The organism is Dactylosporangium sp. NPDC000555 (genome assembly GCF_040300025.1).
Taxonomy (GTDB): domain Bacteria; phylum Actinomycetota; class Actinomycetes; order Mycobacteriales; family Micromonosporaceae; genus Dactylosporangium.
In genome coordinates this window covers 1-57,440 of sequence record NZ_JBEPDB010000042.1, presented here as the reverse complement: position 1 = coordinate 57,440, position 57,440 = coordinate 1, and the positions used below count along the sequence as shown (strand labels likewise).

Below are 57,440 nucleotides of genomic sequence, written 5' to 3'. Positions count from 1 at the left end.
GCGTCGGCGGGGTCGAGCTCGACGGGCGCGCCGAGCGCGCGGGCCGCCGCGGCGGCCGCATGCGCCACGGAGCCCAGATGGGTCGCGCTCGGGCCACCGCCGGGCGGCCCGTCCTCGTCGTGCGGCTCCAGCGTCCGCAGCGCCGCTTCCAGCACGGCCAGCGCGTCGGCGTCGGCGTGCGACGCCGGCCCGGTGCCGGCCGGGACGGGCGCGGCAGCTGGGCTGCGCAGCGCGGCGGCGTCCAGCTCGACGATCTCGACCTGCTCGGCGATGTAGCGGAAGACGTACTCCAGCTCGCCGGCCGCCGCCCGGGTGGCCAGCACGAAGCCGAGCAGGCAGGCGTACTCGTCGTAGTCGTCCGGCGCGGGCCAGGCGTCGGGCCGCAGCACGGCGAGGTGCTCCAGCGCGGGGACCTGGCGCACGAAGAGTAGCGGGTCCTCGCCGCGGAAGAAGCAGCCCTCGTCGGGCAGATAGCGCACGAATCGCATCGTCGCCGAGGTCGTGTCGAGCCAGTCGGCGAGCTCGGCGACCACCCGCGCGCCGAGGTGCGCGACCCAGTCCGGCGCGTGCCGGGCAACCCCCGCGGTCCGGCCCGCCGGCATGTCGGCCGCCTGGCCGCCGATCGGCGCGCGGAGCCGCTCGATCAGCGCGGCGGCGTCGGCGTCGGCGCCCCCGGGCAGCCGCTCCTCGACGGTCACGTGCGCGAGCCAGCCGCGGATCAGGTCGAAGGTGGCGAGCAGGTCGTCGGTCATCGCGGAGTCCAGCGGCACGCGGCCGGCGCGCACCGCGTCGAGCAGATCCTCGGCGGCGTGCGTGAGGCTGGTGAGCTCCGGGAACTCGAACAGCCCCGAGGAGCCCTTGAGCGTGTGCGCGGCGCGGAAGACCTCGTTGACGCGTGCCGCGTCGCCGGGGTCGAGCTCCAGCCGCAGCAGCCCGTCGCCGACCTGGTCGAGCAGGTCGCCGGCCTCCGCGAGGAACTGTGCGAGCAGCGGGTTCACCGCTCCCTCGCCCCTGCCGGCGGGCCGGCCAGCATGGTCGCGACGCGGACGAGCCGTTCGGCGTCGACCGGCTTGACGAGGTACAGGTTGGCGCCCGCGCGGTAGGCGCGCTCGGCGTCGCCGGGCCGGTCCTCGGTGCTGATCATCACGATCGGCGCGGTGGTCGTCACCGTCTCCCCGCGCAGGGCCCGTACGCAGGCGTAGCCGTCCATTTTCGGCATGTTGACGTCGACGATGTACAGGTCGAACGGGCGCACCAGTGCCGACTCGACGGCTTCCAGGCCGTTGGCGGCCTGCTCGACGTGGAAGCCGGCGCCGGCGAGCAGCCGGCTGTGGTACATCCGGACCGTGGCGGCGTCGTCGACCACCAGCACGCATCCGGCGTCGCTAGGACCGGTCACGCCTGTCATGCGGATGCTCCCGTCGGTCGCTGGTAGGCGATGCCTTGCGGCAGTCGTTCGGGGGTGAAGATCGGCGAGATGCGGCTCATCGACTCGGCATGGCCGAGCATGAGGTACCCGCCGGGGCGCAACGCGCCGAAGAGGTTCTCCGCGGCGCGCCGGCTGGACAGCTCGTCGAAGTAGATGAGCACGTTGCGGCAGAAGATGACGTCGAACCCGGCGAAGACCCGCATGGCGTGGGTGTCGCAGACGTTCACCCGGTGGAACGTCACCGCCCCGCGGATCGCATCCTCGATCTGGTAGCGGCCGGCGGTGACGGACCGGAAGTACTTGGCCAGCCACGGCTTCGGCACGCGCTGCAGCGACCGGGCGCCGTAGCTGCCGTGCCGGGCGCGGGCCAGCACATCGCTGTCGATGTCGGCGGCGTGGATCTCGACGTCGACCCGGTCGATCTCCGGCCACTCCTCCAGCAGCCGCATGGCGATCGAGTACGGCTCCTCGCCCGTCGAGCACGGCAGCGACAGGATCCGGATCGGCCCCCGCGGCCGGCCCGCCCGGGCGTGCTCGGCGAGCAGGCGCGGCAGCACCGGGTCGAGCAGCGCGTCGAACTGGTAGTCCTCGCGCATGAAGTACGTCTCGTTGACGGTCAGCTGGTTGGTGAGCGCCTGCAGCATCTCCGGCCGGTCGCCGACGCGCAGGGCACTGAACCACGCGGCGAAGCTGGGCTGGCCGGACCCGCGCACGCACGCCTCGATGCGCTTGTCCACGAAGTACCGCTTGGCCGGAGTGAACTGGATGCCGGTGCGCTTGTAGAAGTACTCGCGGAGCCGTTCGAACTCGGCGTCGGTGAGCCGGAACTCCTCGGTCGGTGTCGCCCTGGTCATGCCGGCGCCTCCCGCAGCGCCGGCAGGGCGGCGTCGATCGTGAAGCGCAGGAACGGGTCGCCGGGGAACCGCGCCGGTACCGCCGCCAGGACCTCGACGTGCCCGGGGCCCGCCATGGGCAGCAGCGCGTCGACCGCGGCGGCCACGACGTTGGGGTGGGTGTCGGTCGCGACGATCCCGGCGAGCCAGTCCGCCGCGCCGGGGTGCGGCAGGTCCGCCAGCACCATCGCCGTCATGATGCGCACGTCGTGGTCGGGGTTGGCGAGCAGCGCCGGCAGCAGCGCCGGCACCGAGGCCGGCATCGCGGCCAGCGCGCCGGACACCGCCGTGCGCAGGGCCGCGTCGTCGCTGGCCAGGTGGGGGACCAGGCCGGCGGCGACGTCGGCGCGGTCGAGGGCGGCGAGGGTGGTGAGGACGGCTTCGCGCGCCGCCGGGTCGGTCTCGACGGGCACGCGCGCCAGCAGCGCCGGAACCGCCTCCGCCACGCCGTCGAGCCCGAGCGCCGCGCGGCGGCGAATCTCGGCGTCGGGGTCGGTGAGCCGCCGCCCCAGGACCTGCGGGTCGTCGTCGTCCGGTGCCGTGGTGCTGTCGCGTCGTACCAGTGCCATGGCGTTCCTTCCGCTGCTCAGCTGGTCCACTCGACGAGCCGGCCGACAATGGCGTGGGACGGCAGCACCTCGGTAGCGCCGCCGCGGCGGGCCAGCTCGCCGGGCATGCCCCACACGACGGCCGTCTCCTCGGACTCGGCGATGGTGCGGCCGCCGGCCTGTTTGACGGCGGCCATCTCCGCCGCGCCGTCGTCGCCCATGCCGGTCAGCAGGACGCAGACCAGCCGGCTCGGGTCGCAGTCGCGCCGGGCCGAGGCGACGAGCCGGTCGACGCTCGGGCGCCAGTGGTACTCGTCGCTGGCCGGGACGGACTTGACCACAAGCCCGTCCGGGCATCGCGCGACGACCACGTCGGCGTTTCCCCGACCGATGTAGACGTTGCCGGGCCGTACGGGGGTGGTCCGATCCACCTCCTGCACGCGCAGCTGGCACACCTCGTCGAGCCGGCGGGCCAACGGCGCGGTGAAGGTCGCCGGGATGTGCTGGGCCACCACCACCGGCGCCGGCAGCGACGCGGGTAGCTGCGGCAGCAGCTCGGACAGCAGCGCCGGCCCCCCGGTCGAAGAGCCGATGAGCACGAGCTCGACCCGCGCCGGCCGGGTGCGCGCCGGCGGCGGCTCCTCGATCCGGGCGCGCTCCCGCTGGGCCCGCAGCCGCTGCCTGAGCCCCTGGGCGCGGCTCGGGCGCGCGGCCGCGGCGGACCTGACCTTCCGGACAAGCTCCTGCGTCACGTCCGCCAGGTTCAGCGACACGGTGCCGCCCGGCTTCGGCACGTAGTCCACCGCGCCCAGTTGCAGCGCCTCCAGCGTGACCAGGGCGTTGTGCTCGGTCAGCGAGGAGACCATCACCACCGGCCGGGGCCGCTCCCGCATGATCTCGGCCAGGCACGTCAGGCCGTCCATCTCGGGCATGTTGACGTCCAGGGTCACCACGTCGGGCTCGACGCGCCCGATCTGCTCCAAAGCGTCGGCGCCGTTGCGCGCGGTGTGCACCTCGAAGTCGCCGGCGTCGAGCAGGATCTGCCGGAGCACCTTGCGCATCAGCGCCGAGTCGTCGACGACGAGCACCGTCGTTGCTGGCATCGGACGGGCCTCAGGCGGCGGTCAGTTCCCGCTGCGCCAGGACGTCCTCGAGCGCCGCGGCGCCGTCGGCGCCGAGCAGCTGGCCGACCTGGACGAGCAGGAGCATGCGGTGCTGCTGGTGCAGGTTCGCCACCCGCGAGACGATCTTGGCCTGCTCGGCGGACAGCTCCGGTGCCGGCTCGAGCGCCGCCCGGCTGACCCGGGCCACCTCGGCGACGGAGTCGACGATGAAGCCGGTGCGCACCCCGCCGAGGATCAGCACGATGATGCGCTGCCGCTCGTCCCGCTCCGCCCTGGGCACACCGAGCCGGGTCCGCAGGTCGACCACGGGCAGCACCGTGCCGCGCAGGTTCACCAGGCCCTCGACGAAGTCGTACGTCTTCGGCACGTGGATGAGCGCCTCGGGCACCCGGATGATCTCCTGGACCGCGTCGACGTCGACGGCGTACTCCTCCTCGTCGAGCCGGAAGACGACGAACAGCTCCTCGTCGCCGCGCCCGTCGTCTGCCATCCCGCGCTCCTCGGTCTGCTCCGGCGCCGGCTCGCCGTCCTGCCGCTCCTGCAGCTCCTGGCGGATCTCCGGCGAGTCGAACATGCGGTTGACGCTGAGTACGGACACCAGCCGCTTGCCGCCGTCGAGCCGGCACACCGCCTCGACCTCGGTCGCCCTGCCGCCGGTCGCGATGACGCCGGGCAGTGGCGCGACGAGCTCGTTGGGCACCCGCAGCACCTCGCGGACGGTGTCCATGACGACGCCGACGACCCCGCCGTCGAGCGACACGACGACAATGCGGTTCTGCGGCTCCAGGTCGGCGGCCGGCAGCCCGAAGACGCGTCGCATGCTCACCACCGGCAGCAGCCGGCCGCGCAGGTCCATCACGCCCAGCACCCGCGCCGCGGCATTGGGCACGTGGCTGACCGACTCCGGCGCCTGCACGATCTCCTGCACCTGGTCGATCGGCAGCGCGTACTCCTGCCCCTCGACCGCGAAGCTCACCAGCTCCAGCGTGTCGTCGCCGTCGTCCTCGACCGTGCCCTCGCCGGCGGCACCGGCGGCCGCGATCGTGTCGACGCCCCCGCGGCCGGTCGCCACACCGGCGAACTGGGCGGCGATGAGGTCGTCGACGTCGAGGATCGACGTCATCGCGCCGTCCTCGCTCTTGATCACGCCGACGAGCACGTCGGAGCTCACCGTCGCCTGTACCGACTCGGCCGGCTCGACGACGTCCGGGTCGACGCTGATCACGCTCGCGACGCGGTCGACGACGAAGCCGAGCGGCACGCCGCTGTCGACGACCACGACCCGGGTCGTCTCGTCATGTTCGGTCTGCTCCAGGTCGCAGCAGCGGCGCAGGCTCACCACCGGCAGCACCCGGCCGCGCAGGTTCGCCAGCCCCTCCAGGCTCGGCGGGCCGAGCGGCACCTTCACGACGCCGGGCATCCGGATGATCTCGTGCACGCGGCTCATCGGAAACGCGTAGCGCTCCCCGGCCATGTCGAACGTGACGTAGTCCGCGCTGTCACCGTCGGCGGGCATCCCCGCCGTGTCCTGCTCGCTCATGATGTTCGGCTCCTCCACGGCGTACCGGCTCAGCCGTTCTGCAGCTCGTCGGCGAGCGCGGCGATCTCCTCCACGGCCGCGGCGAGCTCCTCGGCGCCCTGCGCCTGCTCGCGCGCCGCGGTGGACGCCTGCGTCGCCAGATGCTCGGCCTGGTTGGCCGCCGAGGCGATCTGGTCCAGCCCGGTCTTGACCTGGCCGAGGGCGGTGGCGATGTGTTCGGCCGAGCCGCGCACCTCGAGGTTGCCGGCGCGCACCTCGTTCATGTCCCGCTCGATCTCCACGAGCCGGGCGGTGGTGACCCGGGCGGCCTCGACCTCGGCGAGCGCCTGCCGGCTCGTCTCGTCCAGGTCCGCGCGTACCTCCACGGTGCGGTCCTGTACCGCCTTCACCAGGTCCTTGATCCGGTCGGCGTTCTCGGCGGAGTCGCGGGCCAGGTTGCGGATGTCGGTCGACACGACGGCGAAACCCTTGCCGAACTCGCCCGCGCGGGCGGACTCGACCGAGCCGTTGACAGCGAGCATGTTCGTCTGGATCGACACGTTGGCGATCGCGTCGACGATCTTGTCGATCCGCCGGGAGATCTGCTCCAGCTCGGCGACCTTGCGGACGTTCTCGATGCCGTCCCTGGCCGCCTGTTCGATCGCCGCGATCATCGAGTCGACGGAGACCCTGCTGCCGGCCAGCTGCGTCAGCATGTTGTCGGCCCGTTCGACGGCGGCGCCGCCCCGGGTGGCGGAAAGCTGCGCGCCCTGTTCGATCTGCGTCACGGCCTCCGCGGTCTGCGCGCCCTTCTCGGCGGCGGTACGCGCGCCTGCGTTGATCTCGTTGACCGCCGTGCTGATCTGGCCGGCGGCGCGGTTGATCTCCTCGACGGCGGCGGAGAGCTCCTCGGCGGTCGAGGCGACCTCTTCCGCGCTCTTGCTGATGTCGGTGCTCGTGCGCAGCCCCTCGGCGATCTCGGCGAGCACCTCGGCCGCCTGCTCGCTCTGCTGCAGCGCCTGGCTCTGCTGGGCGACCGTCTGCAGCGACTCCTCGCACGCGGCCGACTGCTGCTCGGCCGCGGCGGCGATCTCCTCCGACCGGGCCTTCGCGTCGGCCGTGGCCCGCTGTGCCTGCACGGCCGCAGCGGCCATCTCGGTGGCGCCGGTCATGATCATCGCCATGTCGTCCCGGATCGCCTCGAGCTGCTCGGTGATCGCCTTGCCCTTCTCGACCTCGCCGCGGGCCGTCTCGGCGGACTGCTGTACCCCGGAGGCGATGCTGGTCACACTCGTGCGCACCTCGTCGATGAGGTCGCGGATCTGCCGGGCGCTGCGCTCGCTGGTCTCGGCGAGCGTTCGCACCTCGTCGGCGACGACGGCGAAGCCCTTGCCGTGCTGGCGGGCCCGGGCAGCCTCGATCGCCGCGTTGAGCGCCAAGAGGTTGGTCTGGTCGGCGATGTGCGCGACGGTCTTGACGATCTCGCCGATCTCGTCGGCCTGCTTCTCCAGTTCCGAGATCGTCGCGACCGACGCGGTCTGCCGCGCCGAGGCCCGCTCGACGTTGCCGAGCAGGCCGCTGATGCCGACCCGCGTCTCGACCAGCAGGGTCTGCAGTGCCTGGCTGAGATCGGCGATGCGGCGCGTGACCGTCTGCTGCTGGCCGACCCGCTCCTCGACCTGGGTCATCACCGTAAGGCTCTGCTGGGTGGCGCCGGAGGACTGCTCGGCGCCGGCGGCGATCTGCTGCATCGAGTCGCTGAGCTGCCGCGAGGCCTCCGACGCCTCGGCGTTCTGGGCGGAGATCTCGGCGGTGGCCGAGGCAATGCGCTCGGCGGCCTGCTGCTGCTTGGCGACGGAGCGGGCCTGGCGCCGGCTGGACCCGTTGTCGGCGGGTCGCTGCGCCGACCGGGCGGGGTTCTGACTGGTCTTCATGACGTTCGGTTGACGGACGTCGGTGGCGCGGCCGTTCGCCGCGCTGGTGGTCAACGGCATGATCGGTCCTCAGTCCCGGCCGGGCCTCCTACGGAGCCCGGCGAAGCGGCAAATCATGAACGCCGCTATACGAAGGCAGCCGCGCACGCGAGCCGCTCGTCATCGGCGGTCCGGATTCAGCCTGGCACAGGCCATGATTACAGCCGCGACGTTTGCCGGAACCCCCGGGTTTTGCACCCGTGGCACCGGCGAACTCGCTGGAAAGACGCTCACGGCTTCCGGCCGCGCTCGTCGGACCGCAGTCTGTCGACCTCGGCGGCGGCGCTGTGGCCGGCCGCTGCTATGAAGCGCAGCAGCGCACGTAGCTGGCCGTCGTCGAGAACCGTGAGGTCGTCGCGGGTGCGTGCGGTGAGCCCGGCGTAGTAGGCGGAAACCCGGTTCAGGCCCTCCGCGGTCGGTTCGATGAGCGTCCGGCGCCGGTCTGCCCGGTCGGGCACCCGCTTGATGCAGCCCGCGGCTTCGAGCCGGTCGATCATGCGTGAGACGGATCCGGGTGTGAGGCCGACCCGCTCGACGAGGGCGCTGGCGGTGGTGGGGCCGCCGCGGGCGAGCGCGTGCAGGCAGTGGAAGTCCGACGCCACGACCCCCATCCGTTCGGCGATCAGGCCGTTGAGATGGACGAGCGTGTTGATCCAGTCCGGAAACGCGTCGATGACCTGGTCGACCACGTCATCCCGGTCCGTGCCCGTCCGGCCGTGATGTTGCTCATCCCTCATTTGCACCGGTGACCGACTTCCTTGTAGTTTGCGTGACGCAATGATTGTGTCACGCAACGAGTGTACCGCGACCTGCAGAGGAGCCATCTTGTCGCACGACTCAACACTCGCCACCGGCGCCGCGGTCGGCAGCAAGCGGGCGCTGGCCCTGCTCGTCATCCTGCTCGCGGCGTTCATGGACCTGATCAGTGTCACGATCCTCAACGTCGCCGTGCCGTCGATCCAGACGGACCTGTCGGCCAGCCCGGCGCATCTGCAGTGGATCCAGGCCGGCTACACCCTCGCCCTCGCGCTGGGCATGGTCAGCGGCGCCCGGCTGGGTGATCTCGTCGGGCACAAGCGCGTCTTCGTCGCCGGTATCGCCGGGTTCGCGGCCGCTTCGGCCCTGTGTGGCCTGTCGTTGAACGCGGACATGCTGGTCGCCGCACGGGTGCTGCAGGGGCTGTTCGCCGCCGCGATGATCCCGCAGGTGTTGTCCCAGATCCAGGTGATGTACACGCCGGCCGAGCGGGGCGGTCCGATGGCGGCGTTCTCGGCGTTGTCCGGGCTGGCCGCGACGCTCGGGCCGATCGTGGGTCCGCTGCTGCTGGACTCGGGCTGGGGCTGGCGATCGATCTTCTGGGCGAACGTCCCGATCGCCGTGCTCGCCGTCGCCGCTTCGGTGAAGTTGCTTCCGGACAGCCGCACGTCCACGAGGGCGGCGCTCGACCTCCCGGGCGTGGTGCTCTCGGCGGTCGGGTTGTTGCTGCTGCTGTACCCGCTGATCGGCGGCGCCGACCGAGGTCACTGGCCGGCGTGGACGTACGTTTCCATGGTCGCCGGCGTGGCGGTCCTGGCGGTGTTCGTGTCCTACCAGCGGCGGGTCGCCGTGCGCGGCGGGGTTCCGCTGCTGCGGATGTCGCTGTTCCGGTTCCGGTCGGTCCAGGGTGGCCTGCTCGTCCAGTTGCTGTTCTTCGTCCCGACGATGGGCTTCTTCCTGGTTTTCATGCTGTTCCTGCAGGTTGGGCTCGGGATGAGCCCGATGGCGGCGGGCCTGGCGATTCTGCCCTGGTCGGTGGCGGTGCCGGTGTTCGCGACCGTCTCGGCGGCGCTGCTGCTGCCCCGGATCGGCCGGTTGACGGCGCAGATCGGGCTCGTCGTCATGGCGCTCGGCTTCGCTCTCGTCGCGCACGCGGCGGCGGGCGCCACCCCGGAAACCGGGTGGACGGACCTGATCTGGGGCGTGTTGGTAGCGGGCGCCGGGATGGGACTGCTCGTGGCGCCTCTGGCCCAACTGACCTTGAGCGACGTGCCCGTGGCGGACGCCGGATCCGGGTCGGCCCTGTACAACACGATCACGCAACTGGCCGCGTCGATCGGCGTGGCCGTGATCGGCACGTTCTTCTTCACCAGGGTCAGCGGCGCGGGCGGGACAGCCGAACGCGTCGCCACCGGTTACGGCAACGCCATGGCGGCCTCCCTGTGGCTCGGCATCGGCCTGCTGGCCGTCGCGTTCGCCGCCAGCTTCCTGCTGCCGCGCCGCTCGAGTGACGCGGCCGTTGTCTGAGTCCGCCGCCGTCGCGCCGCTGGAGCCGGCCACGCTGCCCGGCCGGCTCCAGGCCATCTACCTTCCCGCCGAGGCGGCGATGGCCTGGTGGGGCGTGCCGGACCTCGTCGCGGCACTGCGAGAGCACGGCCTGCCGGGCGGGCGGGCGGCCACCGCCCGGTTCGCGGTTCCGGCCGGCCGGCCGGCACGGCTCGGCCGCGACCGTGGTGGCGGCGGCTGTGCCGGTGCGGCTCGTCGACCTTGACGCCGCGGTGCCGGCGCTGCGGTCCCTCATCGGCGAGGGTCGAGCGGCGTGCGGTGCGTCGGTGCGGGCGTGGCGGGACGCCGTACTCCTGGTCGACGCCGACGGCGGTGACGAGGCCTTCGCCAACCTGGCCGCCCGCATGCCCGTGGCCGCGCACACCGTGCTCAATCCCGAGGCCACCGCGATCGCCACCGCCGCCGCCCTGCTGGAGCAGTTCCGGCACGCCGTCGCCACCCGAGTCCAGATCGGGTCCGCGGCGGTGCGGGCCGAGCTGCGGCCGTACCAGATCGCCGGGGTGGCGTGGCTGCGGGCCCTGCCCAGGGTGGGAGGCGGCGGTGTGCTCGCGGACGAGATGGGCGTCGGCAAGACCCTGCAGGCCGTCTGCCTGCTGGCCACCCGTCCATCGGCGGGCCCGCACCTGGTGGTCTGCCCGACCTCGCTGGTCGGCAATTGGCGGCGCGAGCTTGCCCGCTTCACCCCGGACGTGCCGGTGCTCGACTACCACGGATCCAGCCGTGCCCTGCCGAGCGCGGTTCCGGCCGGAACGGTCGTCGTCACCAGCTACAGCATCCTGCGCACCGACGCGGACGCGCTGGCCGCCACCGAATGGGACGTGGTGGTGCTCGACGAGGCACAGCAGATCAAGAACCCCGACGCGCTCGCCACCCGCGCGGCGGCGCGGCTTCCCGCCACGATCCGGCTCGCGATGACCGGTACGCCGATCGAGAACCGGCTGGAGGAACTCTGGTCCATCCTCAACGTGACCAACCCCGGACTGCTCGGCAACCGGGCGCGCTTCCGGCAACGCTTCGCCGCCCCGATCGAGCAGCGCCGCTCGGCGACCGCCGCGGCGCGGCTCAACGGGCTGGTCGCGCCGCACCTGCTGCGCCGGACCAAGGCGGACGTCGTCGCCGACCTGCCGCCCAAGCAGTACTCCACGATCGCCTGCACCCTGACCGGCGAGCAGGCCCGCCTCTACCGGCGGGAAGTCGACGAGGCGTTCAAGACCGGCCTCGGCTCCGGCATCGAGCGCCGCGGCCGGGTCCTCGCCCTGCTCACCTCGCTCAAACAGATCTGCAACCACCCCGCCCAGTTTCTCGGCGACGACGACGATCTCGGCCTGGCCGGGCGCTCCGGCAAGTTCGACCGGGCCACCGAGATGCTCAACGAGATCGTCGACGACGACGACCGTGCCCTCGTCTTCACCCAGTACCGCGCGATGGGCGACCTGCTCTCCCGCCGCCTCACCGAGGTGCTCGGCGGAGCGCCGATCCCGTTCCTGCACGGCGGGCTGAGCGCCGAGCGGCGCGACCGGCTCGTACACGCCTTCCAGCACGACGACGCCGCGCCGATCCTGCTGCTCAGCCTGCGCGCCGCCGGCTTCGGGCTCAACCTGACCCGCGCCAGTCACGTCCTGCACTACGACCGCTGGTGGAACCCGGCCGTGGAAGACCAGGCCACCGACCGGGCACACCGCATCGGCCAGCAACGCACCCTCAACGTCTACACCCTGGTCACCGGCGGCACGGTCGAGGACCACATCGCGCGGCTGCACAACAGCAAACGAGCCCTCGCTGGCGTCGTCTCCGGCGACACGGAGGCCGCCCTCGCCGACCTCTCCGACGACGACCTGCGCAACGTCCTTCAGCTCGATGACGAGAGGCTGACCTGATGGCCGAGTTCGGTGCCACCCCCTGGGGCCGGGCCTGGCTGAAGACCATCGAGACCTCGAACGTCGCCGTACCGAACTCGCTCCTGCCCAAGGCGCGCAGCATCGCCCGCAACGACGGCGTCACCTCGCTCACGATCCAGGCGGGCCGGATTCACGCCACGGTCGCCCTGCGCGGTATCACGCACGCCGTCCAGATCCAGCTACCGCCGTGGGACAGCCAGACCAGCCGCCGCGTGGCGTGGCTCACCAGCAACGCGCGGGCCGGCCACCCCGCCCTCGCACCCGGAGACCTGCCCGATGCGCTCGAAGCCGACCTGCGGCGCGAGGGGATCGGGATCGCCGTCCCAGCCGAAGAACAGACGGTGGAGTGCACCTGCCCGGCCCGCCGGACCCACTGCGTCCACGCGCTGGCCACCCTCTACACCCTGGCGCAGCGCATCGACGAACGACCCGCGATCGCCGTCGACCTCCGCGGCGACGCGTCCGAGCACGCCACCCCGCCCGACCCCGGCTGGATGAGCCTGTCCGCCATCGACGCCAACGATTTCTATGGCACGTCAGGTGGCCGTGTGGTCGATGATGAGGTCAGCGATCTGCTCGGGTAGTCCTGGCGAGAAGAAGTTGTGTCCCATGCCCTGGATCACGTGCAGCCGCGCGCCGGGCACCTGTGCGGCTAACGATTGGGCGTGCGGCACCGCGAAGATCGGATCCTCGCTGCCGTGAATCACCAGGGTGGGCGCCGTGATCGAGGCATGGTAACGGAAGATAGGCGGCCGACAATTGCCGACAAACGACCACTACCTGTGATCACAAAAGCATTGCATGAGATAATGGTGTAGTTGGAGCGGCGGCGGGTCGGTCAGGCCCGGGCGATGTCGCGCCACCGCAGCAGTCCGTCGCCGCCGGCACCGGCCAGGTGTCCGTCGTAGCCGGCGATGACGGTGCGGTCGCCGGCCGGGCCGAGGTCCGTCCAGGGCGACTGCGTGACGGTCGGCAGCCGGGTGCGCAGCCGGCGGTCGCGGTCTACGGCGAAGAGCAGGCCGCCGGCCGCGGTGAGGGCGAGCGCTCCCTCCGCGCCTCCGGCGTCGGGCCAGGCGTGGTCGCCCTCGGCGAGCCGGGCAAGGGGCAGGCGGCGGAGCCGGTCGTCCGCGGTGACGGCGAAGAGCGAGCCGTCGGCACTGGCGAGCGCCAGCACCCCATCCGGTGCGGTGCCGATCTCCTGCCACGGCGCGGGTTCCCGGACCGGCTCCCGATGCAGCAGCCGCCCGCGCCGCGTCACAGCGTACAGCCCGACCGCCATCCCGCCGACGGCCTCGCGCGGTGCCGCGAGGCAGACCGGCGGATCCTGCGACGGCGAGGGTGAGGCCGGGTGCCAGCGGAGGTTCTGGGCGCAGGCGGTGCGGACCAGCAGCGTGCCGTCCGGGGTCAGCGCCCAGAAGGCGTGCTCGCACGCGACCAGCGCGATCAGTTCCGGGACCGGGCCGATCGCGTCCCAGCGGGACGGGTCCGCAGGCGCCGACAGGCGATCCAGGACGTTGCGGGTGATCCGGTCGACCACGCCGTCGGAGAGCGTGTTGCCCCAGTTTACCGTCGCCGCGTTGAACACCGTGCCGGCGCCGAGCCGGAACACGCCCATCGTCGCGTGGCCGCCCTGGCCGTACCGGCGCCAGTGGCGCAGGTCCGCGGTCGCCAGGATGACGAACGACGGTGGCGTGCCGTCGCCGCCGGTGATCCGCGGCACGCCGTCGACCTCCTGGTACAGCGCGGCATCCGTCTCGTACCCGACCGCGCCGAGTGCGAACCGGTCGCCGTCGCGCAGGCCGGTGCCGGCGAACACCCAGTGGTCGGTGAAGCGGGCCGTGTAGTCGGTCTCCTTCATGACGTCCATGAAGTCGCCCCATGCGCCGGCGCCGTGGCGGTAGGCGACGCCGGTCATCGTGTTCTCCGGGCGGTGCACCGGCGCCGCCGCCCACTCGACCGTCGTCCGCGCCGGGTCGAGCGCGGCGACGGGGTCGCGAACCGGGTCGCGGTAGCAGACCATGGTGCGGTCGCCGTCCTCGAATCGGACCTGCCAGAACGCGGTGTTGGCGGCGAAGTAGGCGACGTTGCCGCCGGCCGCGGTGAAGGACTCGACGGCGTCGCGCATCTCCTTCGACCAGTACTCGTCGTGGCCGTTGACGACGAGTAGGCGGTACCCGCGCAGCAGCGCCGGGCCGTCGGTGTGCAGGTCGAGATTGGAGCAGTAGTCGACCCGGTACCCGGCCGGGCCCAGCCAGCGCAGCAGCCCGTCCTCCCAGCGCTCCGGGGGCGGTCCGCCGCCGGGGCGGTCGAACGACACGCGGGCCGCCCGGGTCGGCTCCTCGGCGTAGTAGAGGCTCTCGCCGGGGATGCCGGAGCGGTTGTACGCCTGCCAGGTCGCGAACGGCACCGAGACGAGGATGACGGCGGACGGGGCGCCGGCCGGACGGCGCACCACGAAGTACACCTCCTGGCTCCGGCTTTTGAAGACCGCCCGGTAGAGCGAGCTGGGCCAGTCCTCGGGAACGGTGAGTGTCCACATCGGATAGTTGACGTCGGCCGTCAGGAGCGGGCGGTCGTCGATGGCGTCATGAACCGTGACGGTGTCCGGGCCGGGGCCGAGGAGCGTGAAGCGCAGCATCCCGCCGGGGGTGCAGGAGGTGGCGTCGGCGTAGGCGGACAACGGCTGGGCGGACGGCGGCTAGACGGCCACGGCGAGCGCGCCGAGTGCCTCTGCCACGAGCAGCGTCTCGATGCCGCGCAGATGCTCCTCGACCTTGGCGCGGTCGAAGACGCTGGTGTCGGCGAACAGGGTGAGGTCGAGCGCGCCGGGGACGGCGTTGACGTGCAGGAAATAGCGGGCGCCGTAGTGCTCGACCGGCTCCCAAGTGAGCGTGGTGCTCGGCAGCGCGGCACGCAGGCCGTCGGCGGTGACGCCCGCCGCGGCGGCGACGGAGGTCTGCGCTTCGAAGCGGCGGTCGTTGAACGAGCAGGACAGGTCGACGTCGCCGAGCCGCGCGACGAGGGCGTCGAGTGCGACCGGATCGTACTGCGCGTGCAGGTACGCCTGCATCGAGGCGCGCATGGCCCGGCCGATGACCGGCCCGAGCTCGTCGTCGCCGACCTCGATGACGCACAACCCGTCCTGCGAGGCGGGCCCGACCGAGTCGGCGAGGCCGGGGCGGAACCGGTTGCTGACGACGATCTGCAGGACGGCCTCGCGGGCGCCGGTCTGGCGGGCGAGCTGGACCGCGGCGGCGGCGAGGATGACGGCGGAGGTGCTGACCCGCTCGCGGTCGGCCAGCAGGCCGGCGGCCTGGTCGCCGGCGGGGGAGCTGAGGGTGGCGCTGACGAACCGGGGCTCGCCGGCGGGCTCCCCGAAGCGGCTGTGCGCGACGGCGCGCAGGTGGCGCTCCCAGTGCCGCAGCGCCTTCTCGCTCTGCCGTCGTCCGGCGTCGGACTGCTGATGAAGCGCCTGATCGTACGGCTGCTGGCCGGGTGGATCAAGGATGGGCCGGCCGGCGAGGCTGTCCAGGACGTCGCGCACGAGCGCGGTGAGCCCGCCCCGGTCGGTCACGAGGTGGCAGATGGCGAAGACCGCGTGCGTGACGACGTCGCCGACGCGCACCGCACCGACCCGCAGCGGCCATGCGTCCGGGTAGTCGAACGCCGGCTCGGTGAGCCTTCGCTGCAGCTCCCGGGCCGCGCCGCCGGCCTCGTCCCGCCCGGCGTCGACGACCTCCAGCTCGATGATGCCGTCCTGCGCCACGAGCTGTCGCGGCCCGTGGGCCTCGTCGATCCGGACCCTCGTGCGCAGCGACTCATGGCGGGCCATGATGAAGGCGACCGTGTCGGTGATCCTCGTCAGCGGCGTGTCGAAGGAGATCCCCTCATCCTCCAGGGCGGTCACCCAGCTCATGTTGAGGCTCGCGTCATCGGGCACGAGCCGCTGGATCGCCCGCCAGATCGCGATCTGGCCCCAGCTGAGCCCGCATTCGCCGCCCCGCGCACCGGTGAACCCGATGGGGATCCGTTCCGTCATCGCTGCCCGGCCTTCGTCAGGGAAAGACTTCGGTGCCTCATTGAATCCGGGTCCTTCAATGCCTGTCAATACAGCGGCAACCCGACCATCGCGACCACCTCGTCATGCGGTCCCGCCTGCCGCGCCAACGGGCGTGCGGGGATCGTCCGCCGCGCGCCGCCGCCGGCGGCTCAGCATCAGGACCGGCAGTCCGCTCGCGATCACCAGGGCCAACGCCGACGCGCCAGAGCCGATCATGACCAGGCGCGGCGAGACGACCTCCAGGAGTACACCGGCGACCACGAACCCCGCCACCATCGCCCCGTTGATCACCGCGCCGAGCGTGGCGAACCCCATCCCGCGCGCACTCTCCGGCGTGCGACGGGCGACGAGAGTGGCGGCCGCGGAGCCCAACATGCCGTTGCCGATCCCGCCAAGCACGAAGGCCGGTATCACCCAACCCGCCTCGCGAGCGGCGCCGCCGGCCAGGATTCCCACGCTGACCAGCGCCAGACCCGCGATCAGCCGGATCAGATAGCCGTGGTCGTCGGTCCGGCCGCGGGCCGCCGCCCAGGAGCCGCAGACCAGGCCCAGCATCCAACTGCCCATGACGATGCCGTACGTCGACGCGGACGCGTGCAGCGTGCCGCGGACGAAGAAGACGATCGCGACATCCATCAGGTTGGCTGCCGCGACGACCACCGCCGTCATGCCCAGCGCGACAACGAGCACCCGGTCGTCGCGCATCCGGTAGGCCACGACGGGCGGACTGTCCGGTGTGGACGGCGCCGCCGGCCGCGGGGCACGGCGGGTCCGGACCACCAGGCCCACCACCGCGATGGCCAGAAAGCTCGCCGCGTCGAGCAGGAGCGGCAACCGCAATCCGCTGACCGAGACGAGCGCGCCGGCGAGCGCCGGGCCGGCGAACATCCCGGCAGACGTGAATGTCTGCGAGATGGCGCTTGCCCGCGGGACGTTCTCCACCCCCACCATCGCGGGCGCCAGTGCCGCGAACACCGGCTGGGTGACGGCGACCCCGCAAGCCAGCAGCGCGTTGAGCGCGATGAGCGCCACCGGGGCGGACGTGGTGAGCATGGCCAGACAGCACAGCGCCTGCAACGGCGCGACCACCGCGATGATCCGGCGGCTGTCGAACCGGTCGGCGACCCACCCGCTCGGCCGGGCCAGCAGCACGGGCGGCAGGGAGGCGCTCAGCAGCAACGCGGCCACCGCGTATCCGTCCGCACCGCGCTGCTGCAACACGACGGCCAACGACGTCGCTGCGAGCAGGTCGCCGCATACCGAGATCCCGCGCGCGCTCGCGGTCAGGTAGACATCGCTCCAGCGGGGCTCGTCCATCGTACACATCCAATCAATGCCATCGATGAGCCGGAAAGCTGATCGCGCACATGGATTGGTCGTGCGAATAGGATTGGTCCTGAAGGTGGGAGCCCACCTGGACACTCGCCGGGGACCGCGGTCAACCCGATAAGGCGACAGTACTATACAACGCTCGGCGGGCCGGGAGCCGGTGTGGCACTCTCCCGGCCGGCTCCGTCCGCGACGGCGCCTCGGGTGGCTCCAGGACCTGCGCCTCGGACGGCGGCGAGTGTGCCGAAGGCGATGCCCCAGGCCATGCTCAGCGCCACCAGACCGGCCCGAAGTCGGCGGGTGTGCAGGGCCGGGCGAGGCAGACGAGACCGAGGTAGGCGGCACCAGCCCGACCCCGATCCCGACGAACCGCCGGCGAAGTCTGCCGACAACCCGCCACGGGCGGCGTCTTCGTGCGATCCGAGCACCAAGATGATCGTTGCGGTCGCGTGTCGCGGAAGATCACCAGTGACTGCGCTGATGTGCTGCTGTGCGGCCAGTAACGTTGAGCGTGTGGAGCCGCAATCCCGAGCATTGCCAACGTCCGACCTTGAGGCGATCTTCGGCGTGCTCGTCACCGTGCATGGCGAGCTAACTGCCGACGAGCTCCAGCCGGACCTGGTACGCCGCCTGCTCCGCCGGCTCACCGATCACGGGCCGCTGCCCGCGGGCGCCTCGACCGGTGAACTGAACGCCCTGCTGGCCGACCTCTGTCAGCGCATGCACTGGGCGATGTCGGCGGACTACGGCGACTACCCCGAGCCCAGGCCGCGCCGAACCACCTACTACCTCGACATCCCGGACGAGGCAGAGGCGGTGGACGCCTGCATGGCGGCACTGACCGATCTCGGCGGCGAGGTCAGCTTCCAAGGGATCGAAAGACCGAGCCCGAACCGGCGGCAGCTCGCCGCGGCATTCCCCGATCTGCCGCCCGACCCCAGCCATCATGCCAGGATCGCTCAGCTGTCATCGCTTGCGAGCCGCTACGGAGGCCGTTTCGCGGGCTTCGGCGGCTGACCTGTGCTACGCGGGATCAGGAGCAAGGGTGAAGTCCCGAAGCCGGTCCGTCGCGTCGACATCGCCCACCACCATCGACCAGGTCGACGACAGCTGGAGCCAAATTCGAGCAGGTCATCCCTCGGCGCGCCAGGTCGGCGTCAGCTCACGTGCCGGGCGATGGCGCGGGCGCAGTCGAGCGATTCCGCGTGGGTGGTGTCGACCTCGACGTCGTACACGACGCCCTTGTGCACCGTCTCGGCCTGCAGGGCGGCCATCCCGGGAACCCGTCCCTCCGGACGAACTCCCGGGCCGCGGAGGCGCTCCTGGCTGGTCCGGCCGCCGAGGAAGACGTCGTCGATGATGATCCGTGCCCCCGCTCGGGCCATGGCGGCGACGCCCGTCGTTCAGGCGGTCTCGATCGCGCGCCATTCGTCGCCGAGGATGACCTCGCAGCCCTGCCCGAACGAGATGCCGGTGCCGGAGTCGAGAAGGGCGGGCGGCAGCCGGTCGACCAGGTCGTCCACGCCCATGTTTCCGTGATCATGCGCCTGGCGTCCACGATGCGCGGGGTTTCGACTCATCACGGAGTGATTATGCTGCTTTTTGTGCATGTTCACTCCGTGATCATGGCCAGGATGATGGCTGCTCGACGCAGGTCGCAGGCGCGGCCAGCGCCGCCCGGACTCGGCTTGCGATGCCGAGCGCCCAAGTGACTAGTCAGCGGCTCTTGTACTCGCGCAGCAGGCCGCGGCTGATGATGGTCTTCTGGATCTCCGAGGTGCCCTCGCCGATCAGCAGGAACGGCGCCTCGCGCATCAGCCGCTCGATCTCGTACTCCTTCGAGTAGCCGTAGCCGCCGTGGATGCGAAACGCCTCCTGCGTGACCTCGGCGCAGTACTCGCTGGCCAGCAGCTTCGCCATGCCGGCCTCGACGTCGTTGCGCTCACCGGAGTCCTTCAACCGTGCCGCGTTCACCATCATCAGGTGCGCCGCCTCGACCTTCGTGGCCATCTCGGCGAGCTTGAACGCGATCGCCTGGTGCTCCACGATCGGCTTGCCGAACGTCCTGCGCTGCTGGGCGTACTCGACGGCGAGTTCGAACGCGCGGATCGAGATGCCGCACGCGCGAGCGGCGACGTTCACCCTGCCGACCTCGACACCGTCCATCATGAACGCGAAACCCTTGCCCGGCGCGGCACCCAGCACCTTGTCGGCGCCGATGCGGTAGCCGGAGAACACTGCCTCCGTGGTGTCGACGCCCTTGTAGCCCATCTTGTCGATCTTGCCGGGAATCGTCAGCCCGGGCGCGACCTCACCGAAACCGGCCGGCTTCTCCACGAGGAACGCGGTCAGGTTCTGGTGTGCCTTCTCCGCGCCCTCGTCGGTGCGGGCCAGCAGCGCGATCAGATTGGAGCTGCCGCCGTTGGTGAGCCACATCTTGGCGCCGTCGATGACGTAGTCGTCGCCGTCCCGCCGGGCTTTCGTCTTGATCGCCGCGACGTCGGACCCGAGATCCGGCTCGGACATGGAGAACGAGCCGCGCACCTCACCGGTGGCCATCCTCGGCAGGAAATTTGCCTTCTGTTCCGGCGTACCGTGCTGCTTGATCATGTGGGCCACGATGAAATGCGTGTTGATGACGCCGGAGATGCTCATCCAGCCGCGCGCGATCTGTTCCACCACGAGCGCGTAGGTGAGCAGTGACTCGCCGAGTCCGCCGTACTCCTCGGGAATGGTGAGGCCGAACAGCCCCATTTCCTTCATGCCCTCGACGATGTCGCTGGGGTATTCGTCGGCGTGCTCCAGGGCCTGGGCGTTGGGAATGATCTCCTTGTCCACGAAGACACGGACGGTGGACAGAATCTCCCGCTGTACGTCGGTGAGTCCTGCGGCCTGAGCGAGTCTGGCCATCTGTTCCTCCAAATTGACGTTCTGGTGTCAGCGGAGCTCCGCCGTGGCGGCGTGCGCCGCCGCGATCCGCCCGAAGCACAGCGCGTCGGACAAGCTCGCCCCGGCGGCGGCGTAGAGCCGCCCCGTCGCCTGGCCGAGTTCACCCGCTCCATAAAGCCCGGGGATCGGCGCGCCGGACCGGTCGAGGATCCGCGCGTGGGCGTCACGGCGCGGGCCGCCCGTGGTGTGCGATCCGCCCGGCCACAGCGGCACGCAGTAGTACGGCGGCTCGTCGAGGGGGAGCAGGGTGTCCGCCGGCCGCCCAAAGTCCGGGTCGATGCCGCTCGCGCACACCGCGTTGTAGCGCTCGACCGTCGCCTGCGCCCGCAGCGGGTCGCCGACACCGGCTGCCGTTGCGGCGTCGGCCACCGTGGTGCCCTGGTGGATCCACCCCCGCGCGATCTCCGCCGAGTTGTCCTCGCTCCAGCGGTAGATGCCGGCGGCGGCCAGGCCGACCCCGAGGTTGGTCAGCGGTCCGGCGCGCCGCCGCTTCTCGTCGAAGAACCAGTAGGAGGGTACGCGGGGCAGCCCGCCTCCCTCGTCACGGGCGATCATGTGCTGGTAGAAGTCGTGCCGGAGCTCGGCCTGCCCGGACTCATCCGCGAAGCGCATGCCGTGCCGGTCGGTGATGACGTAGCCCGGCGGTCCGGTGTAGAGCATGAAGTTGAGCCGGCCGAGGGCGGGGTCGACGAAGCTGCCGACCCCGCGCCCGACGAACTGGTCCATATGCCAGAGGTCCGCACCGAGAGGCGCGACGAGGCGCAGCCCGTCGCCGCGGTTGCCGGGGTTCCCGTAGAAGCGCACCGGGTCGACGGGCAGGTTCTCCCGGCGGACGACCTCGTCGAACTCGAACCCGCCGGTCGCGAGCACCACGCCGCGACGGGCGTGCACCCGCACCCGCGCACCGTCGCAGGACATCTCCACGCCGGTGACGCGCTCACCGTCCACGATCAGCCGGTCGACCGTGCAGCCGTAGCGGATCTCCTGCCCCAGCTCCGCCAGCGCGTCGCGCATGGCCGCGAACAGGCGGGTGCCGCGGCCCTCGGAGCGGTCGAGCGGGACGCCGCCGCGGGCGGCGGTGACCACGACGATGCCGTTCGCCCCCGGAAGGTCCGGGTGCTCGGCGGTGCCGCTCGGCGCCGTCGTCATCGTGGTCCGCCGCTCGAGCCACGCGACCAGCTCGCAGGCCCGGGCGGCCCAGGCGGCGCTCACCTCGCGCGGGACGAGGCCGTCGGCGCACGCATCGAGGTAGTCGGTCGCGGCGGCCACGTCCGTCGCCGCCATGATCGAGCCCCCTGACATCATGACGCTCGGCGTGTGCCGCTCACGCGGCTGCCGCTCGACCACAAGGGTCCGCAACCCGAGGGCCCTGGCCTCCAGCGCGGCCGCCGCGCCGGCGGCCCCGAACCCGAGCACGCACAGGTCGAACTCGACCGCCTCGGTCGTCACGCCTGCGCCTGCTTGACCACGATCTTGTCGTAGTTGATCTTGCTGTAGTTCTTGCCGCCCAGCTGCATCGCCTTCTCCACGCCGGTGCGCGTGCACTTGGCGCCGGGGATCCCCGACTTCTGGGCCGACTTCCAGGCGATGTCGAAGACGTTCTGGTCGAGCTTGGGGAACCAGTCGTTCTTCAGCACCTTCCCGGCCTCGGCGGGATGCTGGTCGATGAAGTCCTGGGCCTGGCCGAGCGCCTTGAGGAGCTGGTCGACCTGCGTGGGGTGCTGGTCGGCCCACGAGCGCTTGGCGAACACCCCGGAGAACACGGCGTCCTTGAACAGCTCGTCGAAGTCGCCGTTCGGTCCGGAGGCATAGATCTCGGCCTCGCCGTCGGCGATGTTCTGCTCCAGGACGCCCGGGCTGTAGTAGCCGCCGTCGAACTGGCCCTGCTTGACCCCACCGACGACCGCGGACGGGTCCTGGACACCGACGATGCGCAGGTCGCGGTCGGGGTTCAGGCCATAGTGGGAGACGATCTGGCGCAGCAGCTGGTTCGTCGCCGAGCCCTCCTGCGTCGTGGCGATGGTGAGGCCTTTGAGCGCGCTGATCCGATTCTGGACCGGGTCGCTCGGCGATGCGCCGATGCGGGTTGCGACGTCCTTGCGCAGCACCAGCGACGGGGTGGTGAGGCTCGTGCAGGCCACCACGACCAGATCCGACCCGGCGTTGATCGCGTCGAGGATGGTGGCGAAGCCGCCGGCGCCGAACTGCGCCTGGCCCGACAGCGTCGCGGAGATCAGCGTCGTGCTGGAGGAGCCGCTGGCCTGGTAGTTGAGGTTCAGGCCGTTGGCGGTCGCGAAGTCCTTCGACTTCATGACCTGCGTCGTCGCGTACCCGAGGGTCGGGGCGGCGGTGATGAAGGTGACCGGGTCGCCGCCGGATCCGCCGGCCGATCCGGCGGGGTCCCCCGCGCAGGCGGTCGTCGCGAGTGCGAGCGCGGCGGCGATCGTGGCGCGGACCAAAACCTTGCGTGCAGTCATAGTCATCTCTATTCCTCAACCGTGCGATCGTTGGATGCCCGGTGGCGGGCCCGGGTCCGTACAGGACGTGTGGTCGCTCTGGAACCGCCGGCCGTCCGGCCCCGGTATCAGGACGGCGAGCGGGGCGGGTACACGCACGAACGGTCACCCTGACGACGTCGCCCGCCCCAGAGGAAGTCGCTGACGTCGATGCTCGGGACCCGCCAAGGCTCCTTCTGGTCCATCGGCGGTCTTTCCATTCGGCGGGTTGGGGTAGTGCTCAGGGTCCACCGGCGTCGTGCGGGTGGGCGGGTCCGCGCGCGGGTGGGGAGGTCCGGCGACGGGCCGGGGCCTCGCGCCGCATCGAGCCCATGCGTTCACGCCCCTCTCCGTCGAGGACTGCGAGCATTTACTGATCTATTAGTATACCGTGTTGAGTGGCCTGGCAAGGACTGCTTGGAAACGGGATCGGGACAGCACGTGGCGGACGCCGCGTCGACACTGCCGCGCACCACGGGCCCGGCACTGTGCTGTACACGGGGGTCTGCCGGAGCTGGGACGGCATGTTTGCCGTTCATCGCCACCGTGGTCTCGAGGGCCGGCCATGGCTCGGCGCGAGCGCTCCGCACATCCTGACCCACGACGACCACGCCGCCGCGCTCCTCGACGTCGCGTTCCACGGCTCGACGTGGCATTCCACGGCGGACGAGCCGGGGGATGCTGCCGGCGTGCTCGTCGTCGGGGCCATCGAGTTCGAGAGAGGTCCCGGGCGCGACCTGGCCCTCGCGCGCCCTACGTCCTGTCGTCGCCGGCTGTGCCCGCGGACGGTCGATGCGGGCGGAGTGTTGCCGAGCTGTGAAAACAAGATATAGTGTTCGGTGCGTATTGCACCCAGTTGAGGTGAGGTGGCGCGTAGTGATTGCTCAACGCCGAGCGAGAAGGCTCATGCCGAGGGTCGCGATCATCGGCGCCGGGTTCGGGGGCATCGCCGCCGCGGTGACGCTCGCGAAGGCCGGCCTGACGAATTTCGTGGTCTTCGAGCGGTCGGGCGGTCCCGGCGGGGTCTGGTGGGACAACCGATATCCGGGCGCCCAGGTCGACACCCCGTCGCACATGTACTCGTTCTCGTTCAAGCGGTACGCATGGTCACACAGCCACGCCTACCAACCTGAGTTGCAGCGCTACATGGCCGAGACCATCGAGGAGCGCGGGCTGGCCGCGCACTTCCAGTACAACAGCGAGGTCGGCACGATCCGCTGGGACGATGCCCGTGCCGTGTACGACGTCGAGGTCAACGACGAGATCCGAGAGTTCGATTTTGTGATCTCCGCTGTGGGCATGCTCAATGTGCCCCGGCACCCGCAGTGGCCGGGGCTCGAGGAGTTCTCGGGCCTCGTCATGCACACGGCCGAGTGGGATCCCGATGTAGACCTGACGGGCAAGCGGATTGCCGTCGTCGGCACCGGGTCCACCGCCGCCCAACTCGTACCGTCCATCGCCGGCAAGGCGGGGCGGTTGTACGTCTTCCAGCGCGAGCCGGGCTGGATCAACCCCAAGCCGGTGCGGACATACACCGAGGAGGAGCGCTCGGTGATGACGTCGCCGATGCGCTACCGCATCCAGCGGCTGAAGGGCTACTTCGACGCCGCGGGTACGCGCGCCGGCGGGAACATCCACATCGAGGGATCCCGCTCCAATCTCGCGGCCATGGAGGCCTGCCGCGCCTTCATCCGTCGCGAGCTCGGCGAGCGCCCCGAGCTTGTCGACCTGGTCACCCCGACCTACGGCTACTTCGGCAAGCGACCGATCAAGGACAGCAACTTCTACGCGGCGCTGCTGCGGGACAACGTGGAGCTCGTGCCGAGGGCCGTCGAGAAGGTCACCTCCGCCGGCCTGGTGGACGACGCCGGCAACGAGTTCCCGGTCGACATCATCGTGACCGCCACAGGTTTTCAGGTCTCGGAGTACCTGCCTCGCCTCACGGTATTCGGGCGGGGCGGGGCCGAGATCCACAAGGACGTGTGGAAGGGCGAGCCCGCCGCATATCTCGGTGCGACCGTGCCCGGGTTCCCCAACTTCTTCATGATCTACGGCCCCAACACGAACAGTCCCGTGACGCTGTTCTTCCTGGAGGCGCAGGCGCGTTTCGCACTGCGCTCGATCCGGTGGGTCGGCCGCCGCGGTGCACGCTCGATCGAGGTGAGGCGTTCGGCCTTCGAGCGCTTCGACAGCTGGGTGCAGGACAAGATGCGTGGCAGTGTCTGGGCCACAGCCAACAACTACTTCCGCACCGGGTCCGGCCGCGTCATCACCCAGTGGCCGAACAACCCGACCTGGTATTGGCTGCTCGCGAAGACCACTCCCGAGCTGTCGTCGCGGGTGCGCTTCTGACAACAGGGGCCGCGAGCCGCGCGCCTGTGAGGAGGACAGGAATCAGATGTTCACCCATGCCGTGATGTTGACTGCCGGACCGAACAGCCCCGTCGGCGTCGATGAAGCCGCAGACCTGCTCAAGTCGCTGGAGTCGGCGGTTCCCTCGGTGCGGTCCTTGACCGTGGCGCGCAATCGAGTGGCGGGCGGGCCTCCCGCCGCCGACATCCTCGTCATAGCCGAGTTCGACGACGAGGATGCCTACCGGGCCTACCGCGCCCACGAGGCGCAGATCGCCGTGCACAGCAGGCTCAGCCCGCACTGGGCGGAGACACGCTTTGTCGACTTCACCGTTGCCGTCGCCACGCGGAGCCCTGGGACGAGTAAGTCCTGACCCAGAGGCGGGGCGAAGGAGTGCTCGGCGGGACGACGTACCAACACGCGTCCCGCCACGAGCCACACCGTGCCGTCGGGCAGACAGGCGCAGGCGCGGTCAGAGCGTCCAGCGCACGGGCGCGGCGGCTTCGTTGCTGAAGTCCTTCCGCCAGAACCGCTCGGCTTCACGCAGGTGGCGGCCCCAGTACTCGGCGGCTCGCTCGCTGTCGCGGGCGGTGAGCGCTGACAGAATTCGCTCATGGGCTTTAGCCGTGCCTTCGACCTGGACCGGGCCGTAGGCGATGCCGACGACGTCGCCGCCGCCGATCTTGTGCAGTCCGACGGCGAGCAGGCTGAGCACGGGAGAGTTCGCCGCCTGGGCGACCAGGGTATGGAACTCCCGCGCGAGCTGCTGGAAGGTTTCGTTGGTGATGCCAGGCTCGCGCATCTGATCGATGGTCGCTTGAAGACCCTCGAGTTGCTCGACGGTGATTCTCCGCGCCGCGAGCGAGGCCAGGTGTGGCTCGATGAATGAGCGAGTCTCCATGACGTCGAGCATCGACGAGCCGTTGGCCTGGAACGACAAGGTCAGGGCTCGCGCCAGATCGTTGTCGTCCGGCCGCCTGACCACGGGGCCGCCGTACCGCCCGGTCCGCATGTCGAGCATCCCGAAGATCTCGAGGATTCGCAGCGCCTCGCGCATCGTGCCGCGGCCGATGCCGAGCATCTCCGCGAGCTCCTTCTCCGGGGGCAGGGCGGTCCCGGGGGTGATGTCATTGGCAAGGATGTGGTCAGCGAGGCGCTTCGCGGCCTGTTCGCCCACCTTGGGCGTCCGGCCGGCGGCGGGCGGCGCGATGTCCAGTCTGCGTGATGTGCCGTCCAAGCCGACGCTCCGCTCTCGCTTCGTCGGTCGCGATGCGGCGCTGGGCGATCCACTCAAGGCCATGGGATCCCCCTTGTGTTGGTACGGAATTTGAAGGTGATGACCATAGAGTATCCACTGTAGCGCGCGGACCTGAGCCTTCGAAAACTATCTCTATACCCACACGCGACGGAGGCGAGACCTGTCGCTCCCGCTTAACTTGATATACTATTGATCGCGTTGTGTCCACGCGCCGTATGCCGCCGCTGTCGGGGCGGCCGCCGCGGGGCTCGGTTGCTGGAGGTTGTCCGTGCAGCACAACGACGGTCTGGCGGCGGTTCTCGTCGCTCCGAATCAGTTCGAGTTCCGATCCTTCCCCTTCCCATCCGTTGACGCGGGTGCAGTCATCACCGTAGAGGCATGCGGGATCTGCGGCACAGACATCGAGCAGTACCAGGGTGCGATGGAAGAGGACGCCCGCCGCACCCCGATGCCCGCGATCCCCGGCCACGAGCCCGTGGGACGGATCCTGCGGATCGACGACGCCACCTCCCAGCGCTGGGGCGTCGGGGTCGGCGACCGCATCAGCGCGCGGGCGGTCTGGGGTTGCGGACGCTGCGAGCACTGCCTGGCGTTCAACCCGGCCGACTGCACCTCGCGCGGCGGCACGTACGGCTTCACCCGGATCGACCGGGCGCCGTACCTGTGGGGCGGCTTCGCCGAGCTCCAGTACCTGCACCCGCTCTCGGTCGTCGTGCGGGTGCCGGACAGCCTCGACGCCGGCGTCGCCACCCTGATCAACCCCGTCGCGTGCGGGCTCTCGTGGGGATGGCGGGTGCCGAGCACCACGGCGGGGGAGACCGTCGTGATCCTCGGGGCCGGTCAGCGGGGGATCTGCTGCGCGGTCGCGGCGAAGCTCGCCGGGGCCAAGCGGGTCGTGATCACCGGCATCGCGCAGGACGCCTTCAAGCTGGAGGAGGCCCGGCGGATCGGCGTCGACGAGACGCTCGTCGTCGGGCCGGACACGGACTCCGTCGCCGCGCTGATGGACCTCACCGAGGGCGGGGCCGACGTCATTGTCGACACGACGCCGTTCTACAACGACGCGCTCCACGTGGCGACCGAGGTCGCGCGGCAACGTGCTCGCATCGTGCTCGCCGGGATCAAGGGCGACCCGCCCGCGACCAACCTGCGGCAGGACCGCATCACGCTGAAGGAGCTGCGGATCATGGGGGTGTCCACGGCCAAGTCCGAGGACTTTCTGGCCGCCGTGGACGTCCTCGTGAAGGAGATCGACACCTTCGCGCCCTTGCACACCCGCTCCTACGGGCTGCACGAGGTCGAGAAGGCGCTCACCGAGGCTGCCGGCCAGGTGCCCGGTCGCGAGGCCATCCACGTAGCGATCGAGCCCGGTCTCGACGCCGCGGGGAAGTAGGCCGTGTCCGATGTCGTCGACCCTCAGCTGCGTCCCGGGCTGGAGCGGCTGCCGGTCCTCGATCTGACGGACCTCGCCGCTTTCCGGCAGACCGCCCGCCGGCGGGCCGCGGCGCCGGCCGATCCGGGGCTCGCGCGGGAGAACCACAGGGTCCCGGCCGCGGCTGGTCACCCGGGTGTCGATGTCCGGCACTACCGGCGCACCGACGTGGTGGGTTCCCGCGGCGTGGTCCTGTGGGCGCACGGGGGAGGTCACGTCCGCGGGTCGATGGACCAGGACGACCTCCTGCTGCGCGCGCTCAGCCGGAACGTCGGGTGCGACGCCGTCGCGGTCGGTCTGCGCCGGGCGCCCGAGGACCCATATCCGGCCGACGTCGACGACATCCTCGCGACGGCGGAGTGGATCCGCGACCATGCCGCGGCGCTCGGTGTCGACGGCGACAGGCTCGTCGCAGCGGGGTCGAGTGCCGGGGCCGGCGCCGTCGCCGGCGCCACGCTGCTCGCCCGCGACCGCGGGGACCAGCCGTTCTGCTTCCAGGTTCTGACCTACCCGATGCTCGACGACCGTACCGTCCCGCCGCACGCGCACCCGGTCCCGGATCCCCGGATGTGGTCGCCGGAGAACAACGAGTTCGGGTGGCGCGCATATCTCGGCCCGGCGTTCGGTACCGCGGACGTCCCGGCCTATGCCGCGCCGGCCAGGGCGACGGACCTTTCGGGGCTCCCGCCGGCCTTCCTCGGGGTCGGGGCGCTCGACCTGTTCCTGCGGGAGGACCTCGAGTACGCCGCCCGGCTCGCCGAGGCGGACGTGCCGGTGGAGGTCCACGTCTATCCCGGCGCCTTCCACGGCTTCAACACCCTTGTTCCAGACGCCGACGTCTCGGCGCGGTTCGACCGTGATCGCAACGAAGCGCTCATCCGCGCGCTCCGCGGCTGATCGCCGGCAGCGCCCGGACAGAAGGAGTACCCCCATGTCATCAATCCCCGCAACGGGGCTCTCGGTCGCCGTGCTCGACGACTACCAGGACCTCGCCGCGACGGTCGCCGACTGGTCGCCGCTCCCGGCCGGCGTGAGAGTCCACGTCTTCAGAACCAAGATGACCGAGCCGGACGCGCTCGTGGCCGCGCTGGCCGAGTTCGACGTTTTGGTCGTACTGCGTGAGCGGACGCCGATGACGGCGGACCTGCTCGGGCGGCTCCCGAAGCTGCGGCTGCTCGTGACGACGGGCCCGTACAACGCCGCGATCGACCTCGATGCGGCCGCGGCGAACGGCATCACCGTGTGTGCCACGCGGCTGTCGATGACCTCGACGATCGAGTTCACCTTCGCGCTCCTCTTCGAAGTCACCCGCCTGACCGGTGCCGAGGACCGGCACATGCGGGAAGGCGGCTGGCAGTTGGTGCGTCCCCTCCGGCCGGAGTTGCGCGGCCGGACGCTCGGCCTGGTCGGCTTCGGCCTGATCGGCACGGAGGTCGCACGGATCGCCACGGCCTTCGGCATGCACGTGCTCGCCTGGAGCCAGAACCTGGATCCTGAGGTCGCGCGGCGCGGGGGTGCGGAGCCGGTGAGCCGTGACGAGTTGTTCGCCCGCTCGGACTTCGTCTCGATCCACACCCGGCTGAGCGAGCGCACGCGCGGCCTGGTCGGCGCCCACGAGTTGGGGCTCATGAAGCCGACCGCCTACCTGCTCAACACCTCGCGCGGACCGATCATCGATGAGCCGGCCTTGGTCGAGGCCCTGCACTCGGGGTCGATCGCCGGCGCGGCCCTCGACGTGTTCTGCCACGAGCCGCTCCCGATGGATGATCCGCTGATCAGCGCGCCGAACGTGATCCTCTCGCCGCACGTCGCGGCGATGACCACCGGGCACGCCGCAGCATGGTTCACCGACGTCGTCGAGGACATCAACGCCTGGATCGCGGGTCGTCCGATCCGCGTGCTTTCGCTTTAATGATGTATAAGGTATGTTGCTTCCATGGTCGCATCGCAGCCGTGGGAGCCGTCCGACGACTACTGGGACGGCAGCCGCCTGCAGGCCGTGATGAGGCGTCTCGGAACGCCCTCGTACAGCGACTTCTACGAGAAGAGCATCACGGACACCCCTGCTTTCTGGGCGGCGACTCTTGCAGATCTGGGCTGGCAATGGGCTGAACCCTACGGTGAGTTGCTCGCGACTCCACGGGGGAAGCCTTGGCCCGAATGGTTCATCGGGGGCCGCACCAACATCGCCACCAACTCCGTCGACAGGTGGCTTCCCGACCGCGCCGACGACCTCGCGGTCGTGGGCGTCGGGGAGGACGGCCGGACGGTCGGGCGGACCTTCGCGCAGCTGCGGCACGATCTCGGTGCCGTGGCCTCCCGGCTGGCCGCGGCCGGAGTCCGCGCGGGCGACCGCGTCAGCATCTATCTGCCGTTCGACCACCGCGCCGCCGCGGCGCTGCTCGGCATCGCGCATCTCGGCGCGGTCGCCGTGCCGATGTTCACCGGCTACGGGCCCGGCGCGCTGGCGCAGCGGATCCGGCACAGCGGTACCCGCGTCGTGCTGACCTGCTCGGGGTTCGTCCGCGGCGGGAGGACGATCGACCTGCGTGGCCCTGTGGACGTGGCCGTCGCCCGCGCCGGTGCGGTCTCGGTGTGGGACATCGACGACATCCTCGCCGACGGTGCGGACGACGATGTCGAGCCCGCGCCGCGAGTCCAGGTCGGTTCGGCCGACCCGCTGCTGATCGCCTACACGTCCGGCACTTCGGGTCGGCCGAAGGCGGCGGTGCACACGCACACCGGGCTGCCGCTGAAGGTCGCGCAGGAGCTGGCGCAGTTGATGGACGTACGTCCCGGCAGCGTCATGCTGCGCATCACCGACATGGGCTGGATCGCGGGGCCGTACACGATCCTCAGCGGCCTGGCCGCCGGCGCCACCCTGCTGCTGTACTCGGGGGCGCCGACCCAGCCCGACCACACCACGATCTGGCGACTCGTCGAGCGGTTCGGCGTGACCCACCTGGGTCTCTCGGCCACGCTGGCCCGCATCATGCGCCGCGCCGACGAGCGCCCCGCGGCGGGCATCGACATCGGCTCGCTGCGGCTGACGAACTCGACCGGCGAACCCTGGGACCCCGCGACCTATCACTGGTACCGCGAGGCCATCGGCGGTGGCCGGCTGCCGATCATCAACCACTCGGGCGGCACGGAGGTCGGCAACCTGCTGGCGTGTGTGCCGGTCCGGCCCATCGTGCACGGCGAGTTCAACACCGCTGTGCCGGGAGTGGACGTCGACGTGGCGGGCCCGGACGGGTCCCCCGCGCCCGCCGGCGAGCAGGGCGACCTGATCGTCCGGCAGCCGTTCGTCGGTATGACGCGTGGCCTTTGGGAGGACGACCGCTACCCGTCGGCCTACTGGTCCGCACACCCCGGCTGCTGGAACCAGGGGGACCGGGCCACCCGGTTCGGGCCCGACCGGTGGCGGCTCGACGGCCGGGCCGACGACCGGATCAAGGTCTCCGGGCGCAGCGTCATGCCCGACGACGTCGAGGCCGTGGCCGTCTCCGATCCGCGGGTGTCCGCCGCGGTCGCGATCGGGGTCCCGGACGAGATCAGTGGGAACGCCCTCGTGCTCCTGGCCGAGGTGCCCGGCGCGGCGGCCGACGACCCGGCTCTTCCCGGCGAGGTGCGGGCCCTGGTCCGCCGCGAGCTCGGGGCTGGATTCGCACCGTCGGAGGTACACGTCCTGGCCCGCGTGCCCCGAACCCAGAGCGGCAAGGCGATGCGTCAGGCCGCTCGCGCTGCCTACCTGGGTGAGACCCCCGACACGACGACCCTCACCGCGGCGGACGCCGAGGCGCTTCGAGAGATCGGACGACTCCCGCTCGCCGGCGCGGCACGACGTTCCCTCCGGGAAGGAACCTGATGGACTTTACGATCAACGCCGAGCAGCGCGCCGTGATGGACCTCGCTCGGAACCTGGCGCTCAAGCACTCACCCACCCCGGTGGTTTCGTGGTCCGACGCCGGCAAGTTCGCGTGGGACTTTGTCCGGGAGCTCGCCGAGCACGGCCTGACCGGGATCGACCTGCCCGAGTCCGTCGGGGGCCAGGGGCAGACCCTGCTGGACTCGGTCCTGGTGATCGAGGCCATCGGCGCGGTCGCGCCTCACCTGGCTGACGCCATCCACATCACGAACTTCGGTGCGGTCCGGCAGATCGCGGCGTTCGCCGAGACGGAGACGCTGGCGGGGGTGCTGCGCGAGATCCTCGCCGGGACGGCGCTGCCCAGCATCGCCATGACCGAACCCGAGGTCGGGTCGGCGGTGAGCCATTTGCGCACCGCCGCCAGGATCGAGCGCGACAGGGTGGTCGTCAACGGCCAGAAGATCTTCAATACCAACGGTCCGGTCGCCACGCACTACGTCGTGTGGGCCCGGTTCGGGCCGGCCCCGCAGGAGGTGGGGGCGGTCGTCGTGCCGGCCGACGCCCCGGGCTTCTCGCGCGGCGCCGACGAGCGCTTCATCTCCGGTGAGCCGCACTGCGCGCTGCACTTCGACGAGGTCGAGCTCCCGGCCGACTATGTCCTCCTGCGCACGGACGGCATTCGCCGCATGATCTCGATCTTCAACATCGAGCGGATCGGCAACGCCGCCCGGTCGCTGGCCCTCGGCGAACTGGCCCTGGCGCTCGCGCAGGAGCACATGACCCAGCGAATCACCGGGGGCAAGCCGCTCTCGGCGCACCAGGGCCTGCGCTGGAAGATCGCCGACATGCGGACCCGTCTCGACGCGGCCCGGCTGCTGATCTACCGGGCGGCGCTCGACCTGGACGGCAACGGGGCCCCGCGGGCGTCGAACGTGGCGATCGCGAAGCTCACCGCCAACGAGGCCGGGTTCGCCGCCGCGGACGCGTCGCTGCAGATCTTCGGGGGGTCCGGCTACTCGTCAGGGTCCGCGATCGACTACATCTGGCGCCGCACCCGGGGCTGGCAGATCGCTGGAGGAAGCCTCGAAGTCCTGCGTAACCGCATCGCGGACGAAATGTTCAAAGGCCGTGTGCCGGCGCTCTGGGGCTGACCGAGGGCTGCCTGGCGAGGAAAGGAGTTCCCATGACGGATGTCCCGGCGTTCGAGGACGTGTTGTACGAGGTTGAGGACGGCCTCGCGTGGATCACCATCAACCGCCCTGACCGGTACAACGCCTTCCGGGGGCGGACGGTCGACGAGCTGATCGATGCCTTCAGCCTCGCCTGGTCCGACCCGCAGGTCGGCGTTGTCGCGTTGACCGGCGCCGGTGACAAGGCCTTCTGTGCGGGGGGCGACCAGAAACAGAAGGCCGAGACCGGCGACTACGGTCCGACCCGCAGCGGCCGGTTCGAGATGGTGCGGTTGCAGCGGATGATCCGCGAACTTCCCAAGCCCGTCATCGCGGCCGTGAACGGCATCGCCGTGGGCGGCGGCCACGTCCTGCACGTGGTCTGCGACATGACGATCGCGGCGGATACCGCGAGGTTCGGCCAGAGCGGCCCGAAGGTCGGTTCATTCGACGGCGGCCTGGGCGCAGGCCTGCTGATTCGCACCATCGGCGAGAAGCGCGCGCGTGAGATGTGGATGCACTGCCGGCTCTATGACGCCGAGACCGTCGAGCGCTGGGGCTTGGTGAACACCGTCGTCCCGGCGGCCGAGCTGCGCAGCGCGGTCCGGGCCGCGGCCGACGACCTGATGCTCCGCTCGCCCACGGCGATCAAGCTGATCAAGCACTGCCTCAACGCCGATGTGGAGGGGCTCCCCGTGAACCTCGCGTTCGACGCCTTGGACCTGCTCAAGCAGAGCGAGGAGTCGCATGAGGGGGCGAGCGCGTTCGCCGAGAAGCGGTCGCCCGACTTCGCCCGGTTCCGCTGAGACGGTCGCGGCGATGAGCGACTCCGCAGTGGCGATCGTGTCCATCGACAACCCGAGCGCACGCAACAGCCTGGATGACCGGGCCCGGCGTGCGTTACTCGCGGACCTCGCCTCGGCGCAGTCCGACCCAGACGTCAGGGTGATCGTGCTCCACGGCGAGGGTGGTCACTTCTGCGCCGGCGGCGAGCTGCGCTCGATGCCGACGGAGCCGCACCTGGCCCGCGCCCGCATGGGGGAGATGCACACGATCCTCCGACTGGTCGTCGAGGGACCGAAGCCGGTCCTGGCGGCCGTGGAAGGCAGTGCGTACGGCTCCGGGATGGCGCTCGCCTCGGCGTGTGACGTCGTTGTGGCCGGGCAGTCGGCGATCTTCGGTTGCACCTTCGGCCGGGTCGGCCTCGCACCGGACACCGGCCTGGCATGGACGCTCGCCCGGCGGCTCGGTCACGTGCCCGCCCGTCGGGTTCTGCTCGGCGGCATGGTCCTCAAGCGGGACCGGGCCGCTGAACTGGGGCTCGTGGACGTCAGCGTGCCCGATGGGGAGGCGCTGTCCAGCGCGAGCGCGGAGGCCCGGCGGATGGCTGCGGCAGCGCCGCTCGCGACCGCCGGCGTCCGGGCCCTGGTGGCCGGTGCCTCGACGGGGCTGACCGAATTTCTCGATCTGGAGCTGTCGGTACAGACGAACCTGTTGGCCAGCGACGACTTTCGGGAAGGGCGGACGGCCTTCTTCGACCGCCGCCCGCCGGTGTTCAGCGGTCGATGATCCCTTGTACGGCCAACTCACTATTACGGCTCAGAGGTGTGCCCGTGTCGAATCGGTGCGCCCGGGCCGACGTCGACCAGAGGAGTAGTCCGGCATGGACCTCACGCAGACGGCGGAGCAGAACGACCTCCAGAGCACGGTGCGTGCCATCCTCACGAAGGCGTGCCAGCAGGAGCTGGTGCTCCGATGACCGGCGCCGGGCTCGCGCCGCAGCGGCAGGTGCTCTCCGGCATCACGGTCCTGGACCTGTCGAGGTGGGCCTCGGGGGAGTTCGCCGCGAGGCTCTTCGGCGACTTCGGCGCCGACGTGATCAAGGTCGAGAAGCCGGCCGAGGGCAGCCTCACCCGGACCTGGGGACCGTTCCCCGGCGACCGCCCGGATCCGGAGCGGTCGGCACTGTTTCTGCACCTCAACGTCAACAAGCGCTCGATCGAGCTCGACCTGCACGACGAGGCGGACCGCGACGTGCTGCTCGCCCTGGTGCGGCGGGCCGACGTCGTGGTCGAGTCCTTCCGGCCCGGACACCTCGAGCGCCTCCGTCTCGGGCCCGCCGAGCTGCACGCGGTCAACCCGCGGCTGGTCCTCGCCCGGATCACGCCGTTCGGGCAGACCGGACCGTATGCCGGCTACGAGGCGAGCGGACTGACGCTGCAGGCGATGGGCTGGCCCATCCACGCCACCGGCCAGGCCGACCGGCCGCCGCTGCGCAAACCGGGCCTGCTCGAGCAGTACACGATCGGCCGGACGTCCGCGGCCGGCGCGCTGGCCGGTCTGCTCTCCGCCCGGCGGACCGGCACCGGCGCGGTGCTCGACCTGTCCGGCTTCGAGATCCTGCTCTCGGGCGCGGACCGCCGCGCCGCGTTCCTGCTGGCGTCGTCTTACTCCGGCGCGAACGCACCCCGCGGTGTCCAGAGCCCGCACCGCGGTGGGTCCGCCTTCACCGGGAAGTTCGAGGCGGCCGACGGTCACCTGCAGATCTACGTCACCCAGAAGCGGTTCTGGCTGCGCCTGGTCGCCCTGGTCGCCGACGGCGACCAGGCTTTCCTCGAGCGCTTCGCCGACAGCGAGCCCGGCGGCGGATCGCACGCCGAGGAGTTCGCCGCCCGGCTGCGGGCGTACGTCGCCGCGCGCTCGAAGCACGAGGTCATGGATCGCGCGCAGGCGATGAAGATCCCGGTCAGCGCGATCCTCGACGTCAGCGAGGTCCATGCCCTGGCGCACTATCGGGCACGCGGCCTGTTCGTGCGGGCCGAACACCCCAAGGCCGGCCCGCTGGAGTACGTCGGCCAACCCTGGCGCATGCGCGGGGGCTACCGGCTGCGGCGGGCCGCTCCAACCCTCGGCCAGCACTCGGCCGAGATCCGTGACGAGCTCGCGGCCGCGACGGTTGCCGCGGCGGCGACCGAGGAGATGTTGACGTGACTGGACCGCTGGACGGGATCCGCGTCGTCGATCTGACGGTCGCCTGGTCGGGGCCGGGCGCCACCGCGCTGCTGGGCGACCTGGGCGCCGAGGTCATCCGGATCGAGGGCAGCAACCGGGCGAGCCGGCAGGCGTCGGCAAAGCTGACGCCGGAGAGCGTCCGCAAGCTCGGCTGGCCGGCGAACAACTTCCCCGACCACGACCCGGGCGCCCGGCCCTACGACCGGTCGGCCGTCTTCAACTGGCACGCCCGCAACAAGCTCTCCGCCAACGTGAATCTCGAGTCCCCCGAGGGTCGCGAGGCGGCCCGGGGCCTGCTGGCGCTGAGCGACGTCTTCGTCGAGAACAACGCCGCCGGTACCCTGGAAAAGCTCGGCCTGGGCCACGAGGAACTGCTCGAGCTCAACCCGCGGCTGATCGTGGTGCGGATGGCCGCGTTCGGGCTGAGCGGCCCGCAGTCCGGTTTCCGCGGCTACGGGCCGAACTTCAACGCTCTTGTCGGGATCGCGGCGATGGACGGCTATCCGGGCGAGGGCAGCGACTCGGCCGGCGACAACAACCACATGGACGAGGGATCGCCCGCGGGTGTCGCCTTCGCGGTCATGTGCGCGCTGCTCGATCGCGAGCAGACCGGTCTCGGCGGCCTGATCGAGTTCGCTCAGGCCGAGCACGAGATGCAGGAGATCGGCGAGTACCTGATCGACTGGCAGGTGAACGCCCGGGTGCCCGACACGCTCGGCAACGGCGACGTGCACTTCTTCCAGGACGTCTTCCCCGCGAAGGAGGACGACCGATGGGTCGCCATCACGGTGCGCTCGGACCGGGAGTGGGCCGCGCTGGGGTCGCTGCTGGGCACCGACTTCACCGAGCTGGTCGCGGAGGGGCGTTGGCGCTCGAATGCCGACGCCCTGCGCGAGATGATCGGCGCCTGGACCGCACCCCGCTGCACGGATGACATCGTCGAGGCGCTCCAGGGCCTCTGCATCCCGGCCGGTGAGGTGATGACCGAGCAGCGGGTGCTGCAGGACCCGCAACTCGAGGCCCGCGACTGGTTCAAGGTCCGCAGCCACCCCAACGTCGGCACCCACCGCTACCCGGGCCACCCGTGGCGGGTCGAAGGCGGGTTCGAGCTGCGCTACGGCCGTCCCGTCCCGGGTTTCGGCGAGGACAACGAGTACGTCTACAAGACGCTGCTCGGCTACAGCGACGAGCAGTACGACGCCCTGGTCGAGGCCGGCGTCGTCACCGACCGGCAGCGCGTCTGACGCGCTGCCGCCACTTGCGAGAGGAGGACCCGTGTCCCTCGTCCCCGACGAAACGCTGGCACTGGTCGGCCAGGAGATCATGCGTACCTCCGGGGTCGCGGTGCTCCGCGAGGGCCAGCGGTACGCCGCCGCCGTGCGCGACGCCAACCCGCTCTACCACGACGACGCGTACGCGCGCCGGTACGGCTACCGCGGCGCGATCCTCCCGTCGCTGTTCCTGCAGTACCTGGTCATGGGCGCCTATCGGCTCGACGAGCTGCGCAAGGACGGTGGCGCCGCGACGGGCGACGCTGCCGGCATCCCGCTGCCGGACTGCCCCCGGATCATGGCGGGCGGTGTCGACTGGCGCTTCCACCTCCCGGTCTACGACGGCGATGTCGTCGAGCACACGCGCACCCTCGCCGGGATCGAGGAGAAGCGGGGCCGCTCGGGCTCGTTCGTCCTGCTGACCTCGCGGAACACGTATCGCAGGCAGGACGGCGAGCTGATCGCCGAGTCCACGTCCCGGCTGATCGCCCGGCCCGCGGGCTGACCCGGCCACCGACCTCCGAGGAGTCACATGACCATCGAACGCTGGTTCGAGGACGTCGAACCCGGCATGGAGCTGCCAGCGAGCAGGCTCGCCGTGGACCCGGTGCAGATGTTCTTTTTCAGCGCCGCGACCTTCAACGGCCACCGCATCCACTACGACCGCACCTGGGCCACCGAGGTCGAGGGTTACGGGGATCTCGTCGTGCACGGCCCGCTGCAGGCGGCCCTGCTCGTCCGGACCGTCACCGACTGGATCGGCGGGGGCGGCCGGCTGCTCGAGTTCTCGACCCAGAACCGTGGCGCCGCGCTGCTGCCGGATCAGCTCCGCTTCACGGGCCGGGTGGTCCGCACCCGCGAGAAGGACGGGCAGCACCTCGTGGACATCGAGCTCGCCGGTCAGAAGATGGACGGAGACGAGGCGAAGACGATCATGCCGGCGTCCGCGACCGTCGCGCTGCCCGAGCCGGGACGGTGAGTAGAGCGCCATGAGCACGACGACCGCCGCCGACCCAGTCGGTGAGATCCCCCTGCCGGTGCCCTCACCCCGGACCCAGCCCTTCTGGACCGCCGCCGCCGGGGGCACCCTCGTGCTGCAGCGGTGCCCGAACGACGCCAGCTACCAGTGGACCCCCCAGCAGGCGTGCATCGAATGTTTGAGCGAGGACCTCGTCTGGGAGCCGGTCAGTGGTCGCGGCACCGTGTACTCCTACTCGATCGTCCGGCGCCCGCAGACCCCCGCGTTCGGGGTGCCCTACGTAGTGGTGATCATCGAGCTCGAGGAGGGTCCCCGCATGCTGAGCCGCCTGGTCGACGTCGACCCCGAGTCCGTCACGATCGGCATGCCCGTGCAGGTGTCCTTCGAGCGGCACGGCGACCTGGCGCTGCCGCTGTTCACCCGAGCCGAGCAGGGGACTACGGCATGAGTGTTTTCCTCGATGGCGCGCGGATCGTGGGGGTGCACACCACCGCCGTCGGGCGCAGCCTTCATCCGCGTACCGGCTTCTCGCTCGCCCTCGAATCGCTCCTCGGCGCGCTTGACGATGCCGGAATGACGATCGGCGAGGTCGACTGCGTCTACGCGTCCACCTCGGGCTGGCCCGCCGGCTCGCCCCCATTCCCCGAGGCGTTCTGGGCGAAGCAGATCGGCCGGCCGCTGAGGTGGGGCGGCTCGATGTTCGGCATCCCGGCCGTCCTCGACGCCGCCGCCGCGATCACGGCAGGGCTCATCGACACGGCGGCGGTCGTCGTCGGCAACTGCCGGGTGCCCGACGCCGGGGCCACGGCCGTCTGGACCCGGCCCGAGCACGAGTTCACCGCTTGGTCGGGATCGTTCACATCGGTGCAGTACGGCCTCGCCGCCCAGCGCTACATCCATGAGTACGGTGACAAGGCGCTCCACGCGATGGGCCGTGCCTCGGCCACGATCCGCAACTACGGCAGCATCCACCCGGGCGCGATCTACGAGGGCCGCGGCCCGTTCACGGCCGCGGACGTGCTCGCGTCGCGTCCGATCGCGAGCCCGCTGACCCTGCTGATGTGCTCCGCGGTGAACGACGGCGGGCACGCGCTGATCATGACGCGGACCGATCGTGCGGCCGACACCCCGAAGGCGCCGATCTCGGTGCTGGCCGGCGCGAACCAGCGTCCCTACCCGTCGTACTTCGAGGCGCCGGTGCTCGACGCCGTGCCGAACGAGGGCGCGTTCGTCACCGAAGCCATGCGCCGGGCCGGCATCACCCACCAGGACATCGATGTTGTGCAGCTCTACGATCACTTCGCCATCGGCGTGCTGATGGAGTTCGAGATGTACGGCTTCTGCAAGCCCGGCGAGGCGGCGGACTTCGTCGAGTCGGGCGTGATGGAGCTGAACGGCCGTTATCCCACCTGCACCGACGGTGGCCTACAGTCATACAGCCACAATGGCAAGCCGTCGTTGTACCGGGTGATCGAGGGCGTGCGCCAGCTGCGTAACGAGGTCCCCGACCGGTGCCCGAACTGGGCCGACGGCGAGCACTCTCACACAGATGGGGTCTGCCGCGCCGTGCGCGACGCCCGGACGGCGTTCGTCACCAACCCCGGGCCCCCGACGGGGGGAGGTGCGTTCGCCGTCCTCCGGCGGTCCTGATCTTCGGCGGGCGATCGACGACCTGATCGACATCGCCCGGCGGCAGCGGATCGCCGACGTCGCGACGGCCAACACGGGGCGCGGATCGTCGTCCGGCCCCACATCGGGCTGCCACCCGGCGGCCCGGCGATTGACTCAAAGGGAGACTCATGCGTGACGTGGTGATCTGTGAGCCATTGCGGACCCCGGTCGGAGGCTTCGGCGGTTCCCTCCGGGATGTGCCGGCGCATACGTTGGCGGCGACGGTGATCCGCGCACTGCTCGATCGCACCGGGCTGGCGCCGGAGTCGGTGGACGACGTGCTGCTGGGCAACTGTTACCCGTCGATGGACGCCCCCGCGATCGGGCGGGTCGCCGCGCTCGATGCCGGGCTGCCGGTCACCGTGTCGGGCCTGCAGATCGACCGTCGTTGCGGCTCGGGACTGCAGGCGGTGCTGTACGCGGCGATGCAGGTCCAGACCGGCGCCTCGGAGGTGGTCCTGGCCGGCGGCGCTGAGTCGATGTCGAATGCGCCCTTCTACTCCACCGCGATGCGTTGGGGCGCGAAGGCGGGCCCCGGTGTGATGATGCATGATGCACTGGCTCGGGGCCGGGTCACCGCGGGTGGAGCCAACTTCCCGGTGCCGGGCGGGATGATCGAGACGGCGGAGAACCTGCGCGCCGAGTACGCGATTCCGCGCGAGGAGCAGGACGAGTTCGCGGTCCGATCGCACCAGCGCGCGGCGGCGGCGCAGGCCGCGGGCCGGTTCGTGGACGAGATCGTCCCGGTCACGGTGACGGGCCGCAAGGGCGACACGGTAGTGGACGCCGACGAGCACATCCGGGCCGATTCCACGGTCGAGAAGCTGGCCACCCTGCGGCCGATCATGGGCAAGCAGGACGCCGACGCCACCGTCACCGCGGGCAATGCCTCGGGTCAGAACGACGGGGCGGCGATCTGTGTGGTCACCAGCCGGCGGAAGGCCGAGGAGCTGGGGCTGCGCCCGCTCGCGAGACTGGTCTCCTGGGGCGTGGGCGGGGTGCCGCCGAAAACGATGGGCATTGGTCCGGTGCCGGCTGTGGCGAAGGCTCTTGACGTGGCCGGAGTCGCGCTCAAGGACGTCGACCTGATCGAGCTGAACGAGGCGTTCGCCGCTCAGGTGCTCGCCTGTACACGGGAGTGGGGGTTCGCCTCGAGCGACTTCGACCGGCTCAACGTCAACGGGTCCGGGATCTCGCTCGGCCACCCCGTCGGCGCCACGGGCGGGCGGATCCTCGCCACGCTGACCCGTGAGATGGACCGCCGGGGCGCCCGCTACGGGTTGGAAACGATGTGCATCGGCGGCGGGCAGGGCCTCGCCGCCCTCTTCGAACGCGTCTGAGGCGGGTGGGCGGCACGCTCGGTGGCGAGCAGCCCAGGGGGCCGGTGCTCACCGCCGACACTAGGTCGCGCCCGTCCCGGCAAATCCCAATGGACGCCGGCTGCCCAGGCCCGCACCGCCTCGCTCCGACGACCGGCCGCGCTCCCCGGGCGTAGATGGCGGCGCGCCCGTTCCCCCATCCCGGTCCAGCCGGCCTCCGGCGCCGGTGATCACGACGACCTTGCCGTGGCCAGCCCTCTTCTTTTGAGATCGCTTGTGCCCATCGGCACATCACTCGATGAAGAGCGACCATCAATTGGCTGGCAGCGGTGGTCCGCCAAGCAAAGTCTCCGTGGTCATGCGTCTGGCGCCCGCAGTGCACGGAGTTCTCTTTGATCACGGAGCGAACGTGCTGCTTTTTGTGCATTTTTACTCCGTGATCACGGCGAACATGATGGTCGGTCGACGCAGATCGCAGGCACGTCCTGCGCCGCCATGGGCGGCGGTGTCGATGGCGTCCAGGACGGCCAGGGTGCGGTGGTGGTCGGCTTGCAGGCGGGCTCGTTCGGTCTTGCGTGTGGGGCCGAGGCTGCCCAGGAAGGTCTTGGTCTGTGTGGCGTGCTCGGCCGTCGCGATGTGCTTGAGGTGCAGTTTTGCCGCGAGCAAGCCCCCGGGGCGGTAGGCCAGTTCGATCGCCAGCGTGCGACGGAGAGTCCGGAGACTGACTGGGGCTTCGGGGACGGGAGTCAGGCCGAGCCGTTGACCCAGTTGCGGAACCAGGTGTAGCGGACATCAAAGGCGAACCTGCCCAGCAGCGGCACCCCGTTCTCGGAGATGAGCGGCGCGGTAGGCGGGTTCGATGACGACCCATTCGTCGGCGAGGCCGCCCAACTGTTGGCCTTTGATGAATTTGCTGGCCAGCCGGTAGCGGACCGACCCGGGACCGTAGTGCTCAGTTGGGCGACAACTGCCGACCTCCAGTTCCATCAGCTCGGACGATCGCATTCCGGACACCGCGGCCGGCAGGGATGATCGCGGCGGTGCGGACGATGCCGACCACCGCGACGGCTTCCAGGCGGTCCAGTGGCAGCGTCCAGGACAGAGAGCCGTCCCCGTCAGCGCGGCCGACGACGGCCAGGGTCGCCCCGATCCTGGCCCGCAGGTGCGGGATCCACTGCCGCCAGAACTGGGTGAACCCGGCCTGGTGGGCCAGCAGCCCGAGAGAGAGCCGGCTCGACGGGTCCTCCGGTGACCACCCGGTGGCGGCCCGGTCGTGGATGGTGTGCTCGGCCGCCAGCGGCAGCGGTTCGCCCCGCCGCTCGTAGTCGGCGAGCAGTTGGGTGATCTCTTTCTCGGGCAGCGTGGAGGTGAAGACGTGGTCCCCGCTGATCAGGCGAGAGTCTTGACGAGCCGGAAAAGCTGCATATAGTATCGCCATCACTGAACGAGACATGTCTCACCCCCGCCGCCGAGAACAACGGAGTGAGGCCCAGACCAATGGCCGTACTGCACTGTTGGAACGGGAAAGTTGTCTGCCCGTTCATTCCACTGGGCTCGGGTAGGACGATGTCCGAACGCGCCGACGTGATAGCGCGATGACCTCGGTCGCGAGTACTGGCGGCCGGACGCGGTTACGCCCGCGCTCCTGCGTGGACCCACCCTGGCGCCCTTGTCCGCCTCGGCGCCACGAGCGTCTGGAATGAGCTGGCGAAGCTGCGCCGGACCGCTCGAACCTGCGGTCGGTGGCGGGCTGGTTCTTCAGCCCGGATCAGGCGACCCGACCGGGCCGGCATCGGGACACTCACGAATAGGTAGAGATATGTCAGCCATGACAACGGAGACCGCGCAGGCCCCCCTGACCCGGCTCACTGGCGTCGAGATCGGTTACGGCGCGGAGGACGTCGTGCTGAGCGACGTGGACCTCGCGGTCCGGCAGGGCGAGTTCGTAACCCTGATCGGGCCGTCTGGCTGCGGCAAGTCGACGATCCTCAACGTGATCGCGGGACTGCTTCGGGCTCGCCGCGGCACCGTCGAGTTCGACGGCAAGAACGTGAACCAGACCAACACATCGGTCGGCTACATGACGCAGGGAGACACGCTCCTGCCGTGGCGGACCGTGCACGACAACGTCGCCCTCCCATTGAAGCTCCGCAACGTCCCAAAGGCCGAGCGCGTCCGCAGGGTCGGTGAGGCTCTCGCGCTGATGGAGCTCACAGAGGCCCGCGACAAGTACCCGGCGCAGTTGTCCGGCGGCATGAAGCGTCGTGCGCTGCTCGCACGTAGCATGATCTACCAACCGAAGATGTTGCTGATGGACGAGCCGTTCGCCGCGCTCGACGCCCAACTGCGTAGCACGATGCACACGATGTTGCGGCGCACTGTGGAGAGCATCGGCCAGGCCGTGATCTTCGTGACGCACGACATCCACGAAGCGGTCTTGCTCTCGGACCGCATAGTCGTCATCGGCGGGTCGCCGGCCCGGCCTGTCAGCGTTCTCGACGTCGCCTTCGGCCAGGGTCGGGACTTGGAGACTCTCCGATTCGAGCCCGCCTTCGTCGCGCTCGAGCGTGAGGTCCACTCGGCTTTGGCCGCGGTTCGCCGGACCGAAGACCGGGAGGGGCACTGACATGACCGAGACAGTCGACGCGAGGGCGACGTCCGCGCCCGACACGGTGCCGGCAGCTCCGTCTGGACGGACCGCCCGCCGCCGCAACCGGCGGCGCTCGCAGAACCTCGGGATCCAGATCTTCCTTGTCGTACTCCTGATCACCCTATGGCAGGCCCTGTCAGGGCGAGTCATCGACAGCTTCTTCATCAGCACCCCAACCGCCGTCTGGCAGACCTGGTGGGGCTGGTTGATCGATGGGACGCTCTGGTACAACGCGTCGAGCACGTTCTACTCGGCACTGCTTGGCTTCGCGGTAGGCGGCGTCATCGCCGTCGTCCTCGGCTACTTGCTCGGCGGGTCGCCACGACTCGCCGAGATCACCGAGCCGTTCATCACCTCGGTCTACAGCCTGCCCAAGCTCGCCCTGGTGCCGCTGCTGGTGCTCTGGTTCGGCATCGGGCGAGAGTTGCAGGTCGTGATCGCCGCGCTCGTCGTCTTCTTCCTCATGTTCTACAACACCTACTTCGGTGTGCGAGAGGTGAACCGGGAGCTCGTCGACGCAATCAAGATCCTGGGCGGCAGCCGGCGGGACATCGCCCTCAAGGTCCGGCTGCCCTCCGCGCTCGTCTGGGTCGTGGCCGGCCTGAAGATCTCGATCCCCCAGGCGCTGATCGGCGTGGTCGTCGCGGAGATCCTCGCCTCCAACCGCGGCCTTGGCTACCTGGTATCGATCAACGCCGGCCAGTTCAACGCGGCGGGTACGTTCGCGGCGCTGGCGACCCTGGCCATCATCGGTGTGGCCCTGGACCGGGTGGTCGGGAGGCTGACCCGGCGCGCCTTGATCTGGAAGGCCAGCGGCGAGCGCTGAGCGCCTGCTCAGCAGTGTTGTCCCATAACTTCGGCGGCGCTCCCGCGCGCCGAGCCACACGGCTGGACACCCCCATCTGCATTTTCATCAAGGAGGATGACGATGCGCCGACCCCCCAAGACCGGACATGCCGCCTGGGCGCCAACGATGGCCGTGGCCGCACTGGTGCTCGCCGCGTGCGGCAGCCCCGCCGGTTCCGGCGGTGCCGCTCCCGCGAACGGGGCGCCCCCGCCGGGCGGCATGCTCGTTCGCCAACTGAACCCGGGCGCCTCGCTCGGAACGTCGACATCGCTGACCATGGCCTCGATGGGGATCGCGGCCAAGCACGGCCTGAACCTGCAGTTCAATGCCTCCGGTGCGTCTGACACCAACAACATCGCCGCGGTGATGTCCGGTGCGGCCGACGTGTCGTCCGCGAGCGCGGCGACCCTCGACGCGATTCAGGCCGGCGCACCGCTGGAGATACTCGCGTGCACGGATCAGCGCTACATGCAGATCTACCTGCGCAACGACATCATCGCGCGGATCGGCGTCCCGCCGACCGCCCCGCTCGCCGACCGGGCGAAGGCCCTCAAGGGCCTGTCGATCGCCACGTCCGCGGCCGGTTCGCAGAACAACGACATGGTGCGGCAGATCGTCAAGGCCAGCGGCATGGATCCGGACAAGGACGTCCAGGTCGTCGGGCTCGGTGACACGTCCGCGATCGTCGGTGGCATCAAGACGAAGCGCTTCGATGGCGCCGCGTACAGCCCGGGCGTGCTGGAGCAGAACGTCGCAGACGGCGAGGCGTCGGTGTACATCTCCGTGCCCAACGGCGACTTCCTGGACCTCTTCGACGGGGCGTTCTCAGGGACGATCTTCGCGCGTAAGGACTGGGTCGAGAAGCACATGGATGCGGTCAACGCGCTCGTCGACTCGCTCGCCGAGGCCCGCAAGCTGAAGCAGGCGAACACCGACGCCGTAAGGGAGAAGGTCCGGACCGACTGGTTCCCCAAACTCGACCAGAAGGTATTCGACTCGGCGTGGACGACGGTCGTCAACGCTAAGGGCGGCGACGGCGTGAAGTGCACGCGCAGCGGCTTCGACAAGACGATCGCGGCGGGCGTCGGCAAGGACTACAGCAAGGTGAAGTACGAGGACGTCATTCTTCCCCGGTCGCAGGGGTAGCGACGGCCGGGGTTGGACGGAGGCGCGCAGTGAACGATGACGTTGTTCGGCAGTTGGTCGACAAGCAGCAGATCGCGGAGGCGCTCTTCCGCTACTGCCGCGGGATCGACAGGTGCGACGTTGACCTCATCCGGTCGGCCTTCTACCCGGAGGCGGTGGACGATCACGGCGACAACGCGATGCTCGCGTACGAGTTCGCGGAGCATTACGTCCGAGAGCGCCAGGCCGAGACGGAGTTCGCCATCCACCGCGTGATGAACCATCTCATCGAGCTCGACGGCGACGTCGCGGTCTCCGAGGCCGGGGTGTTCTCCATTCAGCAGGTCAAGGGCTCGTCGTCCACACAGTTCTCGTCGTCGCGCTACCTCGACCGGTTCGAGCGCCGCGACGGAGACTGGAAGGTCGCCTACCGCCTGGTGGTCCACGACTGGCACGGCTCCGCCGAGCTCGGGCCCTGGGAGCTGGGCACCATCTCGGCGGCGAACTTCGTGATGGGCGCCCGAGGCGAGAACGACGTGATCATCGGTGGACGCGACCGGCTCTTCCGGCCCATCGCGAAGTCATGAGGACGGACGGGGCGGGATGGGAGGACGGGTGAGCGTCGATCTCAACGGTGCCGTCGATCTCCACGTACACTTCGGCCCGGACCGCCAGGTCAAGCGCAGCGTGACGGCGGTCGAGGCGGTCCGGCAGGCGCAGGCCGCCGGTCATGCCGGCATTGTCCTGAAGAGCCACGACCAGCCCACCACCGGCCTGGCCGCGGCGTTGGACGAGCTCTTCGACATCCGCGTCGTCGGTGCTGTCACGTGCGACGTCCCCAACGGGGGGCTCAACCCGCACGCGGTGCGGGCCGCGCTCGAACTGGGGGCGGGGATCGTCTGGCTGCCCACGACCAGTGGCACTGTCGACTGGCCGACGATCGGCCGGCGGCTCGGCGTGCCCGAGCCCGGCATCGCGGTCTGCGACGACCACGACGTGCTGGTCGGGCCGGCGCGCGAGATCCTCGATCTCTGCGTGGCGCACGGTGCCGTTGTCGCAACCGGCCACATCTCGCTCCGCGAGCACATCGCCGTCGCAGCGGCGATGCGGGGAAGGGGACCGGTCCTGGCGACGCACGTCCTCGAGTCCAAGGCCGGGCCGGGGCGGGACATGACGGACGCGTTCGTCACCGAGTTCACCGGGCTCGGCGGCCTGATCGAGGTATGCGCTCACACGCTCCTGGGCGACGACCCGGTGGGCTCGCCGGAGCGGATCGCGGAAATCATCTCGCTGGCGGGGCCCGAGAAATGCGTGCTCGCGTCCGACCTCGGCCAGTTTCATAACCCGCCGCCGGTCCTCGGCCTCCAACTCGCGGCCGACCGGCTCGTCGAGCTTGGCTTTTCGGAGAAGGACGTCCGGCGGATGGCCGTAGACATCCCCGCGTCGCTTCTAGCGGGAGCGGGGCGAGCCACACGTCCGGGCGGCTGAGGCTCCCGGGGATCCCCAACGGTCACCCTTGGTGGCTCAGCCGGCCACGCCGGCTGAGCCGCTCTGGCCCGCAGGCAGGGTGGCGCCGTTTGTCGCAGTGCGGCTTGAGCCCGAACGCCTGTCAGATCATCGCCGTCTGGCTCAACCCGATGCAGTGACGTGATCTCAGCAAGGATTCGTGCTGTGTCCGGCGCCCTCGTTGCCAGTGTCAGCCCGGGTGGGTAGGTGCGGCTGGGCGCAGCTCCAGTCGCGCGGATGCCTTGGTGGCGCGTCGGGTTTGACGCTGGTCGTCGTCTCGGCGAGGCGGTCAGCGCTTCGTGCAGGTCAGGGGCCTGGGCGGCCCGGGAGACGCCGCACTCGGCTCATCCTCGTTTTGCGGAACCACACCAGCACCGGCAGCGCTTGGTAGCAGCGGGTCAGCGCCAGAGTTCCGCGGCGGGTGCGGCGAGTGCGGCGTTCGGTGGCCAGCAGGCGCGACACGTGGCGGACCAGTTCCCACGTGTACAGCTGCGAGTGGTGGCAGCAGGTTGCGGAAGACTTGGCGGCGTACGGCGAACCTTGCTCGCCGGTGAGCGTATGGGTCCAGCGGATCCGGAGTTCCCTCGCCGGGTTCCTCCGTCGCACCGCGAGCGCCGGGCGGGATGCGGTCGAGGACCTCAGCGACCGCGATCGTTTAGTCCAGCTCCGATCCAGTATCGACGGCGAGCGTGAGCCGGCACCGGTCGACGCTGCATGCAGTCTGGTAAGCCATCCAGAACTGCGCCGGTACCGTCATTGTTGAATGTGTAGCGAGCCGATGACCAGCTCGCACCCGGCGCGGACGAGGTTGGGCTCGGCCGTCTCGGTGCACGTTATGGAGACCGTGTCGCCGTTGTGCAGATGTCCCGTCACCACGGTCGTGGCGGGCTGTGCGGGCGGGGTCGTCACCGCATCGACGCGTACCCGGGCGAACGGCGCGCCGTCGACAATGAAGGACCGACCGCCCGGCGAGGTGGCGGGATCGTTGGCGAACACGACGTCGACTGCCGCGACGTCAGCCCCGAAGGCATACGGCCTCGGCGTCACAACGAAGACGGCGATGGCGTCGTCGGCCCCGCGCGGCGTACGTAGGAACACGCAGCCGGAAGTACCGTCGGGACAGGTCACGCGCCGCCATCCCTGGGGCATCCGAAATGTGACGCGCCCGTCGCGCAACGAGACGGTGTCGCCGGGGCGCGGCTGTCGGGCGGCCCGCACGCGCCACACGGACACCGTCGCCACGCCGGCGATCACGACCGCCGTCACGCCCGCGATGATCCGAGGATCAGCGACCGGCCGCGCACAAAGTCAGCCACGCGGCCCGCCGGCGACGTAGAGCACCTGTCCGGATATGAACCCCGATCGCTCGTCGACAAAGAAGGACACGGCATGGGCGATGTCCTCGGTCTGACCGGCGCGCAGTACCGGGATCGCGGACACTCGATCCTGTTCGTACTTCTCCCACGGCACCCCGAGTCGTTTTGCCGTCGCCTTCGTCATCTCGCTGGAGATGAAGCCAGGCGCGATGCAGTTGGCGGTAATGCCAAATCGACCCAGCTCGAGGGCGAGAGATTTCGTGAAGCCCTGCATGCCGGCCTTCGCAGCGGAGTAATTCGCTTGGCCCCTGTTGCCCAGGGCTGAAGTCGAAGACAGGTTGACGATGCGGCCCCAGCCGGCGTCCACCATGTGCCGTTGCGCGGCACGGGTCATCAAGAACGAGCCTCGCAGGTGGACGGTCAGAACCGCATCCCAATCGTCTTCGCTCATCTTGAACAGCAGGTTGTCGCGCGTAATGCCGGCGTTGTTGACAAGGATTGATGGCGCACCGAGCTTGTCGACGACCCGCTCGACAGCGGCCTCGACGGCGGCGGCGTCAGAGACATCGGCGGTCACGGCCAACGCCTGCCCGCCCTGAGCGATGACGGCTTCGGCTGTGGCGTTGACCGCAGCCTCGTCAACATCCAGAACGGCGACGGGGTGGCCGTCCTGCGCAAGCCGCTGGGCCGTGGCGGCCCCGATCCCACGCGCGGCTCCGGTGATGATCGCAACTCGTCGGGTCTCGCTCACTGCGCCTTCTTTCTAGCCGTACGGAACCGCCGCGGGTCATCCGCGGTGGTTCAGCGAAGCGTGCTCGGGGATGATCCTACCAAGTAAATGATGTATAACATATCTCTGTTTTCGCCGGGCGCCCCGGCAGTCGGCGGTGGCCGGGCCGGTCACCGCGGTTGGGACCGCTACGCCGCTCGGCAAGACAACGTCCACTGTGGAACCGTCGTGGGGCAGCGCCGCCGGGTGCGGGCCGGGACAGACAACGTGTACGGTCCGTGGGATGCTGAGCGGATGGGGCACCAACGCGGCGCGCCGCCGATCGTCGTGATCGACCTCGATGCGAGCGCCGGCCGCGAACCGCTCGGCGGGGTGGCCCGGCGCCGGCCGGGGGAGCGCTGGTGGCCGTTCGGGTTGCTGCTCGTGGGGGTGCTCGCGCTGGTCACCGGCGCCCGCCCGATCACGCCGTTGACCCCGTCGGTGGTGCTGCGCGGTGACGGGGTCATTGCCTTCCGCAGCGACGGGCGCTCCGTGTACCTGCTGCGGCAGCCCGACCTGGCGCGGGCCTTCGTGGAGTCGTACCGGGTGCGGGACGGCGCCCGGCGGTGGGCCGTCCCGGTCGCGGCCGGTGCGCACCTCGCCGCGGTGGACGGTGCGCGGGTGGTGCTGGCCGTCGAGGAGCCGGAGAACAGGTCGGCGTCGACGGTGGTGGGGCTCGATGCCGTCACAGGTGCGCAGGTGTGGCGGCAGACCGGCTACGTGCCGTCGTTCTACGGCTCTGCCGGTGCGCTCGGTGTCGTGGTCGCCGACGCGTACCCGCCGGGCGCCGACCCGGGACAGGAACAGCAGCGCCCCACTCCGTATCTGGCCGGCATCGACATCCGCACCGGCGACGTGCGCTGGTCGCTCGAAACGCCGCCGGGCAGCACGCGCGAGTTCGTGTACATCGAGCAGGTGGAGTCCGGCGACGCGCGCGCTCGCGTCGAGATCGCCGAACTCGACCCCGACGGCACGCTGCGGGTGCGCAGCGCCGAGACGGCCGAGATCGTGCGGACGGTCCAGCTGGACCGTCCCGGCCAGGTCCACGGTTTCCAGATCTCCGGCGACCGGCTGCTCGCCTACCGATCCGGCCGGGGCACCATGCTGAGCAGTGCCGTGTTCGACCTGGCCACCGGCCGGCGGCTGTGGCAGCGCACGGACGAGCCGGACGGTGTGCTCCTGTGGTGGTGCGGGCGGGCGTTGTGCAGTGGGATCGGGGGTACCACTGTCGTGCTGGACGCCGGGACCGGCCGCGAGCTGTGGCGCCTGGACGGACGATGGACGGGCCTCGGCCGGCTCGACAACCAATATCTGCTGGCCACGCGGTCCACGCAGGACGTCACGGCGCCGTCGCAGGGCGGGGTCGTCCTCGACGCGGCAACCGGCCGGATTGTCCGGCGGATCGACGGCTGGGACGTATTCGGCGGCCTGGCCTGGCCCGGCGTGCTGGTCGCGAGCCACAATGCCGCCGGCGGTACGTTGATCGCGCGGCTCGACGTCGTGACCGGCGGGGTGACGGTGCTCGGCCGGACGGGGCACTGGTCCACCCCGCCCCAGTGCATCACCACGGCGACGCTGCTGACCTGCCGGCTCGACCACGTCTCGATCTGGCCGCTGCCCGCCTGATCGGGTCGTCATCACGGCGGTCGCGCACGGCGGCCGGCGGGGAAGCCCGGCCGCCGTGCGCTGTCAGGCAGCGTGGCGAACCGCGACGGGAGGGCCGCGCAGGGCATGGACCCTGAACACGGCACGCTGTCCGGTCAGCGGTTGCGGCGAAGGACGCGCGAGTAGCCGGTGCGCAGCATGCGGCGACCGGGCCAGGCCAGCAGGATGACGACGAGGACGGCGACGAGCAGCCACGGTACCGCCCAAGTCGTGGTGCTCTGGCGCTGGTGCGGGGTGTCCAGCGGTACCACGCCGGGCGGGTTCAGACCGTCGAGGTCCATCCGGGCCGTTACCCGGCCGGCCGGGAACGCGCCGCCGATCGTGATGGTGCCCGTGAAGGATTCGTTGGGCAGCAGCGGCGGTATCGACAACGGCTGGGACTTCGCCATGCGGGCCCCGAACGGTGCGAGCAGCGAGATGGCCCCGGTGCCGCCGAGCCGGATGTTACCGCCGTTGCGCACCGTGTATTTGACGGTGGCGTCCCGGTTGCGGAACGGGTACATGGCCGCGCCGTAGTCGACCGACAGCTCGGTGATGGACAGGTCGGGGTTCAGCGCGCCGTTGACGCGCACGTAGACGCGCGTGCCCACACGCTGGTCGACCGCAAGGCGGGTGTTGCCGTCGGCCGAGCCGGCGACCTGACGGCTGGCGACGATGCCGGCCGCGTGATCTCCGGGTGTGGCGTCCTTGGGCAGCGTCATACGGAACGGGATCTGGACCGTGGTGCCCGGGGCGATGGTGACGGTGGGCGTTTCGAAGCTGATCCAGCTGCCCAGGTCGACGGGTCGCTGGTCGGCCGTCAGCAACGTGAAGCTGCCCTCCGGCGTGGTGAACGCGTCGGTGGCGTAGACGGCGAGGGTCAGCGCCTCGTTGCCGAGGTTGCTGATGGCGACCCGGTCGGTGATCTCGGTCTCCGGCGGGAGGGTGTAGTCGATGGTGGCGCGGGCATCGCCGCTGACGGAGGGCGCGGGGCCGACGGCCCACTGAATGGCGTCCTCAGCGGGTGCGGCCGCGGCCGGTATGGCGGGCCATACGTTGGACAGGGCCACGAGGAGGCCGGCCGCGACCATCGCACGGCCGGATCGGATGCGGGGACGGGCAAGCTCGGTCACGGTCGCTCCTGTTTTGTGCACGGGACCGGGCGTCAGGGTGGTGAGAACCACCCTGACGCCCGGTGTTGGGATCGTCGGTCAGACGAGTGTCAGAGTCAACACGCCGGTGTAGGTGCCCAGCGCCGCGTTGTAGGGCACGCCCAGGTTCAGGGTGGCCCCGCAGTCAAACGTCCCGGTGCTCGCGCCGGCTGCGGACGAGCACAGTGGCTGCGGCGTGGACAGGCCCGAGCCGGGTGCCTTCGCCGTCCCGGCCGTGACCACCGAGTCGCTGATGGTGCGGACCAGGTTCATGCCGCCCGGCACCAGCTTGGCGGTCGGTGCCCAGCCGAGGTTCGCCGCGGCGATGGTCTGGTTCCCCGGTGACCGGAAGTCGCTGACCTGGCCGGTCAGGCTCCAGCCGACGTTGGTACCCCGTGCGTCGACCACCGTGACGTGGCCGAGGGGCCCTGTCACCACCTGGTCCTGGCCGTTGAGTGCGACGGCCGGCAGCGCGACCGGTGACATGTCGCCGGTGGAGAGGCTGAGCGGACCACCCGTCACCGTGGCCGTGATGGCCGTCTGGGCCGAGTTGTCGCCATGCGTGAACGGCGCGAAGGTCCGCGTGAACTGGTACGGCTTCCAGTTGTACGTCCGGCTGGTAGCGCGCTGATCCCGTTGCAGCGACCAGAACGAGAGGCCATGGATGTTCTTCTGGATGGCCCAGTTGAGCACCTTCACGGCGTCCTCGGTGGTGAACGTCTCGCACTCGCCGAAGTCCGACGGACCAGGCATCGTGATGATGCCGATCATGCCCCACAACTGGGCCGGGGTCTTCTGCGGGTACAACCCGTGGAGGATGTTGTAGGTCGCGTTGGCGGCCTTGAACGTCGCCGCGGCCATGTCATGCGGGGGTCCGGTCTTCGCCTTGCACGCTTCGGAGATGTCGTCGTAGAAGTTGAAGGTCATGAGGTGGATGCCATCGATGCGGGTGCCGTTGTTGACCGCATTTTGCAGCAGGAACATGCTGCCGTTGTTCAGGCCGTCGGTGAAGGTCGGCTGGGTATAGACGAACTCGACCGTACGGCCGGTGTCTCTCGCCCAGTCCTGAACGATCTTGATGGCCTTGTTGCGCCGGTCGATGGCTGGCCAGTTGACGGGGTTGGCCAGCGACTCCTCTTCGATGTCCAGGTCGATGCGGGTGAAGTCGTACGCGGTGATGACCCGCTTGAACTCGTCCGCGATCGCGTTGACGTCCTGGCAGCTGTCGGCCAGCTCGGTCAGCGACCCGGACGTGGCGGCGGCTCCGCCGAAGGAGGGGTAGACGTCGCCGCCGGCGGCACGGATGGCGGCGATGCCGGCGGCGTAGGTCGGCCCGATCGGCGAGTCGGCGCGGCCGTTCCAGTAGACGGTGCAGTCCCCGTGCTTGCGGGTCTGCAGGAAGGCCAGGGTCAGGTACTTCGCGCCGGATTCCTGGCTGGCCTGGAACAGCGTGTCGGCGGCGGAGTTGCTGTAGAAGTACGGGGCGAACACATGCGGGGGGATCGGCGTGCCCGGCGCGGTCGGTGCTGCCTGGGCCGGCGCGGCAAGGACGACGGCGGTCCCGGCGCCGACCACGCAGGCGAGCAGTGTGGCCGCGCCGAGCGCGCGTAACCGCTGTGACAGGGGTGTCTTCATAGGAGGCTTCTTTCTCTTATTCGAAAGCTCCCTTTCTATTGGGCGAGAACTTAGCGCACCCATGCACGACCGTCCAGGGCGAGGGCTCGATTGCATCCACACAGCTAGGGCGTCAGCTCGTCCGCTTGGCCAGCGTCGCGGACACGAGCACCCGGCCGCGCTTGCCACCAACGCGGCCGGTTTCGTCAAGGTCGCTGTGAATTCGATGCCGGGCCGGGACCGGGCGGGCCGGGCTGTTTATGCTGCTCGGGCGGCCAGGCGGCCGGTCCCAGGTGTACTACCAGGCGAGTTCCGGGCCGCCGTTGGTCGCTGTGCGCTCCGTGTACTCCGACAGCTCCAGCTTCTGTTTGGCCGCGGCCAGGCGCCGATCCCAGGTGTGCTGCCTGGCCAGCTCCACGCTGCCGATGACCACCGTGTGCTCCGCGTACTCCGACAGCTCCAGCTCGGGCACCCAATACGTGCGGGCCTGCAGATGCCGCCTGAGGTGCTCCAGCAGGACGTCACCGGCATGGGCGATGCCGCCGCTGATGACGACGATGTCGGGGTTGAGCGCGAGGATGACCGGGCTGAGGGCGCGGGCGAGGACGCGCGTGGTGTGGTCCAGCACGGCGATGGCCCGCTCGTCGCCCTCGGCCGCGGCGCTGAACACGTCCGTCGCGGTGAGCTTGCGGTTTGACCGCAGTCGCGTGGTGGGTACGCCGGAGAACTCGTGACGGGCCAGGTTGATCATTCCCGTGCTGCCGATCTGGGCCTCCAGCGGACCGCTGCCGTCCCGGTCGAAGGCCAGGTTGTCGTCGAAGCTGATCAGGCCGACCTCGCCGGCGGCGTTGTCCTTGCCGCGATGGAGCATTCCGTTGATCACGATTCCCGCGCCGAGCCGCGCACCCCACTGGATCGCGATGATCGTGCGGCCGGGCAGCCGGCTCGCCGCGGCCACCGCCGCCAGGTTGGCGTCATTCTCCAGGTGGACCCGGCACCGGAACTCTTTCTCCAGGTGGCTCGTGATGTTGAAGGTTTCCCAGCCCCGCATGCTCGGGGCGAGCCGTAGCCGGCCGGCGACCGGGTCCACGACTCCAGGGGAACCGACCACCACGTCGGCGATCTGCGCACTGTCGAGGTTCGCGTCGCGCAGGCAGGAGTCGATGACCCGGCGCACCCCGGCCAGCACCGCTACCGCGTCGTGAGGCCCGGCCACCGCCCGGGCCGATGCGGCGAGCGTGTTGCCGCCCAGGTCGCTCAGCCGGGCCTTCACGGCGTGTGGCCCGAGGTCGATGCCAAGAACGGGATCGACCCCTGTGCGCAGTTCGAAGACGGCGGCCGGCCGGCCCTGGCGGACCCCGTCCGGACTGTCCGTGGACTCGACGACGAGGCCACCGGTTTTGAGCTCTTCGATGGCCTGAGCGACCGTCGGCCGGGTTAGTCGAGTGACGCTAATTATCTCGCTGATGCGCAGCGGGCGCCGTGCCTGGCGCACCGCAGCGAGCACCAGCGAGGTGTTGAACTGCCGTAGCACCGCGGTACCGGCGGGTATGTCGGCCACCAGCCCAGCCTGCCTTCCGTGTGTATGTCCGGAATCGACGATACCCGGGACGCTCGATCAGGGATGGCCCCGGACCGGCCGGTAGCCGGTGCCCCGGTCCATGCCCTCCCTGCCCCCTTGACGTGATCATGGGCGTGCCGTAGGAATAGGAAAGAACGCTTCGTTTTCCTCCCCTACCCCCATTGAGTACCGCGGTCCCTGGATCGCAGGAGGGAAGAGTATGAAACCACCCAGCACTCGCAGACCCGGCGGGCGGATGGGCAAGCTGGCCCGCGTCGGCCTGGTCGGCCTGTTGGCGGCTGGTACGGCGATCGCCGCCGCCGGCTCCGCGGGCGCGGAGCCGGCGGCCGCCGGCGAGACGGTGCCGGCGCCCACCAGCCCGATGGTGGGCGGGTACCTTCTGCAGGGCACGCCGAACTTCAGCTCCATCCGGATGGAGCTCGTGACCCACTTCTACTGGGCGTTCTCCACCATCAACAACGGCAGGTGCACCACCGCCTCCCAGGCCGGCATCGACGCCGTGAAGGCTCAGCGGCAGAAGCAGCCGAGCCTCAAGGTGCTCCGCTCGCTCGGCGGCTGGGGCGCCCGTGGCTTCTCGGACGCGGCCGCCACTGACGCCGGCCGCAAGACGCTCGTCACCTCGTGCATCGACGCCTTCATCGCCAACGGGGTCGCCGACGGCATCGACATCGACTGGGAGTTCCCCGTCAGCGGTGGCCTGAACAACATCGGCTACCGCGCCGAGGACCGGGAGAACATGAACCTCCTGGTCGACGAGTTCCGCACCCAGCTCAACGCCTACGCGGACTCGAAGGGCAAGAGCCGCCGCGACTTCCTCGTCACCGCCGCGCTTCCGGCCGGCCGCTGGCAGGACTCCGGCGACAACGTGACCGGCGCGCCGTACGACGTGCTGAAGAGCTTCGACCTGGCGACCCTGGGCCGGACGCTCGACACCATCAACATCATGACCTACGACATGGGCACCGGCTACTCGCCGATCTCCATGTTCAACCAGCCGCTCTACAAGCACCCCCTGGACACCAGCGGCGACCCCTACAACAGCATCGACGCGGCGGTGAAGCTCTACCAGGCGCAGGGCGTGCCGGCCAACAAGCTCACGCTGGGCGCGGAGTTCACGCTCAGCCGCGGCTTCCAGACCGTCGACGACCTGAACAACGGCCTCTACCGGAAGTGGACGGCCACCGGCTGTGGCACGGCCACGATGGCGAACGCCCTCAGGCCGGGCACCACCGCCCTGGTCAACTGGGACCCGTATGTCCTGTCGCCGTACGTGTGGGACCCGGCGCAACGGCGCTTCTGCAGCCAGGAGAACGCGCAGTCGCTCAACATCCGGGCGCAGTACGCGAAGGACAACGGCCTCAACGGCATGTTCACCTGGGAGCTGAACGGCGACGCGCAGGGCAGCCAGCTGCGCGCCATCGCTCTGCCCTTCACGCCGGAGAAGGTCGTGGCCGCGCCGGCCCCGACCGTCAAGGGCGCCTCCATCATGGCCGGCCAGGGCACCGCGTTCAGTGGCGAGGTCGCCCGGGTCACCGGCAGTTCGGCGGCGTCCCTCACCGCCGAGATCAACTGGGGCGACAACACGCACAGCGCGGCGGTGGTGGTACCGCTGGGCAACGGAACCTACTCGGTCACCGGAACCCACACGTACACCAAGGCGGGCTCCTACACGCTGACCGTCGCCACCATCGACCCCGACCCGATCAACAGCCGCATGGTCAACGCCGTTGCCAACGTGGGCAGCGTCGACCCGGGCCAGCAGACGATCGTCACCGAGGTCACCGGCGGCGCGCTGAGCCTGAGCGTGTCGGACAACACGCCCATCGACCTGGGCAAGGTCCAGCTCAACGGTCAGGACCAGATCGTCTCGGGTGCCCTCAAGTCGATCACCGTCGTGGACCCGCGGGGTAACAACGCCGGATGGAGCCTCACCGGCCAGGTGAGCGACTTCCGCGGTACCGGTACGGCGACCATCCCGGCCGCCAACCTCGCCTGGGCGCCGGCCGCGGCCGTCGTACCGGGCTCGCTGAACCTCGAACACAGCACCACGACGACCCCGAAGGTGGTCGCCGGTCCGGCACTGACCCCGGGCAAGGGCCTCTCCACGGCACACACGCTGTGCTCGGCCAACCAGGGCGCCAGCACCGGCAAGTTCACCTGCGGCGGCGGCCTGAACCTCGGCGTTCCGTTCGACACCCCCGTCGGCAACTACACCGCGGTTCTTACCGTCACGCTGATCTAGCCATACCGCTCCAGACACTGGGGTGGGATGCGGCTGCCGCCGCATCCCACCCCCGCTCCAAGCCCCGGGCGGAGTGAAGCGGGTACCCCCGCCCAGGGGGGGGCGGGTGGGCAGCAGGGTGGTG

The 57,440-nt window shown here is 70.3% G+C and carries 50 protein-coding genes and 1 pseudogene (1 of these 51 running past the window's edge); 28 read left to right on the top strand and 23 right to left on the bottom strand.

All coding sequences use genetic code 11. The features are described from left to right. The 8 genes from ABT297_RS24095 to ABT297_RS24060 form a co-directional block, all read right to left on the bottom strand. Nucleotides 1-998, bottom strand: the start of a protein-coding gene (locus tag ABT297_RS24095) for a chemotaxis protein CheA (RefSeq protein ID WP_350553427.1). It extends 1,333 nt beyond the left edge of the window; 998 of the gene's 2,331 nt are visible here — the first part of the coding sequence; the start codon lies at nt 996-998; the stop codon falls past the left edge of the window. Then, on the bottom strand, nt 995-1,408 hold the full coding sequence (locus ABT297_RS24090) for a response regulator (RefSeq protein WP_350553425.1): 414 nt from the start codon (nt 1,406-1,408) through the stop codon (nt 995-997). The genes ABT297_RS24095 and ABT297_RS24090 overlap by 4 nt, the downstream gene beginning before the upstream one ends. Next, nucleotides 1,405-2,283, bottom strand: a complete 879-nt coding sequence (locus ABT297_RS24085) for a CheR family methyltransferase (RefSeq protein WP_350553423.1) — start codon at nt 2,281-2,283, stop codon at nt 1,405-1,407. The genes ABT297_RS24090 and ABT297_RS24085 overlap by 4 nt, the downstream gene beginning before the upstream one ends. Continuing rightward, complete coding sequence (locus ABT297_RS24080) at nt 2,280-2,891, bottom strand: HEAT repeat domain-containing protein (protein WP_350553421.1); 612 nt, start codon at nt 2,889-2,891, stop codon at nt 2,280-2,282. Before ABT297_RS24080 ends, ABT297_RS24085 begins: the two co-directional genes overlap by 4 nt. A 17-nt stretch (nt 2,892-2,908) precedes the next feature. Then, nucleotides 2,909-3,973 (bottom strand): chemotaxis-specific protein-glutamate methyltransferase CheB, encoded by a 1,065-nt coding sequence (gene cheB / locus ABT297_RS24075; protein ID WP_350553419.1) that lies wholly within the window; start codon nt 3,971-3,973, stop codon nt 2,909-2,911. Nucleotides 3,974-3,983: 10 nt separating this feature from the next. Beyond that, nucleotides 3,984-5,534 carry a chemotaxis protein CheW gene (locus ABT297_RS24070; RefSeq protein ID WP_350553417.1) on the bottom strand — a complete coding sequence of 517 codons (1,551 nt, stop codon included), beginning with the start codon at nt 5,532-5,534 and terminating at the stop codon, nt 3,984-3,986. Between the two features lie 29 nt (nt 5,535-5,563). Beyond that, nucleotides 5,564-7,507 (bottom strand): methyl-accepting chemotaxis protein, encoded by a 1,944-nt coding sequence (locus tag ABT297_RS24065; RefSeq protein WP_350553415.1) that lies wholly within the window; start codon nt 7,505-7,507, stop codon nt 5,564-5,566. A gap of 209 nt (nt 7,508-7,716) precedes the next feature. After that, a complete protein-coding gene (locus ABT297_RS24060; RefSeq protein WP_350553451.1) occupies nt 7,717-8,223 on the bottom strand; it encodes a MarR family winged helix-turn-helix transcriptional regulator in 507 nt (168 codons plus the stop codon). Nucleotides 8,224-8,311: 88 nt separating this feature from the next. On the opposite strand from ABT297_RS24060, the gene ABT297_RS24055 reads away from it, so the two are divergent. The 4 genes from ABT297_RS24055 to ABT297_RS24040 are packed head-to-tail and all read left to right on the top strand — an operon-like array spanning nt 8,312 to nt 12,290. Next, complete coding sequence (locus tag ABT297_RS24055; RefSeq protein ID WP_350553413.1) at nt 8,312-9,769, top strand: MFS transporter; 1,458 nt, start codon at nt 8,312-8,314, stop codon at nt 9,767-9,769. Further along, nucleotides 9,762-10,013, top strand: coding sequence for a hypothetical protein (locus ABT297_RS24050; RefSeq protein ID WP_350553412.1), 252 nt, complete (start codon nt 9,762-9,764; stop codon nt 10,011-10,013). The genes ABT297_RS24055 and ABT297_RS24050 overlap by 8 nt, the downstream gene beginning before the upstream one ends. Further along, entirely contained in the window at nt 9,988-11,685 is a 1,698-nt protein-coding gene (locus tag ABT297_RS24045; protein ID WP_350553410.1) for a DEAD/DEAH box helicase, read from the top strand. The genes ABT297_RS24050 and ABT297_RS24045 overlap by 26 nt, the downstream gene beginning before the upstream one ends. Further along, nucleotides 11,685-12,290, top strand: coding sequence for an SWIM zinc finger family protein (locus ABT297_RS24040; RefSeq protein ID WP_350553408.1), 606 nt, complete (start codon nt 11,685-11,687; stop codon nt 12,288-12,290). Before ABT297_RS24045 ends, ABT297_RS24040 begins: the two co-directional genes overlap by 1 nt. Nucleotides 12,291-12,544: 254 nt before the next feature. On the opposite strand, the gene ABT297_RS24035 is transcribed toward ABT297_RS24040, so the two are convergent. The 3 genes from ABT297_RS24035 to ABT297_RS24025 form a co-directional block, all read right to left on the bottom strand. Then, nucleotides 12,545-14,386, bottom strand: a complete 1,842-nt coding sequence (locus tag ABT297_RS24035; RefSeq protein WP_350553407.1) for a N,N-dimethylformamidase beta subunit family domain-containing protein — start codon at nt 14,384-14,386, stop codon at nt 12,545-12,547. Between the two features lie 18 nt (nt 14,387-14,404). Further along, nucleotides 14,405-15,745 (bottom strand): condensation domain-containing protein, encoded by a 1,341-nt coding sequence (locus ABT297_RS24030; protein WP_350553405.1) that lies wholly within the window; start codon nt 15,743-15,745, stop codon nt 14,405-14,407. 102 nt (nt 15,746-15,847) lie between these two features. Then, complete coding sequence (locus ABT297_RS24025; RefSeq protein WP_350553403.1) at nt 15,848-17,083, bottom strand: MFS transporter; 1,236 nt, start codon at nt 17,081-17,083, stop codon at nt 15,848-15,850. A gap of 525 nt (nt 17,084-17,608) precedes the next feature. Here ABT297_RS24025 and ABT297_RS24020 point away from each other — a divergent pair. Then, complete coding sequence (locus ABT297_RS24020) at nt 17,609-18,112, top strand: hypothetical protein (RefSeq protein WP_350553401.1); 504 nt, start codon at nt 17,609-17,611, stop codon at nt 18,110-18,112. A 140-nt stretch (nt 18,113-18,252) separates the two neighbouring features. On the opposite strand, the pseudogene ABT297_RS24015 reads toward ABT297_RS24020, so the two are convergent. The 4 genes and pseudogenes from ABT297_RS24015 to ABT297_RS24000 form a co-directional block, all read right to left on the bottom strand. Beyond that, nucleotides 18,253-18,483, bottom strand: a pseudogene (locus tag ABT297_RS24015) (phosphotransferase-like protein); the annotation flags it as partial. A gap of 328 nt (nt 18,484-18,811) precedes the next feature. Further along, entirely contained in the window at nt 18,812-20,005 is a 1,194-nt protein-coding gene (locus ABT297_RS24010; RefSeq protein ID WP_350553399.1) for an acyl-CoA dehydrogenase family protein, read from the bottom strand. Between the two features lie 27 nt (nt 20,006-20,032). Beyond that, nucleotides 20,033-21,493 carry an FAD-dependent oxidoreductase gene (locus ABT297_RS24005; RefSeq protein WP_350553397.1) on the bottom strand — a complete coding sequence of 487 codons (1,461 nt, stop codon included), beginning with the start codon at nt 21,491-21,493 and terminating at the stop codon, nt 20,033-20,035. Then, nucleotides 21,490-22,527, bottom strand: coding sequence for an ABC transporter substrate-binding protein (locus tag ABT297_RS24000; protein ID WP_350553395.1), 1,038 nt, complete (start codon nt 22,525-22,527; stop codon nt 21,490-21,492). Before ABT297_RS24000 ends, ABT297_RS24005 begins: the two co-directional genes overlap by 4 nt. A gap of 918 nt (nt 22,528-23,445) precedes the next feature. Here ABT297_RS24000 and ABT297_RS23995 point away from each other — a divergent pair. Together ABT297_RS23995 and ABT297_RS23990 are read left to right on the top strand one after the other, a co-directional pair. Next, nucleotides 23,446-24,891 (top strand): flavin-containing monooxygenase, encoded by a 1,446-nt coding sequence (locus tag ABT297_RS23995; RefSeq protein ID WP_350553393.1) that lies wholly within the window; start codon nt 23,446-23,448, stop codon nt 24,889-24,891. A 46-nt stretch (nt 24,892-24,937) separates the two neighbouring features. After that, nucleotides 24,938-25,264, top strand: coding sequence for a Dabb family protein (locus tag ABT297_RS23990; protein WP_350553391.1), 327 nt, complete (start codon nt 24,938-24,940; stop codon nt 25,262-25,264). A gap of 99 nt (nt 25,265-25,363) precedes the next feature. On the opposite strand, the gene ABT297_RS23985 is transcribed toward ABT297_RS23990, so the two are convergent. Further along, entirely contained in the window at nt 25,364-26,128 is a 765-nt protein-coding gene (locus ABT297_RS23985) for a FadR/GntR family transcriptional regulator (RefSeq protein WP_350553389.1), read from the bottom strand. A gap of 289 nt (nt 26,129-26,417) precedes the next feature. On the opposite strand from ABT297_RS23985, the gene ABT297_RS23980 reads away from it, so the two are divergent. The 14 genes from ABT297_RS23980 to ABT297_RS23915 all read left to right on the top strand — a co-directional run bounded on the left by ABT297_RS23980 (nt 26,418) and on the right by ABT297_RS23915 (nt 40,891). Then, nucleotides 26,418-27,542 (top strand): zinc-dependent alcohol dehydrogenase, encoded by a 1,125-nt coding sequence (locus ABT297_RS23980; RefSeq protein WP_350553387.1) that lies wholly within the window; start codon nt 26,418-26,420, stop codon nt 27,540-27,542. A gap of 3 nt (nt 27,543-27,545) precedes the next feature. Continuing rightward, complete coding sequence (locus ABT297_RS23975; RefSeq protein WP_350553385.1) at nt 27,546-28,478, top strand: alpha/beta hydrolase; 933 nt, start codon at nt 27,546-27,548, stop codon at nt 28,476-28,478. Nucleotides 28,479-28,512: 34 nt separating this feature from the next. After that, nucleotides 28,513-29,493, top strand: a complete 981-nt coding sequence (locus tag ABT297_RS23970) for a D-2-hydroxyacid dehydrogenase family protein (protein WP_350553383.1) — start codon at nt 28,513-28,515, stop codon at nt 29,491-29,493. Nucleotides 29,494-29,517: 24 nt separating this feature from the next. Beyond that, nucleotides 29,518-31,449: an AMP-binding protein gene (locus tag ABT297_RS23965; RefSeq protein WP_350553380.1), complete on the top strand. Its 1,932-nt coding sequence runs from the start codon at nt 29,518-29,520 to the stop codon at nt 31,447-31,449. After that, a complete protein-coding gene (locus tag ABT297_RS23960; RefSeq protein ID WP_350553378.1) occupies nt 31,449-32,600 on the top strand; it encodes an acyl-CoA dehydrogenase family protein in 1,152 nt (383 codons plus the stop codon). Before ABT297_RS23965 ends, ABT297_RS23960 begins: the two co-directional genes overlap by 1 nt. A 32-nt stretch (nt 32,601-32,632) precedes the next feature. Then, the gene (locus ABT297_RS23955; protein ID WP_350553376.1) at nt 32,633-33,424 is read left to right on the top strand and encodes an enoyl-CoA hydratase-related protein; all 792 of its coding nucleotides are present in this window, start codon (nt 32,633-32,635) and stop codon (nt 33,422-33,424) included. Between the two features lie 13 nt (nt 33,425-33,437). Next, the gene (locus ABT297_RS23950) at nt 33,438-34,187 is read left to right on the top strand and encodes an enoyl-CoA hydratase/isomerase family protein (protein WP_350553374.1); all 750 of its coding nucleotides are present in this window, start codon (nt 33,438-33,440) and stop codon (nt 34,185-34,187) included. A gap of 186 nt (nt 34,188-34,373) precedes the next feature. Further along, the gene (locus ABT297_RS23945) at nt 34,374-35,609 is read left to right on the top strand and encodes a CaiB/BaiF CoA transferase family protein (protein ID WP_350553372.1); all 1,236 of its coding nucleotides are present in this window, start codon (nt 34,374-34,376) and stop codon (nt 35,607-35,609) included. Beyond that, nucleotides 35,606-36,874 carry a CaiB/BaiF CoA transferase family protein gene (locus tag ABT297_RS23940; RefSeq protein WP_350553370.1) on the top strand — a complete coding sequence of 423 codons (1,269 nt, stop codon included), beginning with the start codon at nt 35,606-35,608 and terminating at the stop codon, nt 36,872-36,874. The genes ABT297_RS23945 and ABT297_RS23940 overlap by 4 nt, the downstream gene beginning before the upstream one ends. A gap of 31 nt (nt 36,875-36,905) precedes the next feature. After that, on the top strand, nt 36,906-37,406 hold the full coding sequence (locus ABT297_RS23935) for a MaoC family dehydratase (RefSeq protein WP_350553368.1): 501 nt from the start codon (nt 36,906-36,908) through the stop codon (nt 37,404-37,406). Between the two features lie 27 nt (nt 37,407-37,433). Then, nucleotides 37,434-37,880 carry a MaoC/PaaZ C-terminal domain-containing protein gene (locus ABT297_RS23930; protein WP_350553366.1) on the top strand — a complete coding sequence of 149 codons (447 nt, stop codon included), beginning with the start codon at nt 37,434-37,436 and terminating at the stop codon, nt 37,878-37,880. Between the two features lie 10 nt (nt 37,881-37,890). Continuing rightward, the gene (locus ABT297_RS23925) at nt 37,891-38,328 is read left to right on the top strand and encodes a Zn-ribbon domain-containing OB-fold protein (protein WP_350553364.1); all 438 of its coding nucleotides are present in this window, start codon (nt 37,891-37,893) and stop codon (nt 38,326-38,328) included. After that, the gene (locus tag ABT297_RS23920; protein WP_350553362.1) at nt 38,325-39,530 is read left to right on the top strand and encodes a thiolase family protein; all 1,206 of its coding nucleotides are present in this window, start codon (nt 38,325-38,327) and stop codon (nt 39,528-39,530) included. Before ABT297_RS23925 ends, ABT297_RS23920 begins: the two co-directional genes overlap by 4 nt. A 149-nt stretch (nt 39,531-39,679) precedes the next feature. Further along, the gene (locus ABT297_RS23915; RefSeq protein WP_350553360.1) at nt 39,680-40,891 is read left to right on the top strand and encodes an acetyl-CoA C-acetyltransferase; all 1,212 of its coding nucleotides are present in this window, start codon (nt 39,680-39,682) and stop codon (nt 40,889-40,891) included. Nucleotides 40,892-41,299: 408 nt separating this feature from the next. Here the strand turns inward: ABT297_RS23915 and ABT297_RS23910 are convergent, their stop codons facing one another. Both ABT297_RS23910 and ABT297_RS23905 read right to left on the bottom strand, forming a co-directional pair. Then, nucleotides 41,300-41,536 carry a hypothetical protein gene (locus ABT297_RS23910; RefSeq protein ID WP_350553358.1) on the bottom strand — a complete coding sequence of 79 codons (237 nt, stop codon included), beginning with the start codon at nt 41,534-41,536 and terminating at the stop codon, nt 41,300-41,302. Between the two features lie 286 nt (nt 41,537-41,822). Next, nucleotides 41,823-42,308: a hypothetical protein gene (locus ABT297_RS23905; RefSeq protein ID WP_350553356.1), complete on the bottom strand. Its 486-nt coding sequence runs from the start codon at nt 42,306-42,308 to the stop codon at nt 41,823-41,825. Between the two features lie 465 nt (nt 42,309-42,773). Between ABT297_RS23905 and ABT297_RS23900 the strand changes: the two genes are divergently transcribed. From ABT297_RS23900 to ABT297_RS23880, 5 genes are all read left to right on the top strand, one after another. Further along, nucleotides 42,774-43,496, top strand: a complete 723-nt coding sequence (locus ABT297_RS23900; RefSeq protein ID WP_350553354.1) for an ABC transporter ATP-binding protein — start codon at nt 42,774-42,776, stop codon at nt 43,494-43,496. 1 nt (nt 43,497) lies between these two features. After that, complete coding sequence (locus ABT297_RS23895) at nt 43,498-44,346, top strand: ABC transporter permease (RefSeq protein WP_350553352.1); 849 nt, start codon at nt 43,498-43,500, stop codon at nt 44,344-44,346. A gap of 102 nt (nt 44,347-44,448) precedes the next feature. After that, nucleotides 44,449-45,513 carry an ABC transporter substrate-binding protein gene (locus ABT297_RS23890; protein ID WP_350553350.1) on the top strand — a complete coding sequence of 355 codons (1,065 nt, stop codon included), beginning with the start codon at nt 44,449-44,451 and terminating at the stop codon, nt 45,511-45,513. Between the two features lie 29 nt (nt 45,514-45,542). Beyond that, entirely contained in the window at nt 45,543-46,079 is a 537-nt protein-coding gene (locus ABT297_RS23885) for a nuclear transport factor 2 family protein (protein WP_350553348.1), read from the top strand. 28 nt (nt 46,080-46,107) lie between these two features. After that, nucleotides 46,108-46,980 (top strand): DUF6282 family protein, encoded by an 873-nt coding sequence (locus ABT297_RS23880; RefSeq protein WP_350553346.1) that lies wholly within the window; start codon nt 46,108-46,110, stop codon nt 46,978-46,980. A 771-nt stretch (nt 46,981-47,751) separates the two neighbouring features. On the opposite strand, the gene ABT297_RS23875 is transcribed toward ABT297_RS23880, so the two are convergent. Both ABT297_RS23875 and fabG read right to left on the bottom strand, forming a co-directional pair. Beyond that, nucleotides 47,752-48,264 (bottom strand): hypothetical protein, encoded by a 513-nt coding sequence (locus ABT297_RS23875; protein WP_350553344.1) that lies wholly within the window; start codon nt 48,262-48,264, stop codon nt 47,752-47,754. A 42-nt stretch (nt 48,265-48,306) separates the two neighbouring features. Next, nucleotides 48,307-49,065, bottom strand: a complete 759-nt coding sequence (gene fabG, locus ABT297_RS23870; RefSeq protein ID WP_350553342.1) for a 3-oxoacyl-ACP reductase FabG — start codon at nt 49,063-49,065, stop codon at nt 48,307-48,309. A gap of 273 nt (nt 49,066-49,338) precedes the next feature. Between fabG and ABT297_RS23865 the strand changes: the two genes are divergently transcribed. Beyond that, nucleotides 49,339-50,709, top strand: a complete 1,371-nt coding sequence (locus tag ABT297_RS23865) for an outer membrane protein assembly factor BamB family protein (RefSeq protein WP_350553340.1) — start codon at nt 49,339-49,341, stop codon at nt 50,707-50,709. A gap of 134 nt (nt 50,710-50,843) precedes the next feature. Here ABT297_RS23865 and ABT297_RS23860 read toward each other — a convergent pair whose 3' ends face one another. The 3 genes from ABT297_RS23860 to ABT297_RS23850 form a co-directional block, all read right to left on the bottom strand. Then, on the bottom strand, nt 50,844-51,860 hold the full coding sequence (locus ABT297_RS23860) for an Fn3-like domain-containing protein (RefSeq protein WP_350553338.1): 1,017 nt from the start codon (nt 51,858-51,860) through the stop codon (nt 50,844-50,846). Between the two features lie 78 nt (nt 51,861-51,938). Further along, nucleotides 51,939-53,513, bottom strand: coding sequence for a glycosyl hydrolase family 18 protein (locus tag ABT297_RS23855; RefSeq protein WP_350553336.1), 1,575 nt, complete (start codon nt 53,511-53,513; stop codon nt 51,939-51,941). Nucleotides 53,514-53,790: 277 nt separating this feature from the next. Continuing rightward, nucleotides 53,791-55,053 carry an ROK family protein gene (locus ABT297_RS23850; RefSeq protein WP_350553334.1) on the bottom strand — a complete coding sequence of 421 codons (1,263 nt, stop codon included), beginning with the start codon at nt 55,051-55,053 and terminating at the stop codon, nt 53,791-53,793. 220 nt (nt 55,054-55,273) lie between these two features. Between ABT297_RS23850 and ABT297_RS23845 the strand changes: the two genes are divergently transcribed. Continuing rightward, entirely contained in the window at nt 55,274-57,316 is a 2,043-nt protein-coding gene (locus ABT297_RS23845) for a glycosyl hydrolase family 18 protein (RefSeq protein WP_350553332.1), read from the top strand. Nucleotides 57,317-57,440 lie beyond the last annotated feature (124 nt).

What these genes read in the sequence shown, in the direction of transcription:
- ABT297_RS24065 (WP_350553415.1), bottom strand. Translation starts at nt 7,507, where the DNA reads ATGCCGTTGACCACCAGCGCGGCGAACGGCCGCGCCACCGACGTCCGT.
- ABT297_RS23945 (WP_350553372.1), top strand. Translation starts at nt 34,374, where the DNA reads ATGACCGGCGCCGGGCTCGCGCCGCAGCGGCAGGTGCTCTCCGGCATC.
- ABT297_RS23950 (WP_350553374.1), top strand. Translation starts at nt 33,438, where the DNA reads ATGAGCGACTCCGCAGTGGCGATCGTGTCCATCGACAACCCGAGCGCA.
- ABT297_RS24030 (WP_350553405.1), bottom strand. Translation starts at nt 15,745, where the DNA reads ATGACGGAACGGATCCCCATCGGGTTCACCGGTGCGCGGGGCGGCGAA.
- ABT297_RS23865 (WP_350553340.1), top strand. Translation starts at nt 49,339, where the DNA reads ATGGGGCACCAACGCGGCGCGCCGCCGATCGTCGTGATCGACCTCGAT.
- ABT297_RS23990 (WP_350553391.1), top strand. Translation starts at nt 24,938, where the DNA reads ATGTTCACCCATGCCGTGATGTTGACTGCCGGACCGAACAGCCCCGTC.
- ABT297_RS24085 (WP_350553423.1), bottom strand. Translation starts at nt 2,283, where the DNA reads ATGACCAGGGCGACACCGACCGAGGAGTTCCGGCTCACCGACGCCGAG.
- ABT297_RS24060 (WP_350553451.1), bottom strand. Translation starts at nt 8,223, where the DNA reads ATGAGGGATGAGCAACATCACGGCCGGACGGGCACGGACCGGGATGAC.
- cheB (WP_350553419.1), bottom strand. Translation starts at nt 3,973, where the DNA reads ATGCCAGCAACGACGGTGCTCGTCGTCGACGACTCGGCGCTGATGCGC.
- ABT297_RS23915 (WP_350553360.1), top strand. Translation starts at nt 39,680, where the DNA reads ATGCGTGACGTGGTGATCTGTGAGCCATTGCGGACCCCGGTCGGAGGC.
- ABT297_RS23920 (WP_350553362.1), top strand. Translation starts at nt 38,325, where the DNA reads ATGAGTGTTTTCCTCGATGGCGCGCGGATCGTGGGGGTGCACACCACC.
- ABT297_RS23890 (WP_350553350.1), top strand. Translation starts at nt 44,449, where the DNA reads ATGCGCCGACCCCCCAAGACCGGACATGCCGCCTGGGCGCCAACGATG.
- ABT297_RS23905 (WP_350553356.1), bottom strand. Translation starts at nt 42,308, where the DNA reads ATGGCGATACTATATGCAGCTTTTCCGGCTCGTCAAGACTCTCGCCTG.
- ABT297_RS24040 (WP_350553408.1), top strand. Translation starts at nt 11,685, where the DNA reads ATGGCCGAGTTCGGTGCCACCCCCTGGGGCCGGGCCTGGCTGAAGACC.
- ABT297_RS24090 (WP_350553425.1), bottom strand. Translation starts at nt 1,408, where the DNA reads ATGACAGGCGTGACCGGTCCTAGCGACGCCGGATGCGTGCTGGTGGTC.
- ABT297_RS24025 (WP_350553403.1), bottom strand. Translation starts at nt 17,083, where the DNA reads ATGGACGAGCCCCGCTGGAGCGATGTCTACCTGACCGCGAGCGCGCGC.
- ABT297_RS23895 (WP_350553352.1), top strand. Translation starts at nt 43,498, where the DNA reads ATGACCGAGACAGTCGACGCGAGGGCGACGTCCGCGCCCGACACGGTG.
- ABT297_RS23855 (WP_350553336.1), bottom strand. Translation starts at nt 53,513, where the DNA reads ATGAAGACACCCCTGTCACAGCGGTTACGCGCGCTCGGCGCGGCCACA.
- ABT297_RS23925 (WP_350553364.1), top strand. Translation starts at nt 37,891, where the DNA reads ATGAGCACGACGACCGCCGCCGACCCAGTCGGTGAGATCCCCCTGCCG.
- ABT297_RS24010 (WP_350553399.1), bottom strand. Translation starts at nt 20,005, where the DNA reads ATGGCCAGACTCGCTCAGGCCGCAGGACTCACCGACGTACAGCGGGAG.
- ABT297_RS24000 (WP_350553395.1), bottom strand. Translation starts at nt 22,527, where the DNA reads ATGACTATGACTGCACGCAAGGTTTTGGTCCGCGCCACGATCGCCGCC.
- ABT297_RS23930 (WP_350553366.1), top strand. Translation starts at nt 37,434, where the DNA reads ATGACCATCGAACGCTGGTTCGAGGACGTCGAACCCGGCATGGAGCTG.
- ABT297_RS23960 (WP_350553378.1), top strand. Translation starts at nt 31,449, where the DNA reads ATGGACTTTACGATCAACGCCGAGCAGCGCGCCGTGATGGACCTCGCT.
- ABT297_RS23970 (WP_350553383.1), top strand. Translation starts at nt 28,513, where the DNA reads ATGTCATCAATCCCCGCAACGGGGCTCTCGGTCGCCGTGCTCGACGAC.
- ABT297_RS24080 (WP_350553421.1), bottom strand. Translation starts at nt 2,891, where the DNA reads ATGGCACTGGTACGACGCGACAGCACCACGGCACCGGACGACGACGAC.
- ABT297_RS23995 (WP_350553393.1), top strand. Translation starts at nt 23,446, where the DNA reads ATGCCGAGGGTCGCGATCATCGGCGCCGGGTTCGGGGGCATCGCCGCC.
- ABT297_RS23965 (WP_350553380.1), top strand. Translation starts at nt 29,518, where the DNA reads ATGGTCGCATCGCAGCCGTGGGAGCCGTCCGACGACTACTGGGACGGC.
- ABT297_RS23845 (WP_350553332.1), top strand. Translation starts at nt 55,274, where the DNA reads ATGAAACCACCCAGCACTCGCAGACCCGGCGGGCGGATGGGCAAGCTG.
- ABT297_RS23955 (WP_350553376.1), top strand. Translation starts at nt 32,633, where the DNA reads ATGACGGATGTCCCGGCGTTCGAGGACGTGTTGTACGAGGTTGAGGAC.
- ABT297_RS24070 (WP_350553417.1), bottom strand. Translation starts at nt 5,534, where the DNA reads ATGAGCGAGCAGGACACGGCGGGGATGCCCGCCGACGGTGACAGCGCG.